Here is a 57671-nt window from a genome sequence, read left to right as displayed (position 1 = left end):
GAACACCGTATTTTTCAAGAAGCCGACCAGGTCGATGTAATTCCAGCCCTGCTTGAAATTGTCCCAATTCCACTGCTCCGGGAAAAAGTGCGGCGGAAACGAGTTGACCTCCTGATTGGATTTAAGCCCGTTAAACATCGTCATCAGGATCGGGTACAGCATCGTTACGACCATAATGACTATGAATAGAATCATAATTCCATAAACGATCCGGTTCAGCGGTTTCTTCAAATCGTGATTCGACAGTATGCCGCGTTCGTGTGTATGCTTAGCCATCTCAGTAGTCCTCCTTGCTCAGTCTGAACTGCAGAATGCCAAGCACGCCAAGTACGATAAACATCAGCACACCCAGTGCGGTTGCAGTTCCGTAATCCAAACTGGTGAAGGCATACTTGACGATCAGAAGCGCATAAGTCAAGGTCGCTTTGTTCGGACCCCCGTCCAGCATGGCCAGTTGGGCCTGATAAGCCTGGGAGGTGCCAATCAGCTGTAGAATCAGCATCAGCACGATAAGCCCCTTCATCGATGGGAGCGTAATATGACGGATACGGGCCCATACGCCTGCGCCATCGATTTCGGCCGCTTCATACCAGTCCTTCGGGATGGCGAGCACGCCGGCCAGGTAGATCAACATCGCCGATCCGAACTGCTGCCAGGTCTCCATCACCACCAGCGAGACCATGGACCACCTGCTGTCGGAGATAAACGATACGGGATCAAAGCCAAGCGTTGTCAACACTCCATTGATCGGTCCAATCGGATCATACAGCCATCTCCATAAGCCGTAGAGGACCACTCCCGGTACCACATAGGGCAGATAGGCCGCAATCCGTACAAATCCCTGGAACTTTCTAAGCTCCGAAATGGCGATCGATACGGCAATGGGAACCCAAAAGCCAATTGCAAGGCAAAGCAGCATGTAATAAAACGTATTCTTAATGGAAATCAGCACATCGCCGTCATGGAACACTTTGGCGTAGTTGTCAAAGCCGACAAACTCGTTGCCCTTGACGAAATCGACATGATAAAAACTGTACACGAACCCCTTAATAATCGGGACCCACAGAAACAGCACAAAAATAATCAAGGCCGGAACTAAAAATAAATAACCCCAAAGATGCTTCTTCCAGCGGCCGTTTCTTCTCCGGTGAACAGCGGATTCAGGTTTAATCTCCTGTTCTGCGGCAATTGCGGATTGGCCCATCTTGTCTCCCTCATTCCTCTGATGATTCTAACCGGGATTCCGGTCTCTCTAATTATTGTAGGAAATCCTGGAGGGGCCGCACATGTGCAGTTCTATGGTAATGGTAGCCTATCTTACTTCTTCATTTCGCTTGGGCTGATGCCGTAATATTTTTTGAAAATTTTGCTAAAATGCTCGGGCGACTCGTACCCGACCTTCTCGGCAATCTCGTACCGCCGCATATCGGTATGCAGGATCAGCTGCCTGCTTTCTTCCATCCGCAGCTTGATCACGTATTCCCACAGGTTGTAGCCGGTATTTTTCTTAAAGAGATAACTCAGATAGTTGGGACTGACATGGTTTTTCTTCGCCACTTCATGAATCGTCAGCCCTTTCTGGGCGTAATTCTGTTCAATATAGGCCTTCGTCTTCTCTACGATCTGGTTGCTCTGCGAATTCATCTCTTCGTCGGAAGGCTCCTGATTGTAGCCGCCCCAGTTGAAATCGCCGTAATAAAACACATAATGATCCCGGTGTTCACGGTTCCATAAGGTCGCTCTGCTAGCCTGCTTATTCAGCACATCCAGAAAAAGAAGGCCTTTGAGGATCTGGCTGATGCCGATCACGGCATGGATATGAAGAAATGTATGCAGGTTGTGGTGCAGGCTGCGTCCGATCATCTCCAGCTGATTCAGCTTGTGAACGGCCGAATCCTCGTCATCGCCTTCCTGCCACTGCAGGATGATGCTGATTTGGTCATCCTGCGAATAACAAGCTTCGAAGTTCCATTCCTGCCCCAGCAGCTCCTGAACGATATTCAGCGCGGCATACCGGAACAGCTGCAAATCCCGGTCGGTAAGCGTCTTTTGCGGATTGGCCTCCCGGCTTAATTTGACTTTAATGACGGCAAAATAAGGCCCCTCCAGCTTAAGCTGCTCCAATCCGGTCCATTGGGCTTGATGATCCTTAACGCCGGATTCTGTCTCTTGCAGCACGGCCGCCGGATTGTCCAGCAGCCGGTTGAGCAGTTTGGCCTGCTCCGGCTGCGGATCATGCATGCTGAAGTGCTCATCCAAATTCATAACGAACTGCTCCAGCTTCGGCTGCATTTTCTCCAGCTTCAGCAGGGTGCTGCGGACGGTATCGAGAAACTGTTCGCTGTTCAGCGGTTTGATTAAATAATCTTTGGCGCCGAGCCGGATGGCCATCTGGGCGTACTGAAAAGTTTCATGCGCTGAAATAATAATGGCCTGAAGCTGCGGTTTTACCAGTTTGGCCTGCTGCATCAGTTCGATGCCGCTCATCGAGCCCATCTGAATGTCGGTAATCAACAGGTCGACTTCTTCCATGCGGATATAATCCAGAGCCTCGTGTCCGCTGCTGGCGGTGAAAATCTGTTCAATGTCGAGCCCCGAGGTAGCCAGCAGGTTCTGCAGCCCCCGGCAAATTAAGGGTTCATCATCCACAATTAACAGGTTATACATCTTGATCCTCTCCTTCTGCTTGGCTCGAATGCTTCGGCAGCAGCATTTCCACGACCGTTCCCCCACCTTCCCGCGGCCGGTAGGACAGCCCGAACGGTTCGCCGAAATGCAGACGAATGCGCTGCTGTACATTGCGAATGCCATAGCCTAACGAATGGTCCGGGTTCTCGTCATAAAGCAGCTTCTCCAGCGCTTCGAAATCAACTTTCTTATAGCCGTTATCTTCGATGCGAATCACAACCCGATCCTCCCGCTCATATGTCGAAACCACGATTTCGCCGTCTTCACCCATATGCTTCACACCATGAATCATCGCATTCTCGATCAGCGGCTGCAGCGTAACCTTCGGAATCAGCGTGCCGCGTACGTCAGGCTGGTTATCAAGCTGCCAGCTCACCCTGCACCCATATTCATAACGATGCTCCTGCAGCTTGACATAAGCGCGCGCGTGCTCAAGCTCCTCTTCCAGCGTGATCAGCTCGCGTCCCCGGCTCAAGCTGATCTTCATCAGCTTGGAGAGCTCTTTGATCATTTCAGCCGATTCATGGCTGCCTTCCAGTTCGCTTTTCCAATAAATACTCTCCAGCGTGTTGTACAGCAAATGCGGATTGATCTGCTGGTATAGAATCTGCAGCTGAGCTTCCCTCTGCCGGATCTCCATTTCGTACTGATTGCGGACCATGCCGTTCAGGCGGCTGGCCATCTCATACGTAGAGCGGATCAGGATGCCCACCTCATTGTCTTTGCTGTTGTCCGGCAGTTTGGGAACGGGACCGCCAGGCTCATACCTCCGCACGAAAAAAGCCAGCTTCTGCAGCGGTGTCATCAGCGCCCGCCAGAAATAAGTGATCAGCACAAACACGGCAAATGCGTACACCAGCGAAATCAGCTGCATGACGTGTTTGATTTCTTTTTGCTGCTGCAGCAGGGACTTGGTCGGAATTTGATAAACCAGCTTCTGGCCCAAATAATGATTATAATTCATGACATAAATGAAATCGGACGTTATGACATCGACAACGCCTTCCCCTTTGCTCGGCGGAGAGACCTCCTGCGGCAGATCCAGCATGGTGTTCGTCTCGTCGGTCGTACTGGCCAGCACCCGATTGTCCCAGTCCGTCAAATAGATATTGCCCTCGAGCAGCGATACGTTGCGGAAAGCTTCGTTGAACTTATCGTTCATGCGGGTGACGACAAGCACGCCGATGGTTCCTCCCTGTGAAATATTATTGATCGCCCGGACGTAACCCAGCGTCTGCTCTTTCGGACTGTAGGGGGAAAGCTGGTCGAGAATGCGCAGATAACCGTTGCCTTTCTTCGCCACGGCTTCATCGTACCAGTCCGGCTTCTCGTCTTCTGTGAAGAAATAAACCCCGGCCTTGCGGACCTCCGGGTAATTGGGTGCAAACGAATAATAATTGTTCGGGTCATAAATATAGAGCGAATAATAATTGGGCTCCCGCCCGTTGGCGGCCTGGGAGTAACCGGCCAGCGTGTTTTCCAGCTTGATGTAGGTGCTCAGCCTGGAGAGAATGCTGTCCTTCCCGTTCATGTCAATCTGCTGCAGCAGCGGGTTTTGGATCACGGTCGACGTAATTTTGTTGATCGATTCCGTGTCCCTGTTGATGAGGATAAAGTTCTGTTTGTTCAGTTCGATGTAGGCGTTGGTCACATGCCTTTTGAGCACGTTTTCCGTCTTCCAGCTCCCGTAGCTGAACAGTACGAACAGGGGCACGCCCAGCACCAGAAACAGAAGAAACAGTTGCTGCTTAACCGTCAGGCTCCCCAGTGGATTCCGGTGTTTCTTCTTGGGCGGATCCCCGGAATTCCGAAGCCGATCCTCCAGTTGATTCCGGGGACTCCGGCCGGGATTTATAGGTAAATGCACGGGATGGCCTCCTTTCGGGCAGGGGGATGTAAACGCATTCAGTAATCCTCTAGCATCATATTCTCCCTGCAGAGGAAGTTATCCTTCCCCCTGCCGATTTCTCCACCGGAAAAGGAAAAGCCGCAAGCGGGTGTCCCCTCCTGCACGGAGCGAAGGATTGCTTGCGGTTTTCCTGCGGGACAATTCCCTAGAGCCTTGAAGAATCCAATAGGCAAACCTTCCGAAAAAGAGTCCAACCTCCCCGCTTTATTGGCTGTCCGCCAAAAGCTCAAAGATGCCGGCCACCACCTGATCCGCCTCCCCCAGCACCTCCGGACGTCCGATGCCCACGATGCCGGTGCCTGCCGCTTTGGCAGCCGCAACGCCGGCGGCGGCGTCTTCAAAGACGATACACTCCTGCGGCGCCAAACCCAGCTCCCGGCAGGCGGTGAGGAAAACCTCTGGATCCGGTTTGGCTTTAGAGACTTTGGTGCCGTCCACCACGGCATCAAACAAACCGGCGATCCCGAGCCGCTCAAGAATAAACGCGGCGTTTTTGCTTGCCGAGCCGAGGGCGATTTTAACCCCCTGCTCCCGGAGGCCGGTCAGATATTCCCTTACGCCGGGCAAAAGCTCGGACTGCTCGAGTTTGGAGATATACTCCACATATTTGGCGTTTTTGGATTCGGCCAGCTTCTGCTGCTCCTCCTCCGGCAGCTCCAGCCCACCAACCTCCAGCAGGATCCGAAGCGATTCCATCCGGCTGACCCCTTTCAGCCTTTCGTTATCCTGCTCCGTAAATTCAAACCCGAGCTGGGCGGCCAGCTCCCGCCAGGCCAAAAAATGATATTTAGCCGTATCGACGATCACCCCGTCCAGATCGAAGATGGCTCCTTTCATATGTTCCAGCATGTTTATTCTCTCCCCCTATAAAGTTAGAAAAATAGTTAAGCAAGGAACGGCGGGGCTCCGGCCGCCGCCTTAACGGCCACTATCAGCTCGGAGCCGCCCGCGAGAAGCTCATGCCGCTGGCCAAAGACACTGACAGTTAGGGCGGAAGCAGCTCCCGGAATGGCTGGCAGCAGTCCGCCTGCAGCCTCATATTCCACGGACGCCGCAGTCGCCTCCGGCTCTTGTCCCGCCTGCCCCTTCTGTGCCGGTTCTGGAGCTGAAGCTGAAAGGGAGCGGAGCTTCACCTCTCCGGCCGATACGTGCACGCGCAAAGACTGCCCTTGTACGTTCAGTGTAAATTCGATCGCCTTCCACCCGGAGGGCAGGGACGGGCGAATCTGCAGCAGTCCCGGCTCCACATGGATGCCGGCAAATCCTTGTACCGCCGCCATCCATGCCCCGCCGTTTGCCGCCGGATGGGTGCCGCCGATGTACAGGTCCCCGACGTACTGCTTCGAGTCACCGGTCAAATCGATTGTGGCAGTCCGCATGAAATACGGATAAGCCCAATCCGGCGAGCCGGTATCGGCGGCGACCAGCGCATAAACGCAGGGACTGAGGCTGGAGCCGTGTTCGGTCCGGGGCTCATAATAGTCCCAGTTGGCTTTTTTGACCGTTTGGCTGAACTCTTCCTTGAACAGATGCAGCATCAGGACGACATCGGCCTGTTTGATGATCTGCGTTGTGGTCGCCAGCCCGTTGCCGCCGCCCCAATATTCGCTCGGGTGCAATACCCGTTTCTTCAGATCGGCAAGGGATACGTCCTCCAGCTTGAAATAACCGTCAAACTGCTCAATGACTGAAGTCTCCGCATCAGGCTCCGGAACGTATAAACCGTCATGCAGCCCGCGGATTTTCTCCACCGTAATCGCCGCGTCAGCGCCGCCCGTAACGGCCGCATGAAGCTCAGGATTCCGTTTGCTGAGCAGTTCCTCCGTTTGTAGCGCAATGCTTAAAGCCTTTTTCACCAACCGGTTCGTAAAGGCGTTATTGTTCACCCGCTCATGATATTCATCCGGACCTGTCACGTCCAGAATTTCATATCGCTCCCGGTAAACGTTGTAGTAGGCATAAGAATAATAGAAACGGGCCACCTCCCAGATGACCTCCGCGCCGCCTTCCATCAGCAGACGGTCGTCCCCCGTATGAAGGTAATACTGCCAAATGCCGTGCACCACGTCGGCGCTGATATGGACCTGCTTGTCGCGGAAATAAGTCCGCATGGGCCGTCCGGTGAAAACATCGTTCACATTAAAAAGCGTGCAGGCATCGTCGCCGCTGTCCTGGCTCTCCCAGGCGTAAAAAGCCCCCTGGAAGCCGTATTCCGCCGCCTTCCGTTTCGCGCCCGGGAGCGTATGCACCCGGTACATCATCAAATTGCGCGCCACCTCCGGCCGGGTCAGGAGAAAAAAGGGCAGCATAAACATCTCCGTGTCCCAAAACACGGCCCCCTTGTAAACCTGGCCCGACAATCCGCGGGCCGGGATGGACACCCGCTCCGAATCGCCCGGCGCGATGATCAGCAGCTGATACAGGCTGTAGCGCAGGCCAAACTGGGCTTCTTCATCGCCTTCGATCAACACGTCGGCCCGTTCCCACTCACGGTTCCAGCATGCGGCATGCTCCTCCAGAAGACGGTTATAACCGTCCCGGGCAGCTTGGAGGCTGGACTGCATGGCAGCTTCTCCGGGCGTCAAAACCTCCGGCTGATCCTGCGCCTCCTGGCGGATGGGCCGGATTTGCCCGTTTTGCCAGGTTTCCCCGTTTGCCCAAACTCCCCCTGCGGGTTCCATTCCGCCTGCGGGTTCCAGCTCGTGATGCAGGGATACGTATTTCGTCCAGCTGTAAGTTTCCCCCGCCCTGCAGGTGAAGGAAATTCGACGGAAAATACTGCTGCTGGCACCGCTGAAGGTATCTGCGTTGCCAACCGGACTGGCACCGCCAACCTGGCTTGCGCCTTCGACCGGGCCTATACCTCCAAACGGGCCTGCCTCCCCGACCGCCAGTTCGATTTCCTGGCGGTGCTCAAAATCAAACACCGCCGTCTCGGCCACGGCGACCCCGACGCCGAGCTCCTGGGTCCGGGCTGTCACTACGAGACAGCCCGCCGTCTCCTTCACGGCCCAATCCTCCAGATGCGGGCCGTTGATGTCCCACACGTCACCGTCAATGCCGGTGACGATGACGATCTCGCAGTCTTCCTCGGCCGTCAGACTGCACTTCGCAGCCAGCAGGTCCAGCCGCTTGGCGCTTGCGAAACGCTGCGCCTCAAACGTCACGCGGCTTCCCCCGGCTGCGGCGAACACCGTGCGGCGGTCATGCACCGCCGCCTTCAGATCCAGCTGCTGGCTGTGCTCCAGCACGCTATTCCCTTCCTGCACACTCAGCAGTACGTCATCCGCATAAATCCTCGTGTGCAGCCCGTTCGGCAGGTTCACCGGCTCCCGCCACCTGCCTGCCGCCTGATCGTACAGGCCCGCCGGAATAACGGCGGCCAGTTCCTTTTTCCCGAACTCCTCCAGCGTGCCTCTGTAACCGTACCGCCCGTTGCCGATCATAAACTTGCTGCCGTTCGTGGCGGTCCGCTCCGGATCAAACCCGGTTTCCTTCACTATCCAGCTCATGTTCTAACTCCCTCCCTGACGTCTCCCCGGGTTTACCCCGGCTGCCCGCTTTTTAAAGCTACAGTTACGCCTGCGGCATCAACCCTGCAGCTTTGCCCGTAGACCTGAACGGCGACGGCTTCGCCTTCCAAAGCCTGCATGCGCACCTCGTCTTTCGTAACCTGAACAGCGATGACGGTGTCCCGGTACGTAATGCGGAAGCTGTAGCTGCTCCACGGCTCCGGAATCGTCGGCTGGAACAACAGCTCCGGTCCGTCGGAACGCATGCCCCCAAAGCCGTAGACGATGTTCATCCAGGCCGCGGCAATGGACGTGGTGTGCAGTCCCTCCCGGGTATTCCGGTTGTAGTTGTCAAGATCAAGCCGGGTAGCGAATTCGAAGAACTTGTAAGCCTCCTCATGCCGGCCTATTTCCGCAGCCAGGATGGAATGGACCGACGGCGACAGCGACGATTCATGAATGGTTTTCGGCTCATAAAATTCATAGTTGGCCCGTTTCTCCTCCAGGCTGAAGGACTGGTTGTGCAGCAGCAGGAACATCAGCACATCCGGCTGCTTGATCATGTCGTACCGGTAGATCCGGTCATACGACCAATTCGAATACAGCGGGAAATCCGTGACCGGAATGTCCTGAATCTCGATATGCGGCATATCAAAAAAGCCGTCATGCTCCTCATAAACGCCGGTAGAATCGTCTTTCGGGATTTTCATATGGTCAGCGAGCCGCCGCCATTCCGACAGCTCCTCTTCCTGCAGTCCCAAACGTTCGGCAAGCTCGGCCCACTGCTGCGGCACCTCGCGTTTCATTTCTTCCGCAACTTCGAGGGTGTATTCGAACAGCTTTTTCGCCATGTAATTCGTGTAGGCATTATTGTTGACCATAAGCTGGAATTCGTCCGGCCCCATGACACCGTAATAACCAAACTGCCCTGACTTCTGGCCCCATTGGCCTCTGGTCCGGTAGAAACGGCTGATCTGCAGCAGCATTTCCGCCCCTTTTTCATATAAAAACGGTTTGTCGCCCACGATCTTCTCATAACGCCAAAGGCCGTAAGCAATCGCCGTTCCGACATGAAGCTGGAGATTGGAATGCTGCCATAAATCGCAGCTTTCGGTGCCGTCAATTGTAGCAATCGGGTAAAAAGCCCCTTCGCAATCTACCTCTTTAGCCCGTTCCAGCGCTTGCGGCAGGGATTGGTAGCGGAATTCAAGCAAGCTTTTGGCCGCCTTCGGGTTGTTGAATATATAAAACGGCAGGCAGTAGGACTCCGTATCCCAGAAGGCCAAGCCGCGGTACGCCTCGCCCGTCAGCCCTTTGGCCCCGATGTTGAAGCCCGGATGATCCCCGTGATAGGTCTGCACAAGCTGGAAAATGCAAAAACGGATGCCCTGCTGGTTGTCCGGATCCCCTTCAATCTGAATGTCCGATGTCTCCCAGACGTGAGCCCAATAAGTGCGCTGCTCTTCCATCAGTTCGTCCAGGGTCAAGCTGTTCAGCGCATCCGCCGCTTCGCTGCCGCTTGTCCAGACCTCCTCGTCGGACCTGCCGGTCTGTTTGTCGGTTACATTGCTGACCAGCTTGTCAAACACAGCCTCTTTGCCCTGCTCCAGCTGGAGCTCCAGCGCCAGTCCGATATATTTTTCTTCTTCTTCAGGCACGGCGTTCGCGATTTGATCGGAGTGGACGGCAAAGGCCGAATACAACCGGTTGCCCGTGGTGAGCGTTGCCCCCAAAAGACTGCCGGCAAGGTCTTTCTCCGACCCCGGCGCTTTGCGGATTACCCGCCACAGATTTTTGCCCTGATCCTCGTGGAGGATCGAGAAATCAAGCCCCGTACGCAGCTGAACCGTTCCCGAAAAATTCACCGGCACAAGCGTAATCCGCTGGCCGCCTACCTGGGCGCGGGTCATGCTGACGAGCCGTTCAAAGCGCAGCTTCAGTATTTTCCCGCTGTTTGTATGCCAGGTTAATTCCCGGGTGTACAGCCCTGTGCGAAAATCCAGCTTTCGCCGGTAATCCGTAAATTTTGATTCGGAGAGATCCAGGGTTTCCCCGTCCACCGTTAAACGCGTGTACAGCCAATCCACCGAATTGACCATATAACGCAGCGATCTGATAATACCTTTATAATGGGCCGCGATCTCCATTTGCTCGAACAGCCCGTTGAAATAGCTGCCCAGCAGCGTATCCCCTCCATAACCTTCCTCCGCGTATCCACGCACGCCCATATATTCATTGCTGAGCGAAAAAATCGATTCAGACACCCGGCTGCGCGCCGGATCAAACCCTTCCTCGATCACTGCCCACGGGTCGACCTGCAAATATCTGTCCGCCGCTTTCGGCATACCTCCAACATCTCCTTATCCGGTATTCGCGGCAAGCCGGCTGCGGCTTGCTCCTTCCCTGAGCATAGCCGATCGGACACTCCTTCCAAAGGTGCGGGGCTAATGAACTTATGTGCATTCCTACTTGATTGCATGGGCAAACCGCAAAAAGACCGCCCCTGCCAGGGACGGTCCATAATTATCTTGCACGATCGACATGATCGACAATTAAAAATTAATAAATGCCGTTTTCATCTTCGGGCTGTACTGCACGTCAAAGCCAAGTCCGTTTGCCAGCAAAGCGAGCGGTACGTACGTTTTCGAATTGACGCCAACTTTATTCAGGAAAGCCGGAGCAGATGTCGCTACTTTGGTTCCGTTCACCTGGATGGTGGAAGAGCCGATCGGAATAACGACTGTGCGTCCGGACAAAGTGACAGTAACCGTACTTGTTTTGCTGTTCCATTTCGAGACTGCATGGGTAGCCTGCACGATATCGCCGATGGCCACAAAAGTTTGCCCGTTCTTCAAAATCGGTTTGTTCGCCGAATTCCATTCCTGGCCGCCGATCACGATTGAAATCGGCTCCTTGCCGGCAGCTGCCGCAGTCTGGCGGTATTCGCCCCAAATGACCCCGGCAAATACTTTGGCAATCGCCTCATAGCCGGCTTGCTGCGGATGGATATCCCCTTCGAGAATATGCGTGTAGCTCATTTCGCTGCCGACAAAAGCTGCTGCAACATGGGCGGCTTTTACCGGTCCCGTCGCCGTGTTGGTTTGGGCTACAACTTGATCCACGGTAGACGTGTACAAAGCCGCTGCCTGCTCCAGCTTGTCGTAGTCGGCCTTCCCGGCAATCGCCGGTACCGGCTGGTATTGGTCGGCAAGGACGATCAGCGCCTGCGGATTAACCGTACGCAAATGCCCGATCGTTTCTATGATGTTAGCCGAATAATCCGCCAGCAGCGTTTTGACCTTGGTTTCCAAATCGTTTGCTGCCAGCGTCTTAACTTCTGACAGCAGCGGTTTGATATCATTGCCGCCGATTGTAATCACAATGAGATCGGCATCCGCCACATCTGATTTCGCCTGAGCGATGCCCGAAGCAAACTTGGCAATCCGCGGATCGGAGACGCCTGGTTGAATAGCGTCGGCCGCAACGGCCGTGCCCGCTTCAATAGCTCCCGTATAGTTGGCCAAACCTTCGCTCGTCAGGCCCAGAATTCCGTCATTCACCAGCTCCGCCCGTCCATGGAACAAAGCCTGCTCCTTCAGCCGCTCGGCGTATCCGTATACAGCAGGATTCGTTTGAGCAGCCATCGCCGGTTCATATCCCGCGGTCACCGAATCCCCGAGAGCAACGATCTTATAAACGCTGCCTGCCTGGGCTGCCGCCCCCGCCTGAATCGGCAAAGCCAGCACCGCTGCCAGCAGCAGCCCGCCTAATACCTTGCCCGTTTTTCTTCTACCCGCTATTCCCTTCATCCTCTTACCCACACTCCCTTTTATTTTGAAATTGATTCCTATGCAGCGTTTATCATCCAGTGAGGAAAATTGTACTTGCCGACCGGCTTCAGCGTCAATAGCCTGCCTCGGATCCTTGCACGAAATGAATTCCCCGTTGCCAAGCCAAACAGCCGAATTCCAGCCCATACCAAAAAAACCCCCGGTTTGCTCGGAGGTTTGAGGTTGATCTGAAGCCGGCTTTCCCTGATGCCCTTAGGCTTCATCCAATTCTTCTATATTTGGTTGAATAGGCTGTTATTCTTCAGCATCAACATTCTTGTTCCTTGTCTTGGCTTGAGAAGACGGTTCTACATATTTATCGTACCGTCCGTCGATCTCTTTAGCCATGCTGCGAAATTTGATCGTTTCCTCCACGATCGGGTCAAACGTCGTCTGAATCCGCACTTCATAACGGGGAGACAGCCGTTTGCGGCCTTCTTCCTGACGGTCAGTCTCCTCTAGTTCCCCTTCGGTTAACAGCTCGGACAACTTCTCTTCCAGGTTCTTGTCCTTCTCATTGTCCATAGGATGACCTCCTTATCTCAGCAAAAAAATGAAAGGTTAGATCCCTATACCTCTTACCCGCTGAACCAGTCTCCGCTAACAGAAATGAAACCGGACCGTTCCTTCGCTCCCCACTGTAATCCGGAAGCTACAGCCCGGTCGCTCCGGATGCTTCCAGCGATTGCAGCAGTTCCTGATGAATCAAACCATTGGTCGCTGCCAGATGACGGGTTTGCAGGCTGAATGCGCCGCCTTGGGTATCCGTCACCTTGCCGCCCGATTCCGTTACCAACAGTACGCCGGCTGCAATATCCCAAGCATTCAGACCTACCTCGTAATAACCGGTCAACCGCCCGGCTGCCACGTATGCCAACTGCAGCGCTGCTGAACCCATCGTTCTCAAACTTCTTGTCTGCGTGGCCAAAGCCGTGATGCCTTTCATGTTAAGCGGCAGCGCAAAATTCCGGTCCGGGTTATACCCGACTGCCATCAGACTGTCTGACAAAGCCGCTTCTTTGGAGACGGCCATCGGGTTGCCGTGAACATAGGCGCCTTTGCCTTTCTCCGCCACAAACATCTCGTCATGCATCGGATCATAAATGACGCCCAGCATCAGTTCGCCCTTCACCGCAAGAGCGATGGACACACAGAAATAAGGATTGCCATGCACAAAGTTGGTTGTACCGTCAATCGGATCCACAATCCAGAGATATTCGGAATCCGCATAGCCGGCCACCGCTTTGGCCGATGCTTCCGCGCCGGGCTCGACGCTTTCTTCACCCAGAAAATCATGGTCCGGAAAATGGGTCTGAATCAGCTTGCGGATCATGACTTCTGCGCCTTTATCCACTTCTGTTACCAGATCCTGCGGGGAGGTTTTGGTATCCAATTGTTTATAAATGCCCACTCGGCTCTTAATCCATTCTCCCGCTTTGGCTGCCGCATTAATGGCAACCGCGGTGTAAGACTTGCTGCCCACAACAAAGGCGGGTTTCTTATTGTCTTCCAACCTAGATCCCTCTACTTTCTATAGCAATCTACTTGTCTGTTCCTGTTAGAATACGTATGGGACGAAATAAAGTTGCGCCATTTTACCAAAAAAAGGCTATTATAACTAACTTAACCCATACCGTACCTTTTAAATACATCCGATTGGCAAGGCCTCTTTGAACGAACTTATGTTGTCCATTTATATTGTATAAGAAAATAGTTGAGGTTAAAAGAACAAAGCCGCCTTTCGGAGCTTTAAGCCATATTGGAATAAACCAAAATAGAGCTGTCCTGATTTCAGGACAACTCATTTGGCAACGATAAACTAACATAATTAACTAACATTAAAGGAAGACCGCCGCTTCAGCCTTAATTGCTCGTTCTCCTTACCCGGAAATCCTGACAGAGGCTCTGTCGAGAATTTCAACGCCGTCCCCCTGATAATGGGACAGCTCGTCCATCAAAGCGAATAATGCCCCATCCTTCAGCTTCGCTTCCAGCATAACGTCAACCTCTTCCGTAACGGAAGCGATACTCCGCAGGAAATCCAGCAGCGGCCCCGCCTCCACCCCGTCGGCATGGCTGCGGCGGTCGGTTTCGCTTTTCGGGCTTGAGGCGTGAATCTTGGGCGGCAGCGGACGGTCCGCTGGTGAATCGGCCTGCGCATAGTCCGATTCCCAGGTGCGCAGAATCCGCGGCCATAACTCGCTAGGAGTCTCCCCCTGATTGTTGACCCACTGATGATGAATATCGAGCACCATCGGCAAGGACAGCCGTTCACACATTTCAAGCGTTTCAATTGCATCGAAGGTTTTATCGTCATTCTCCAGCGTCAGGCGGCGCTTGAACGATTCGGGCAGCTTCACCGCCGCTTCGGCAAAACGTTCTCCGGCAGAGGGTTTGTCCCCATAGGCACCGCCGATGTGGATGTTGTTTTTAGCCCGGCAGTCCAGCCCCATGGCTTCAAACATGTCCACATGGTACCGCAAATCCCGGATGGAGCTTTCCAGCACCTCGGGACGCGGCGTGCTCAGCACGGTAAAGTGATCCGGATGGAACGAAAGCCGCATCTGATGTTCCCGCGCGTAATCCCCAACCTCGCGGAAGGAGTCCGCAAGGGCAGCAAACGGATTCCAGTCCACCAGATCCGGATGGGTAGCGAGCGGAATCAGCTTGGAGGTTAGCCGATAAACGTGAACATCATTGTAGGTGCAGTGCTTCAGGAGCCTCAGCGTATTATGCAGATTTTCGGCCGCGATATGCTCCAGCTTGCGCAGAGCCGCTTCACGGTCAGCCAGCTTGGCGAAGCTTTTTAAAGTCATCGTTCTCGAAGGCGACACGCCTTTCATGACCTCCGCTGTCGACATCGCCACAAATCCTAAACGTACAATCATATTCGCATCAGCCGTGCGCCTCGCCAAAAAACATTTCATAAGCAAGGGTGGTCTGAATCCGTGATTCCTCTTCTGTAAGTTCACGAATGAGCTGAAGCTCGACCTCGGTAACCTCCTGGCCCTGGAAATTAATTTCCGCAATGCAGCCGGTAATTTTGACAATGGCCGCGGCCCGGTTATCCGGCGTGTAGGCAATGACTTTTTGGCCCGTCGGGAAAACCCGAAGGCCAGACTTCGTCATTTTACAGCGTCCGTATTCCAGCAGTTCATAAAACTCTTGTTCATTCTTGAATTTACATACAGAATTAAATTCGGTTTGGAAACCCATTCGCCACTTCCTTTCTCTTGAAAAGCCGGTGTGCGCTTATTGTACGCCGTTCTCGAACTCCAGATTCTGACGAGCCTCAAACCGTTCAATAGCGAGCCCCAGCAGACGGTCCAGCAGCGCAGCATACGAAACGCCGGTTTCCCGCCAGAGCAGCGGATACATGCTGAAAGGTGTAAAACCCGGCATCGTATTGACTTCATTAATAAGGATAACCCCGTTATCTCTGCGGACAAAGAAATCCGCCCGGCACAGACCACTTCCTTCAATCGACTTAAACGCTTTGATTCCAAGCTCACGCACCCGCTCGGCAAGCTCCGTATCCAGTTCGGCCGGAATAATCATCTGCGATTTGCCGTCCAGATATTTAGCGGTGTAATCGTAATATTCGCTGCTAGAGACAATTTCGCCCGGTACAGATGCCAGCGGCTCTTCATTGCCCAGGATGCCTACTTCAATTTCCCGCGCGTCCACGAATTCTTCCACAATTACCTTAAGATCATAACGGAAAGCATACTGAATCGCCTGAATCAGCTCTTCACGGTTGGACGCTTTGGAAATACCTACGCTTGAACCCAGGTTGGCCGGTTTCACGAAGCATGGATAACCCAGCTCATCTTCTACTGCCTGCAGATGTTCATGGCTGTTACGCTCCCAGGAAGACGATGTAAAGTAGCAATATTTGCACTGATCAAGTCCGGCGTCGGCAAACAATTTCTTCATGACGACTTTATCCATACCGGCCGCTGAAGCCAGCACTCCCGCACCTACATAAGGAAGGTTCGCCATTTCGAACAACCCCTGGATCGTTCCGTCTTCTCCGTTTGTCCCGTGCAGCAGCGGGAAGACTACATCCAATCCTTTGCCGCTTCCGGATAGTCCGCTAAACAGCAGCTGTACGGCTGCCGAGGTATCCCCGGCTCCATGCTCCAGCTTCAGCTTGTCAAGGGAGGCAAGCGGAGCCGACAGGCGTCCGCCTACTCTCCATTCACCCTTTTTCGTAATAAAAAAAGGAATGATCTCATATTTGTTGTAATCAAATGCGCCCATGACAGCGAAAGCCGTTTGCAGCGATACTTCGTGTTCTCCGGATTTGCCGCCGTACACCAGGCCGACGGTCATTTTGTCCTGTCCCATGATTTACCTCTCTTCATCTATTGTCAGTCTCTTGTGTAAGTTAGAACCGGTCTGCAATGTGAAAGAAACGATATTTCGTCTTCTCCGTCCAGGCATACGAATCCTTGTAATCCCAATATCTGTGCCGGCTGCTTACCGTATGCGCGTTAACGAGCGGCATGCCCCCGGCGTCAAAGGCGGTTACAATCGTGCTGTGCTGGTAAGCCCCGTCGCCGTCCCAGTCGTAAATAATCACGTCTCCGAGCTCCAGCTGCTCCGGGCGGTCTACAGGTTCGGCGCGCAGTGCGGAGCGGCTTGTGCTCAAATAACGCTCCAAGCTGCCCGCGACTGCCCAACTGTAGCTCCAGGATTCCTGCGAGCCCACATATCCTTTGTACCACCAGCCCGATTCTCTTTTCCCAGTATAGTTTATTGGCGCTCCCCCTGCAAAGAGACATTGCGAAATGTAGTTGGTGCAGTCCACCTCGAAACCGGCGAATTCCGGATTGAAGCCGTCCCACCAATCATCCGCATATTTTACCGCATCTTCCCTGCGGTAAATCGGCCCTTTCGGCACGCCGCCCGTTCCAAGCACATCCCTGTTCAGATAAGGGCCGCGTTTCTCCATTTTTCCGGAAGGATCACCGGGCAGCCCGCTGCCTGGAAAAGCTCCCGCCAATACCGGACTGCGCTCCGGCACCTTCTGCGTCACCGTTTCGACCACCCAATCTGCCCCGCTCCGGACCAGAATCAGCCGCTGCTCATCAAGGCGTTCCTCCCGGTGTTTAACCCCGGCTTTGTTGTAATAAATTTTGCGGTGCAGCTGCAGATCCACCTCCACTTCATCCGCCGTTTCCACCGGTTCGCTGACCAGCTTCGCTTTCGTTTCGCTTCTGAGCGGGGAAGCCTCCCGTTCTTCATACCATCTGGCCATCCGGGCTTTACGTTCGCCCCGGCGCATCAAATAATCCAGATCGGTAATAACCGTCGGGCCGCCCCGCGGCCGATAATCCACTTCGTCCTGATTTTGCTGCAAAATATAGGTAGACAGCACATTCTTCCATTCTTCCGCCATCTTTATTCCCCTCCCGCTCTCTTGCATCAATAACTTGCACCATTTCAATAGATATGCAGGAAAAATAGGCAATATGAGCGGCAAAAAGTCCTTTACGAGCCTGTGCCCAGGCAGTATACTTAAATTAGAATTATTTTTGAAATGTCGTTTCACAGAATGAAACTCAGGAGGAAAGCATATGCCATTGAACGATCAGTTCTCCGCCCTCCGCCAGCTGGAAGTTGGGGGCAAAACCTACCGTTACTATGATTTGAAATCCTTGGAGGCGCAAGGTTTAGGCAGCGTTTCCAAACTCCCTTTTTCCATTAAAGTGCTGCTTGAAGCAGCTATCCGTCAATTCGACGGACGTGCCATTACCGATGAACACGTGAAGCAAATCGCCAGCTGGGCGGAAGGCCGCGATGATAACAAAGAGATTCCGTTTATTCCAGCTCGTATCGTCCTGCAGGACTTTACCGGCGTACCTGTTGTCGTGGATCTTGCGGCAATGCGGGATACGGTTAAGAAAGCCGGAGGAGATCCGAAGCAGATCAATCCGCTCGTTCCCGTCGATCTCGTTATCGACCACTCCGTTATGGTAGACGCTTTCGGCACACCGGAAGCGCTCGAATACAACATGAATGTTGAATTTGAACGGAACGAAGAACGTTACCGCTTCCTGCGCTGGGCGCAAACGGCGTTTAATAACTTCCGCGCCGTTCCTCCAGCTACGGGCATCGTGCACCAGGTCAACCTGGAATACCTGGCTTCCGTTGCAGCCACCAAAACGATCGACGGCGAAACCGTTGTATTCCCGGACTCCCTGGTCGGAACGGACTCCCATACGACCATGATCAACGGTCTTGGTGTTGTCGGCTGGGGCGTTGGCGGTATCGAAGCCGAAGCCGGCATGCTTGGTCAGCCGCTTTATTTCGTAACACCTGAAGTCATCGGCTTTAAATTAACCGGCAGTCTTGCTGAAGGTGCAACGGCAACCGACCTTGCGCTGACTGTAACGCAAATGCTGCGTAAGAAAGGCGTCGTCGGCAAATTCGTAGAATTCTACGGACCAGGCCTTGCCAACATCAGTCTGGCTGACCGGGCAACAGTTGCCAACATGGCACCGGAATATGGCGCTACAGTCGGCTTCTTCCCGGTTGACGGCGAAACGCTGAATTACCTTCGCAGCACTGGACGCACCGATGAGCAGGTTGCGCTTGTCGAAGCTTATTACAAAGCACAAGGCATGTTCCGCACCAGCGAAACCGCAGATCCTGAGTTTACTGATCTGATCGAACTCGATCTGGCTTCGGTAGTGCCAAGCTTGGCCGGCCCAAAACGTCCACAGGACCGGATCGAGCTGACTGAAATGAAGAAGAATTTTAACGATATTATCCGTACTCCGGTTGACAAAGGCGGCTATGGCCTGAGCGACGAGAAGATCGTCGAGAAGGTTCAGGTCAAACATCCGGACGGACGTGAAAGCCTGCTAGGCACCGGCGCCGTTGTCATCGCGGCGATCACCAGTTGTACGAACACCTCCAACCCGAGCGTTATGCTGGGCGCAGGTCTGCTTGCGAAGAAAGCCGTAGAACGCGGCTTAACCAAACCGGCTTATGTCAAAAGCAGCTTGACGCCTGGTTCCCTCGTCGTAACGCAGTATCTGGAGAAAGCCGGGCTGATCGGCCCGCTGGAGCAGCTTGGCTTCCACGTAGCGGGTTATGGCTGCGCAACTTGTATCGGCAACTCCGGCCCGCTGCCTGACGAAGTCAGCGCCGCTATCGCCGACAACGATCTGACTGTAGCTGCCGTTCTGTCCGGTAACCGGAACTTTGAAGGCCGCGTGCACGCTCAGGTGAAAGCCAACTATCTGGCGTCCCCTCCATTGGTTGTTGCTTATGCGCTGGCCGGAACCGTCAACATCGATCTGCAGACGGAACCGCTTGGTTATGACCAGGCCGGCGAACCAGTTTATCTGAAAGACATCTGGCCTTCTTCGCAGGAAATCAAAGAAGCGATCGGCCTGTCCGTCAGCCCGGAAATGTTCCGCAGCAAATACGAGAATGTATTTACGCAGAACGAACGCTGGAATTCCATTCCTGTTCCGGAAGGCGAACTGTACGAATGGGATGAGAAGTCCACTTATATCGCTAATCCGCCGTTCTTTGACCATATCGCGGACGGACTGAAGGATATCGGAGAAATCCGCAAAGCCCGCGTGCTGGCTCTGCTCGGCGATTCCGTAACAACGGATCATATCTCTCCAGCAGGCAACATCTCGCCGTCCAGCCCGGCCGGCACTTATCTGAACGACCATGGTGTTGCCCGCAAGGATTTCAACTCCTACGGCTCCCGCCGCGGTAATCATGAAGTGATGATGCGCGGTACGTTCGCCAACATCCGGATCCGCAACCAGGTGGCTCCAGGTACTGAAGGCGGCGTAACGAAGTATCTGCCGACGGACGAAGTGATGTCCATTTATGATGCGTCCATGAAGTATCAAAACGAAGGCGACAATCTGGTGGTTATCGCCGGCAAGGAATACGGCACAGGCAGCTCCCGTGACTGGGCAGCAAAAGGTACTTACCTGCTGGGCGTTAAAGCTGTCATCGCTGAAAGCTTTGAACGGATTCACCGCAGCAACCTGGTCGGTATGGGCGTTCTTCCGCTTCAGTTCCAGGAAGGAAACAGCTGGAAGAGCCTCGGCATTGACGGAACCGAATCGTTTGATATTCTCGGTCTGAGCAATGACGTGAAACCAGGTCAAGTCCTGACTGTCGTTGCAACCCGCACCGACGGTACCCAGTTCGAGTTCCCGGTTACCGCTCGTCTGGACAGCATGGTGGATGTGGATTATTACCACAACGGCGGCATCCTGCAAACGGTGCTGCGCCAAATGATTCAAGTAGGCGTTTAATCATCGTTAATCAACAAGGCCTTCGGCCGTTTGGGATGTTTCCCTGCGGCGGAAGGCCTTGTTTTGTTTAACCCCGCATAATTCACTGGGTTCTCTTTTTTCTTATCTTTTTCTTAGCGTGCCTTATCCTCAAATTGATAACTCCCCCCCTTTACTCCCTTTGTTTTAACTGTTATATTTGTAGTATAACAGTTAAAACAAAAAGGACGGTGATTCCCGCCATGATCATTCAGCTCGACATGCAGTCTGATGTCCCCATTTATACACAGCTCATGAACCAAATTATCGAAGGTATTGCAGGCGGCAGGCTGAAGCCCGGCGAGGCCCTTCCTTCCGTGCGCCATCTCGCGTCGGATATTGGGGTCAATCTGCACACCGTCAATAAAGCCTACACCCTGCTCAAGCAGGAGGGGTATATCCAGATCCACCGGCAAAAAGGCGTTGTCGTTCAACCGGACGGTCTGCCGGGCTTAACGCCTGAATTTATGACCAAACAGCAGGAGCAGCTGCGGCCGATTATCGCCGAGTCTATTCTGCGGGGGATGAATCTGGACGATCTGCTCCACCAGGCCCGGCAGCTGTATGAACAAATTTCATCTGCCCCACCAGGAAAGGAGCCTACGCCATGAACACCATTAACGTCGCTTTGTTCTGCCTGATCTTCATCCCGATCTCCCTGCTCCAGATCGCGCTTCCTTATTTAACCCGGAGGACGATCAGCTTCGGCATTACCATCAGCGAGGAGGTATGGAACAGTACGCCTGTCGCGGACATGCGTAAACGTTATGCTCTGCTGAGTACGGCATTTTGCCTGATTTTAGGTATCGCCTTCGGGGTTGCTGCCATTCAGATGAACGGGAACACATTAGGAATCGCCATTGCGGGTTTTGCAATCGTCCTACTGATCGGCACTTTTGCGCTGCATCTGTATTTTTACGGCAAAATGAAAGCTTTAAAGGCCTCACTGCCCGCAGCCCCCGCACCGGGTAAAACAGCGCTGTCTCTGGACACCTCTTTCCGCAAGCAGCGGCTGGTCATGTCCGGCAAATGGTACCTGATCCACCTGGCGGTCATTATCGCATGCGCGGTGTTCGCTCTCGCTCAATACGACCGGATACCGGAGCAAATCCCGATGCATTATGACCTAAACGGTAACGTGGATCGCATGGAAGACAAATCCATCCGCCTCCTGCTGCTGCCCAACCTGCTTCAGCTCTTTATGACCGGCCTGCTTCTGTTCATTAACTTTATTATTTACAAATCCAAGCAGCAGCTGAACCCGGCCGATCCGCAGGAATCGTCCCGGACGAACGCAGCCTTCCGCCGCCGCTGGTCTGTCTTTAATTTTGCAATGAGCCTCCTGCTGGTGATGCTGTTCTTCTTCATGCAGCTGACGATGATCTACTCCATTGACCCGAAATGGATCTTCCCCGTCGCCCTTGCCGTCCCTATCCTGATCATAGCCGGCTCGATCTGGCTGTCCTTCTCCACCGGACAAAGCGGAACCCGGCTCGCCCGGAAATCCGGAGCTGGGGGCAACCCTACAGCGGTTCCCGTCGACGACGACCGGCATTGGAAGCTTGGAGGCAGCACATATTACAACCCGAATGACCCTTCCCTGTTTATCGAAAAAAGAGTCGGCATCGGCTGGACCGTCAACTTCGCGCGGCCGCTGGCCTGGGTGTTTGTGCTTGCCCCGTTCGTCATCATTGCCCTGCTGCTTGTTTTTACTTCCTAGTGAGCGCTGAAATTCTCTAAATCCTTATCCGTGAATTGGAGGAATCTTGTCATGATGAATGAGTTGTTATCGAAAAAAGCATCCGCTGCCGCCCTAGCTTTAGGTCTTATCCTGCCTGCCGCAGGATTGACCGAGGCGCAGGCAGCCGAAGCCGGTCAGAACACCCCCGCTTCCGAGAGCACCTATCCTAAACCCGAATTGAAGCCGGTACGGGATATTGCGGGATCCCTCAGCATTCAAGTTGACTGGAATCCCGCGAACAAAAGTGTAACCTTAACCCTTGGCGGCCAAAGCCTGGTGCTGTTCCCCGCATCGGGTGAAGCTAGCTTCAACGGGAAGCAGATCACCTACAGCCAGTCAGGTCCTGCCGGATTCCGAAATGGCCAAACGAGGGTGTCCGAAAGCTGGGTGCGTGATATATTTGGATTAAAAGGAAACATGGGGACAGGAAATGCAGCAGGTTCTGCAGACGGAACGGAGGCTTCTTCAGCAACGAAAGCTGCGGACCAGTTTATGCACCTGCTCTCCGCAGGCTCGGGTCAAGAGGCTTATCAGCTCGCCAGTCCGGCTCTGCAGCAAGCCGTATCCCCCGAACAGTTCCAGTCCTTATGGAGCAATTATGAGCAGATATACGGCAAAGCTGGTGCCGTCATGCTTAAATCGCAGACGGCAAATGCCGTGCATCAAAACGTGGTTTACAGGGTTCAGGCGGCCGTGGCACCTTTTACCGTGACCATCCGGCTGAACCCTGCAGGTCAAGTGGACGATCTGTATCTGGCGACCGAAACGCCGGATACCTATCAGAAGGCGCCATATGACGACGCCGCCAGCTATACGGAGCAAGAGGTGACGATCGGCAGCGGAGAATATGCCCTCCCCGGCGTCCTGACTCTGCCGACTGGCAGCAGCAGCGAAGGCCCCTATCCGGCAGTCGTGCTCGTGCACGGCTCGGGACCACAGGATCTCGATTCCAGTGCTTATGGAGCCAAACCCTTCCGTGATCTGGCTGTGGGGCTTGCAGCCCAAGGCATCGCCACACTCAGATATGACAAGGTTACGTATGAGCATACTTTCAAGGTTGCCGCTAAACCGAACTTCACCTTAAAAGACGAGTCCGTGGACGATGCCCTCAAAGCCGTGCAGCTGCTTGCCTCTGTACCGGAGATCGACAGCAGCCGGATTTATGTGGCCGGACACAGCCAGGGCGGCTTCGCCATGCCGCTGATCAAAGCAGCCGATTCTGGCAGCCATCAGATTGCGGGGACCATTCTGCTCTCCGCGCCAAGCTCCAGCTTTATCGATGTGGCCGTTCTCCAGCAGGAGGAGCTGAAGCAACGTATCGAGTCGCTGGGCCTGGATACTGCCCCTTACGAACAGCAGGCAGCCGTCTGGAAACAAATCGCCGGTCTTGTGAACGACCCGCAATATTCCGTCGATCACCTGCCGGAAAGCTTCCCCATTCCTCCGGCTTACTGGTGGTATGAGCAAAGGGATTATGTACCGACCGAGTTAGCCAAAGAGCAGACCGGGCCGATGCTCATTCTGCAGGGCGAGAACGACTGGCAGGTGCCAATGAGCGAGTTCAAAGGCTGGCAGACCGCCCTTGCCGATCATCGGGACGTCGTATTTAAATCTTATCCAAAGGTTAATCATCTGCTGGCCGAAACCAATACCCTCTCGACAGGTGATGAATATATGCTCCCTTCCCACGTATCCGAGGCCATCCTTCAGGACATCGCTAATTGGATTAAAGAAGCTAAGCCTGATGGGCAATAAACCCATATCTAAATAAAAGCACAAAGACGGCACGGTCCAATCGACCTGATGCCGTCTTTGCGCTTTTGTCGTTTAAGGCAGCATGTACCCCATCTCCCGTGCAGCTTCTGCCAATACCGGACCAAGCTCCTCCAAATTGTCCCGGTTCAGCCTGCTGACCGGACCCGAAACAGAAAGGGCTGCGGCCAGCTGACCGGAACGCCCGAAGATCGGCGCAGCGACCGCGGAAGCCCCCGGCTCCCTTTCTTCATAGCTGGTAGCATATCCCTGCTTCCGGATCTGCTCCAGCTGGGCACGGTACTGGTCCCGATCCACGGACACCGGCCAATCCGGACTGCTTAACAGAGCATCAATAAAAGCATCTTCTTCAAAAGCTACAAGCACCTTGCTGGACGCCCCGACATAAAGCGGCAGCCTTGCGCCCACCGGAGCCACGCGCCGAATCGCCTGATTGCTTTGTACGGCCTGAATCCGCAAACGGTCGCTGCCATCCCGCAAATATAAGCTGACGGTCTCACCAAGCGTGTCTCTCAGCTTCTCCATACCCGGGAGCAGCAGTACAGCAGGATCGTCATTATGGGTCAAATGGGCCGACAGTTCCCAAATCTTCATACCCAGCCGGTATTTCTCCGTCGCCTTGTCACGGATCACAAACCCCCGTTCTTCGAGGGTAGTCAGCAGACGATGCACCGTACTTTTATGCAGGGAAATCGCTGCAGCAATTTCAGTCAGCCCCATCTCGTCCGATTGGGTAAAACACATTAATATATCAAGCGCCCGTTCAACAGCGCGCACCGTTAGTTTCCGGTCTTCCATCTTCCAACACCTCTTCGTTTCACACTATGAAACATGGTTACATAAATTATAAACGCTGCCGGCAAATCCGTCTATAACTCATATATCCTGGCAAATGCCGGTTTGGCATTGACTTTAAGACGCCCCACGCTTACGATTACTAATATTAAAAAGCATAAAGCGCTTTTATTCGACAAATTCCGCTTCGACGGTACGCCTATATATCTATACATCTATGCACCTGAACACCTGCATCACAAGGAGGGACTCCATGAACAAAACTGCAGACCGAAGAGATTCCACCCGCCGCGGGCCGGAGATCGATTCTCGTCCCGGTACGGAAATGGGCCCCTGGATTCCAGCCAAATTCATAAAACTTAAACATGTCCTGATCGCTTTGGGATTGTCCATACTCTTTTTCTTTATCTTCTGCTTTATCGTCCTGCACGGATTTATTGCCTGGGTGCTGTCCAATCCGACGGTTGCGCCGCTGTATTCCAATCCGAAGCTGGCCAAAAGCATGGCCTACGAAGACGTAGACTTTCAGGCGCTCGACAACAGCCGTACGATACACGGATGGTACATTCCAGCTGCCGGCTCCAACAAAACGATTGTATTCAGCCACGGGTATGGCGCCAACCGTGAGGAATCCTGGATTCCGATGTACGATCTGGCCCACTTTGCTCACCAGCTTAACTTCAATGTGCTGATGTTTGATTACGGTTTTGCCGCGCAGAACAGCAAGGAAGTGGCTACAGGAGGCAAGAAAGAAGCGCAGCAGCTGCTTGGCGCCATTCAGTACGTGAAGCAGAAAGGCGCTAAAGAAATCATTGTCTGGGGATTTTCGATGGGAGCAGGTACGGCTCTCCAGGCCGGGCTCCAAACGCATGACGTGAACGCCATGATTCTGGACAGCACATTCCTGCTTGAACCGGATACGCTGTATCACAATCTGAAGCAGCACCTGCCGCTGCCGGAGCATCCTTCACTGGAAATTTTGGAGATGCTGCTCCCGGTTCTGAACGGCACAAGCCTGAGGCAAATTCCTTACCCAGAAGTGAAGAAAGAGGATTATCCTTTCCCGATCTACTTCATTCACGGTACTGAGGATGAGAAAGCCCCTTATCCCATTGCGGAAAAGCTTGCCGCCAACCAAACCAACCCGATTTCCGGCGTCTGGATTGTGCAGGGGGCGCACCATGAGCTGATCTTCCGCGAGCATTCCCGGGAATATTTGCGCCGGGTGTCCACCTTCCTGGGGCAGGTAAACGCCTCACTTGATCAACCCGCTAACAATTAACCTTTAAAAAGGCATGGGTCAACCCCTTCTTCGCATAATTCTGGAATAAGAATATATGCCGGAAGGGGTTTTTATATCCATGTTATTCGTTTATGGCCCTTATCTGCCGATCCGTGTGCTGGAGGAGATCCGGTTCTGGAAGCAGCAGGAGAAAGAGCATGTTGATGTTATAAAAGCGATCGTCCCGTCTCTGGAGCCCGTCTATGTCAAGCTGCTGGACGACTGGGCCAAGGTGTTCGGTGACACGGAATCCGCCGCTGATTCGCTCCTGCAGTACGCGCTGTCCGCTCCCCAGAAGAGTCAGCCTAACGAGGAGCTGGTCAAGCAGACGGAACGCCTGCTCGCCGCAGCTTTCCGCCAGTCTCAGGAATGGATTCGTCAGCTGGATGCGATTCTGGAGCAATCCCAGGCGGTACAGAGCGTGCCGCTGGCCAAAGTGGTTCTGCTGCATATCATCCGGGAATCCGAGTATTTCCTGGCCGTTCTGGAGACGCTCAACCAGCCGGGGTTGATCTCCCAGGCGGCCTCCCAGGTTCCACCTGCCTCGGACCCTTACCATCTGCAGCCTAACCCAAGAAATGAGTTCTACTCGCGCAAGCTGGATCAGCAGCTCACACGCGAGGCTCAAGAGCAGGCATCGGCAGAAGCAGCCTTGTCCCCAGGTCAACGCGTTAAGGACGGCGCCGTGCCGATTGGCGGTCACCGGCTTCCGCCGCTGCCTTATCCGTATAACGCGCTTGAGCCTCATATCGATGAGGCAACAGTTCGCATTCATCATGACAAACACCATTTAACTTATGTAGAAGATCTGAATAAAGCTGAGAAAAAGCTGCAGGAAGCCCGCGCAACCGGCAACTTCGATCTCGTCAAACATTGGGAGCGCGAGCTGGCCTTTAACGGGGCCGGGCATTATCTGCATACCATCTACTGGGATACGATGAATCCGAAGGGCGGAGGAAGACCAAGCGGAGCGCTGGCCGAGCAGATCAACCGCGACTTCGGCAGCTTTGAAGCCTTCCACGCGCAGTTCTCCAAAGCCGCGGAGAAGGTTGAGGGCGGCGGCTGGGCGATTCTGGTCTGGAGCCCTCGCGCCCGCCGGCTGGAAATTCTGCAGGCCGAGAAACACCAGAACCTGTCCCAGTGGGATGTTGTTCCGCTGCTGCCGATCGACGTATGGGAGCATTCCTACTATCTCAAGCATCAAAACAAACGCGCCGATTACATCAAGGACTGGTGGAACGTCGTTTATTGGCCTGCGGTGCTTGAACGCTTCAAGCACGCCCGCCAGCTTCAGTGGCAGCCTTTTTAAGGGAGTCGTCCAGATCTGCCATTTTGGCGTAACGACAAACCGACAAACCGGCGGAAACAGGCGGCTTACGTTTGAAAAGCCCGGAAACGGATTTAAGCCCATGCTCTCTGGGAACAGAGGTCATGGGCTTTCTGATTTCTGGGGCTGTGCTCTTGCCAGCCTTGATCAGCCGTCGTACCGGCTGCGCATGGTGGCTTTTAGCTGCTCCAGCGTATCGGCCGGCACCTCGAAGCCGGCCGGTACGCCGGTGCCGACAGCCGCCGATCCTGCAGCGGCTTCCGACGCTGACGCCGCTGGCGCCACTGATGCCGCCGATGCTGCTGATGCCGCTGATGCAGCAGCATCGGCGGCATCAACCGCGCCGAACTCCCGCAGCGCCGTTTGCTTCAGCGAAGCGATAAACGCTTCGGCGGAAGGCACGCCGGCCAATTCCTGCAGGCTGGCCATTGTGCCGCCTGTCACTACCGGGAAGCCTTCCTGCCGGCCGGCGGAGGCTTCTTCATAGAAATGGCGGACAAACCCCGCCATTTCATCCCCGTTGCCGCTTACGATCACGAAAGCGGTCAGGATGTACGCCTTCAGCTGCCGGCGCTGGGCGATCCCGCAAAACTTCCGGCCGCCGATGCTGATGTCGTAGTCGCCGGGACAGAAGGCGCCGGCGATCTCGCCGGCGACCGCGTCCCCCGACCACGGCTGCACGGCGCCGCTGATAAACCCGGCCATCCGGGCAAAATCACGGTGAATGTTCAGTTCTCCCGGCTGATGCGGGAGAATCAGCGACACATTCACCACCCCCGGATGCAGCACTACGGCTGCGCCGCCGGACGGTCTGACACAGACCGACCAGCCTTCGCTCCGCAGCCGCTCCATCGCTGCCGGTGCCCCCGGCAGCCGGCGGTCCCGCAGGCCCAGCACCATCGCCTGCGGGTGACGCCAGATGTGCAGCAGAGGCGGTGAGCCTTCGCCAACTTTTTTACAATAATATTCCTCCCGCGCAAACGGATCCAGAATATCCTCACCTGCCTGAAGCGGGGCTTCCACAATCGTCAGAGCCTGCTTGGCGAACTTTTCGCCCGAAGTGCCGGAAGAATTGCCGCCGCCGGTCAATTCCATTTTGCTCACTCTCCTTCTCTCCTTTGCTCTCACTCTGCTTCTCTCCGTTACTCTCGATCTCCACACAAAAAGGCCCTGCCTGATTAGGCAAGACCTTCTTGATCCGCTTCGTAACGGATTAGCCCTTGATCAGGGACAAAAACTCCGAACGGGATGCGGAATCCGTGCGGAAAGTACCGCGCACCGCGGAGGTAACCGTTTTGCTGCCCGGCTTCTTGACGCCCCGGGAACACATGCACAAATGTTCACCTTCGACGACAACCATAACGCCTTGAGGCTTCAGCACCTCATCCATCAGGTCGGCAATCTGCGAAGTAATACGCTCTTGAACCTGCAGACGGCGCGTAACCGCTTCAACCAGGCGAGCCAGCTTGCTGAGTCCGGCGATACGGCCGCTCGGGATGTATCCGATATGCACTTTTCCGAAGAAAGGCGCCATGTGGTGCTCGCATTGGCTGTAATATACGATGTCTTTGACAATAACGAGTTCTTCGTGGTTCTCCTCGAACGTAACACCTAGTACATCGCGGGGATCCACCTCGTATCCTGCAAAAATCTCTTCATACATCCGGGTTACACGAGCCGGGGTATCCAGAAGGCCCTCGCGCTCCACATCTTCGCCTACCAGTTTCAGAATTTCGCGGATATGATGCTCGATCTGCTCCCGATTCTTCCCGACTTGTGTATTCAAATAGTCTTTAACGCCTGCCATCGTTCTTGCCCCCTTATGCCCAGCTTTCCAGTTAACAGCCGAGCTTGTCTATTTATCTTTTCTTCCGGCCTGCTCCAGGCTTCGGCATAGGCTGGTTCTTCATCATTTGCTGTGCGCGCTGCATCTGCTTGCCGTTCAAATTGTAGCCCATTTGCTTGGCCATCTGCTGCAGCATTTGCGGATCACTTTGCATCTTCGTCAATTGTCTACGCAGGTAAAATACGCCAATGGCGAATCCGCCGACAAGGCCGACAATCAGTGTAATAATCGGAATAATATAATCCCACATTGGTTAAGCCACCCCTGTAATATCAATTCTTAATTGTGCTGAGCACTAGATTTTATAATAGCATTCTTTGTCCGGCAGTAGCAAATGCAATTTACGACAGAACCGCTTCAATAAATACCGTCGTTTCGCTGGACAGATCTACTTCCTTGATCTCCAAATCTTCGTCGGTTTTGCGCACGATACGGATGACGGGACGGCCTGGCAGACCGCGGTGCTGCCTGACGACGACACCTGTCTCTTTCGTGGATAGCCGAACCGAAGTACCGTTGGGATAAATCGATACGATCCGCATAAACTCCACCAGAATATCCCGGTCCAGCTCCCGCTCGGAAGCGGCCATGAGCTGTTCGCAGGCCTCGTGTGGAAGCATTGGCGGGATGCCCGTTAGCGGATTCCCGCTGATCCGGTTATCGTAGGTATTGGCTACCGCGACGATTTTGGCATACTGGTGAATAGCATCCCCGGTTATGCCACGGGGCTCGCCGCTTCCGTTCAGCTGTTCATGATGCTGCAGGGCAATGTGGGCCACAAGCAGGCTCCATTCCCTCTTCTGTCGGAGCATCTCATAACCCCGCCAGGTATGATGCTCCTTCCCTTTTTCCAAAGGCACTCTGGACTCCGGCACCGCCTTGCCTATATCGTGCAGCAGGGCACCGATGGCCAGTTCCTTTAACTGGGACGGATTCAGCTTCATATTGATGCCAATCATGGAGGAAATCAGGCAGACGTTAAGCGCATGAATGTACTCCGCGTTGTCCGCAGTGCGGATTTCAGCGAGATGCAGCGCAACATCCTTATTTTCCAGAACGCTGTTCAGCAGCATATCCACGTTTGTAGCAATCGACGCTGTGTTAAAATCCTTGCCGGATTTCAAAGATTGAGAGAGCTCATACATCTCCCTGAAAATAGCCTGCTTAAGCTTGGGGCTGACCACTTCCTCTTCAAGCTCCACATCCTCAAACAGCTGATCCTCGATATATAACACGGTCACGCCAATCCGTTTCAATGTGCTGATCATGTAGACCGTAAGCTGCATCCCGGCAGATAGCAGCACTGTTCCGTTGGCGGTATAAACCGTTTTGCCCAAAATTTGGCCTGGCTCTATATCTTCGATCGTGACGTACTTCATGCCTTGTTCCTCTGCCGCTCCAAAGCGAGCAGGCTTTCCTTGATCTCAAGCCCCCCGGCATATCCGGTCATGGCCCCTTTAGCACCAATAACGCGGTGGCAGGGCACGACAACAGGCAGCGGGTTCCGATTGTTGGCTCCACCCACGGCGCGAACCGCCTTAGGTTGTCCGATTTGCTCGGCAATTTCCTTGTAAGAGGCCGTCTGCCCGTACGGAACAGCCAGCAGCGCTTGCCATACTTTCAGTTGAAACGGCGTTCCCCTCATATCGAGCTTCAGAGCAAAGTCTGTCCGTTCCCCGGAAAAATAACCCTTCAGCTGCTCTACAGTCTCCTGAAGCTCATCGAAAGAGCGAACCAGCTTTGCTTCCGGGTGCTGTTTCGATGCCCATTTCAGCGTCATCTCCAGGGTAGCCTCAACTTCGCCAAACTCGATCAGACATAAGCCTTTCGAGCTTTTGACCAAAGTTAAAGGGCCGATGGGTGAGGACATTTCCTCGTAAAAAAACACTTCATCCAAGACCCCCTCATCGCTCGGTTGACCTTGTGTTTGATCCTGGGTTTGATTTTGCGTTGGATCTTGCGGTTGTCCTTGCGTTTGATCTTGCAGTTGTCCTTGCGTTTGCATCTGCGCTTCTTTTATATAGGTTAAAACCATTTCATCCCGTTCGCTTTCCAGCGCCTCATTGATTGCTTGAATGGCTTCTTCTCCTCCAATCCGGCTGATCGCCCATGCTGCCGTTCCCCGCAGCTCCGGTCTCGGATCACGAAGCAGCACTTCTATTAATTTCGGCAGGGAAGCGCGGTCTTTGAAGTTGCCGAGCGCAATTACCGCATTTCGCTGGATCGGTTTCTTGCCTCGCCAAGCAGCGGCGCTTGATCCAAACCGCTCTTTGAAGTCCCGGTTGCTGATATCCAGCAGCGGCAGCAGAAGCGGTTTGGCAATTTCGGGATCCGGCTGAAGCTCAGGCCGGTGATCCCAATGTTTTCCCCGGTTCTTCGGGCAGACCATCTGGCACGTATCGCAGCCGTACAAGCGATTGCCGATCTTGCGCATAAATTCATCACTGAGGAACCCTTTGGTCTGGGTCAGGAAAGAAACGCAGCGCTGAGCGTTAAGCATCCCGTCGCCAAGCAGCGCGCCTGTTGGACAGGCGTCCAGACATTTGGTGCACTCCCCGCAGTCCTCCAGTAAAGGAGGATCAGGCTCAAAGGGCAGATTCGTAATCATCTCGCCCAGATAAATCCAGGAGCCCCAGGTCGGGGAGATGATGAGGCCGTTTTTCCCGCTAAAACCAATTCCGGCCCGCTGGGCGACCGCCCTGTCATTCAGCACACCCGTATCGACCATGCTTTCGATCCGAACATCCGGAACGCGTTCTCTAATAAAATCAGCCAGCTTATCCATCGCTTCACGCAGCACCGTGTGGTAATCTCTGCCCCATGCCGATCTGGCCAAAATGCCCCTCGTTTTGCCGGGCTCGGATTTCGGCGGATTGATCATTTTGGATGGGTAAGCCACTGCAATTGCTATAATAGACTCGGCTTCAGCCATAGTCAGCTTGGGATCTATCCGCTTATCGATGTCTTTCTCCTCAAATCCGGACTCGTATCCTTTCTCGCGAATCTCCTCCAGAATCGGCTTCAAAGACAAAAACGGATCGGCCGTCGTAAATCCGATCCCGTCAATCCCCAGCTCAAAGGCTGCCGATTTGATCTCCTCTTTCAGCCATCCCCAGTCCGCAGAATCGCTTTTCTTATTCAATTGAATTTGGGGATTTTGCCGGTTCAAAGCAATCACCTCTTGATTTGTTCATAAAGTCCATAATAATAGAAAAGCATATCTCCACACCGATTGCAACGGATGGAAGATATGCTATAACGGAAGAAAAAACAGGTTAAGTTCTATAGCTTTATGCTTCTGTATCTAAGACAAAGAATGTACGGCGGCAATGCTCAGCTTCTGAAAAGCTTCAAGCATACGGCCCGCATAGCCCATCGCTTCATACAGCGGCATGGCAGCTTTGTTATGCTCGTCACCGGCAACCACAATGTTATTTACGTTGCGCTGCTGGAAACGCTGCTCCATGGCTTGTACAAGCGCTTTGCCGACACCGCGGCGGCGATGCTCAGGATGAACGGCAACCCGGTAAATACAGCCCAGGTTCTGATCAATCGTGCCGATCAAGACACCGATAATCCCAGCTTCCTCTTCCATAACCATTATCAGTTCGGAATCAAAAGAAAGCTGTCTTGCAAAAGCTCGTCTGGTATCTTCGTAACACTCTTCAGACAACGACACCTGCAAAAGTTCTGTTACATGAGTAGCATCACTCAATTGAAAGGAACGAACCCGCATGCTTGTAATCTCCCTCTTCTTCTGCATGATGATAGACTTATGTAAAAATACAGGACGGGTTTTACATAAATCAATGTCCGGAAATCCTGACAAAAACCGATAAATATCGGTTTCACTAGTAATTAAACCACAATTATCTCGCGATTACACGCATTTTCTTCTGAAAGCGCTTTATATTAAACGCTTACATTTTGTGTGATAATTAACCTTGTGTTAAATAGGGAAACTATAGAAAATTAATATTTTTACATTCTATTAATTTGCAGATGACGAACCCCTGAATTAGCCCCGTTTTTAATAGCCGCTTGTATATGGAGGTTTCGTTTAACAGCTCCCTTCTCTTATGCGGCCGACTCTCCCTATCCCGTAAATTTCCACTTCATTTTTTGGCTCCTACATTTAATTTTTTCTCATTATTTTGGAAGAATTATGGTAAATACGTCTTACTGCTGTTTGGAAATTGCCATATTCGGGTAATATAATGAAGGCCTTTTCCCTATTCTAAGGGGTTTGGCCATACAATCTAATTCAATGCCCGGGAGGTATTCGAAATGGCTCATGAATTACCGGCTCTGCCGTATCCTGCAAACGCACTGGAACCTCATATCGATGAGCAAACCATGAACATTCACCACGACCGCCATCACAATACGTACGTAACCAACTTGAACAACGCGCTGGAAAGCGCTCCGGATTTGCAAAACAAAAGTGTTGAGGATCTGATCTCTAACCTTGGCGCAGTTCCCGAAAATATCCGCACAGCTGTCCGTAACAACGGCGGCGGTCATGCCAACCACAGCTTGTTCTGGGAGGTAATCGGTCCAAACGGAGGAGGCGCACCTTCCGGTGAGGTTGCTTCAGCCATCGACAGCGATTTGGGCGGCTTCGATAAATTCAAGGAAGAATTCACTAAAGCAGCAACCACCCGTTTCGGCAGCGGCTGGGCTTGGCTCGTAGTCGGTAAAGACGGCAAACTGGCCGTAACCAGCACACCCAACCAGGATAATCCGCTGATGGAAGGCCTGACACCGATCCTTGGTCTCGACGTTTGGGAGCACGCTTATTATTTGAAATATCAAAATAAACGTCCAGATTATATCGCCGCGTTCTGGAATGTGATTAACTGGGACGAAGTCAACAAACGTTATCTGGCAGCACGTTAAGATTGGCAAGCAGCATGGCAGCTGATGCAGCCATACTGCTTACGAATAAACGGCTAACCCCTCAGCTGGGAATTTCGGCTATGCCTTCAGAAGAAACAGCCCTCATTCCTGAAAAGGAATGAGGGCTGTTTCTTGTTTATTTGCTATTGTTGTGCTGTGTCTATCTGGTGCGGCTGTCGTGCTGCTGTTGTTTCTGTTGTGTTTCTGTTGTCGTGCTGTGGGGGTGCTGTTGCAGCTGTTGCTATACTATTGTGGTGCCATCTGGTTCAAGGCTTGAATCACAAATCCGTTAATGAGTTACGGTGGACTGGAAATCATCCCGGCTGGACAGACGGGCATCGTAGAAGATCACGTCCCCATCCTTCAGCTTAAAGATATGCCCCTCCGCATCCAAAGCTTGCTCTTCAAAGCCTTCAAGCCGCCATTGGTTCATGAGCGGGGTCTGCAGATATTTTAATCGGGGCTGCCCTGCCGCGAGGCTCTGAATATCGAAATGGACGATGATGTAGCCGTTGTTCAGAAAAATATCCGCATGCTCCGAAATCCCGGCGTGAGTTCTTCCGTACTCCGCCAGATTGGTCCCTTGCTTGGCGACATAAACCCCGGCCGGAAGGCTGTACTCGCCGTACCACTTCTGTACAGCCGCTAGCGCCCGCTGCGGAGCAACCGAAGAAGGAACAGCGCTCTTAGGACCTGCCAACGTACGCAGTCCTTCCGTTAACTCAAGCCCATGATATGTTCCTTCGCTAACAGGACGTTTGGCGAACACGCCGATAAACCGCGTGACAAAAGCCTCCCTGCTCAGTCCGGAGATTTGGCCGAACGTATAATCGTGGTCATAATGGTATAAAGCCGTATCGACGAGTTCTGTATCCGGCACATTCCTCATCGGCTCGTTTAAAACAACGCCCCGGCTGACCTCGTCTTCCTTTGAACCAATCCGGATGAAATGCTGATCCCCGCTGTGGTAATAAAGATCCACCGGAAACCGTACGCTGCCGTCAGTGCTCACGTAATCAAAGGACGGCGTAATCCGGATGCTGTCCTGAGCAGAGAACATATTGCCTTTCGTTTTCAAATCAAACCGGAAGGTATATCCCGTTTTAACCGCTACATTGCGGTAGGCTGAATCCGGGTGACTGCCCGGATGAACCGGCAGCTTGAACGGGGAAATATTGCCGCGCGGTTCACCGTCAATCCCTCTTAGACCCACCCAATAGGCCGCGCCGGAGGACATCAGCTTGTCGATTTCGGTGCGGAAGACTTTTTCCCAGTTGTAATCGGTAATATCTGTGACCCGGAAATCGTATAGCCGGCCAATAACCTCAACGTCCAGGCTGTTCATGGCCGCATGGTGGGTCAAATCTAAATTGGCGGCTGTCTGTCCGCTGAAGCCGGAGGGTGCATTTTCGGCTATAGACCGGAACCAAACCGTATAGTTGCCTTCATCGACCCAGATTGGCATTTGAAAGGTGACCTGCTCTTGCCCGACCGGAATATCGATCCATGTATGGGCCTGGATATACTGGCTCCTGCCTGAGTTCCAAACGTCGAACGGAAACAGTACCTGCTTGTTCGCCGTATATTTGCCGTAATCCCGGTTGCCATAGCCGGGAGCTTGCTGATGCTGGCCGCTCGTCGGCAACTTCACCGTAAACGGCCGGTCTAGAATCAGCGCCGCACGGGAGGCATTTGGCGTAATCCGCTGGTTGTGCGCCTGGTCATCCGAAATCCCTGGATACATCACTACGGGTGTGTGAACCGTAACGCTGTTCATCCCGGTGATGGGGAAGGTTTTGTCCGATCCTCCATTGATGTTTCCGGGGAGAAGGCTGTAGCGCAGGGTGCCGGTGGTGGGGTTACCGGATCGGTTGGTCACGCTCTTACTGACCGTCAAGCCCGATCGATACAGCACATTCTGGCTGATTTGCCCCGGCTGGGGAATAGCGCCGGGGGTGGGAGCTGATGGGCTCGGCCGGGCATTGTTCATAATCGTTGCGCCGTTAAAAACAACCTGGTCATTCTTAACTTCAATCTGCTGGATGCTCGATTCGGCTTGAGATTGGAACAACGCGCCTTCTTGCGGAGTAGGCGGCTCGCTCTCCCCACCGGATACCTCCTCGGTTCCCAGATCAATCGCACTGCAGGAAGCTGGATGGCCATGAGCGTCCACGCTGGAATCATGTTGTGTGGTTACCGCCGGGGCGGTATAACCAGACGGACTTAACGTGACCGATCCTCCGTAACCGCCAAGCGCATAATTGGCTACTGACGCATCGGCCAATTTGTAAATCTCCAGATGATCGATGATCCAATAGCTGTAATCCCGTTTGATGGTGACCGTCTGCTCGACCTGTTCTGTCGATTCCTGAGGCTCCGGCGGTTTGCCGGGATCATCCGGTTCCTTCCCCGGTTCGCCGGGGATGGTCCATGTTTTATGGTACGTTTTGCTTACGGGAACGGTATAGGTGACGGTTCCCGTCATGTTAACCCATTTGTTTTGGAAAAGATAACTTTTGCCGAGCACGTTGGCGTAGAGGCTTTCGGAGGTTGGAATCCCTCTCAGGACGTCGAATTGCTCGGTCCCTCGGCTGTCGGCCTTCAGCACTCCGCTTGCGTTAGGCTCCAGTGCAGACCCCGAGGAAACCGTCCCCCTTGCAGGACTGCTTACGGTATACGTACAGCTGCCGATAGGCTCGCCCCCGCCGGGGGGATTCCCCCCGTTTCCGGGATCCTCTCCAACCGTGACGGTAGTGCTGGTGGTCAACTGAAATCCGTCTTTCACCCATAAGACCGTGATCGTCGTTGTTCCTTTGCCTGCTGCGCTCACCATCCCGGAGGGACTCACCGCAGCAACCGCCGGGTTGGACGACGTCCAGGTCGTCTGGCCGCCGCTTCCCGTGTTGACGTTGGTTTCAGGGCCAAAGTTGCCGTCCCCTGTTTGGGTCCGGACAGCAGCGTTCAGCTGTTTGGTTGCGCCGGTGGCTAGTTGGCCGCCGTTACTTAAACTGATTTCTTTAGTAGTTTCGGCAAGGGCTCTCCAGTAGATGTCGGTGCTGAATCTGTAGTCTGCTTTAAATTTAGGAGAGTTGTAGACTTCATAGTTTGTCGGCTCAATAGTCCCTCCAATTTGGACTGTGAATCTGACTCGTTTACCCGTAAATGAATCTACACTTATTAGGAGCGGCCTTCCAGCTTGATTATGCTTGTCATTATCCATATAGTAAGGAAGTTCTGACGTTGTTGTAATATCAGCTTTTGAAACTATCTGATCCGAGCTATTTCTGTATTCACCTGGTAAATAACTCGGTGCGCTTAAATCTAAGTCCACACAGACTGTAGACGAAACAGGCTTATTTGTTTGACTATTATTAGCCAATCTCTGTCCATTACACTCACCATCAACACTCCAAGATAAGTTATCCAGTTGATAGATATAAACACCCAAATTTGTTGTTCCGTAACCTTCAACCGGAATGACTCGTTTCTGTAACTTTGTGGGGGCAGCAGGTTCAAAATAAGTTCCTTGTAATGGCGGTTTTTTCCCCGGCCCTCCTACTCCTAGAGCTATAGAAACTGGCATTATTATTGAGAAACAGAGAGAGAAAAAAAGTAACAAGCACTTTCTACATCTATTTGTTCTTGTCAATCAATTACACCCTTATTATTTATTTTCTGACCTCACCCAATAATTAACCCCGTCTTTGGAAGTGAGCTTTACTTCGGGAACAAGAGCTTTGTCAAAGTGAAGAAGACCCTCTCCCCAGTATGCTGGGTTCTTGTCCTTAAATACTGCTCCAAATCCAACATTATAATCATCTATTTTAGAAATAGAGTAAGCTGAGGAAGCTTTTGATCTTGGGGAAAATAAAGCGTCAATTGTCGGTGATTGGATAAGACTCCCCGCTTGGAGAGCAGTCATAGTTCCTTTAATCGTCATATCGAACTCGGGAAAAGAGTAGTAGTCTCCTCTAAGCAAATTGTTTTGCCCCTCATCAAGAAACACTGGGTAATAAATACTTCTTTGTTCCCCAGTAGCATAAGGACTAATAACAATCCAATTCTTCACCTTAACATCAGCATAGTTAGTTACGGTAACTAACTCTTTATTCCTTACCTTTGAAAAATCATCAGTGATCTTAGCATTGTCATAATAACTATCATCGTAATAAGTAAACATCTCCCGAGGAATTACCTTATACTTCGGAGCAATCACCTTCAAATTCGTCCCCGTCAGCCCCACTTCCCGGAGTTCCTGCAAACCCTGGAAATCAGCAGGCTGCTTATGAGCGGCTGCTTCATAACGTGCTAGCAGCACGGCCACCTCTGCACGAGTCGTGGTCCGGTCAATTCCAAACTGCTTGTCCTCCCCGACACTCATCAGCCTCGTCCCCATAGCCACAGCCACGGCATTTTTCTGGGCAGCAGGCAGATTACCTGTAAAATACTCTTTGGCCGGCACAACGGTGTTGGTCACGTCCTTCAGCGCAGTCCCGTAATCGGCATTGACCTTCGCCAGTCCGTTCGTTAACCAAACCGCCAGCTCCCCCCGGGATAACGGGGCATTGGCGTTCAGCTTCCCGCTGCTGTAGGCAGCCGGGTCAATAAACCCTTTTTGCACAGCTGCTTTCACGCCTTCTTCAGCCCATGCTGGAACATCGGTAAACCGGCTGCTGACAGAGGAGTCCACCGGCTGATCACTTAACCGGCCCAAAATTGCTGCCATTTCCGCTTTGCTGACCGCTGCTCCCGGCTTGAAGGTTCCGTCGGCATAACCTTTAAAATAACCTGCCGTCACAGCAGACTGTATGGCAGAAGCCGCCCAATGACTCGAAGGTACATCTCTAAAATCTGTGCTGCCCGCTGCTGAGGTTTTGCCATAACTCCCTAAACTCCCGGCGGCTAATGCTCCAATTACTAATACCGTTAAAACCGTCTTTTTCATCAAGCTAATCTCCTTTTTGTCTATTAATGCTTAATCATTCCTTCTTCTTTAGAACTCAAGACATGAAACCGATACAAGCTCCCTTTCCCTCTACTTGATTCTTCTGCTCTTCTGTTCTTTTAATCTTCTATTCTCCTAATCTTCTACTTTTCGGATCGTCAGCCCCTTCCTTCGCTTTTCATCCCAACTTACTGTTTCCTATGTAATTTCAAGAAAAAATCTGCCCAAACGCAAAAAGAACACCCCGGGCAGTTCGATGCCTGTGCCGGAGGTGTTCTTCACCATGGATAATATTGGGTAATTAGTTTGTTCTTGTATTATAGCTTGCTTACTAGGTTTTGACTATAGGAAAATAGCCGTATCTTTGTCTCGCATCGCAGACGAGGATTCGCCCTCCTATCCCCGTTATCCTCGGGCGTGACTCAAAACTCAAGACTTAAAACTCTTCCTCTTCCTTCTCGTCAAAGTACTGGTTCAAGATCCGCAGGAAGACGTTTGGAAAAGCCAGCTCCGCCATGTCCTCGCGCGTAATCCAGCGCGTAACCGGCTGCGGGACCGCTCCCGCTTCGCCAGCGTCAGCCCCCGCATCACTGCCGCCGGCGCCGCTCCCGTCTGCGGCTTCATAGGCCGCGCTGGCCTCCGCGGCCATAAGCCCCATGGAAGCGTCACACCCTTCAGCCTGCTGGAACCTGAACACCCTCAGGTTCCAGTGGATATGGCTGAAGGTATGCTCCGCTTCCATATAAGGGCCGAGCGGCCGGGCCGGTGTCCCTTCGGCCGCAAGGACGGCGGCCAGACGGTCCATAGCCGGACCTTCCGGCAGGCCGCCGCCTTCACCCGGCTGTCCCTCTACAGCCGGGACATGGGGCAGCTCCCACATCCGTGCGAGCAGCCCCGTCGCCGCGCGCTGACGAACCAGCACGCGGCCTTCTTCAGCGCCGGAGCCCTCAACCAAAGCCGTTAGACGAAACTCGGGACGAGGTTTCTTGGCTTTGGTTTTGACCGGCAGCTGGGTTTCCACGCCCGCAAGCCGGCCCTGGCAGTGCTCCATGACCGGACAGGTCATGCAGCTTGGCGATTTCGGCGTGCAGACCAAAGCGCCAAGCTCCATCAGCGCCTGGTTAAAATCCGTTGCTCCGCCCTCCGGGATCAGCCGGGCGGCCAGCGTCTCCATACGGACCCGCGTTGCCGGCTTCATAATATCGTCTTCCAGCAGGAAATAACGGGACAGAACCCGCATAACATTGCCATCCACCGCAGGCTCCGGCTGACCAAAAGCAATACTCAGAATCGCCCCTGCCGTATACGGGCCGACTCCTTTTAATGCAGATACAGACGCCTTATCGCTCGGCACCCGTCCTCCATGACGTTCCACGACCTGCTGCGCGGCGGCCTGCAAATTGCGGGCCCGGGAATAATAACCCAGCCCCTCCCAGCACTTCAGCACGTCTTCCTCCGGCGCCAAAGCCAGATCAGTGATCGTAGGGAAACGTTCAATAAAACGGTGAAAATACGGGATCACCGTATCGACCCTCGTCTGCTGCAGCATAATCTCCGAAACCCAAATATAATAAGGGTCGCGATGCCTGCGCCAAGGCAAATCACGTTTGGCCGTTTCATACCATTCCAACAATTTCTCACTAAAGTATTGCTCCATATCAGTTGCAGACACGCTGTTCGTTCTCTCCTTAGCTAAATTCCTTTATTTTAAACGATTCAACCTTTCTTAAAAGGACCTCATCCTTGCTCCAGCACGCAAAAAGCCGAAGCCAAACTGCGCTCATGCGTTATGCTGATATGAATCACCGGAAGGTCCTTCCCTGTCCAGCCCAGCCTGTCCCAGGCTTCCGGGTTTAGTGTCACGAAGGGTTTTCCGGCCGGGTCCGGCAGGATTTCAATATCGTCAAAAGCCAGCTTGGCGCCGATTCCGCATCCGAAAGCTTTGGATACCGCCTCTTTGGCAGCAAAACGGCCGGCCGCAAACTCAGCTTTTCTGGATGTTGCTCCCGGCAGCTCACGTTCAGCAGGCGTCAAAATCCGCTGGAGGAACCTGCTTCCCGAGCTTCCTTTCAATATCCGGTCCATCCGTTCTATTTCAACCAAATCGTGTCCGATTCCGTAAATCAACCTAACCCTTCCTTCCGGTTATACCATTAAAAAAACGACTGCCATAAAAAAACGAACTGCCATTCGTACAATCTACGCTTCATTGTAGCAGGACAGGCCCCAGGATGCGAGTCCCGGCCAAGTGTATGCTATAATTAACCAAATTAAGGACACCCTACAAGCAGGCACTAAAATCAAAGTCCATCCCTATAGCAAAAAACGTCAAGAAGCCGCCGCCCCTGTCTTCTATACTGGGAGTATGAACGGTCTGGAGGATGTCCATGAACAACAAAGTGATCATTCAGCGCGTAATCGATTATATTGAAGATCATCTGGCGGATGAGCTGACGCTGGCCGAACTCGCGGAGAAGGCCCACTATTCGGAATATCATTTTCACCGGATGTTTCAGTTCTTTACGGGAACCACCGTAATGAGCTATATCCGCCTTAGACGGTTAAACCGGGCCGCCGCTCTAATCGCCGAGACGCAGCGCAAAGTGCTGGATATCGCTTTGGAATGCGGCTTCCGCAGCCATGAGACTTTCTCGCGCAATTTCCGGAAAAATTTCGGCATTCAGCCTTCCGAGCAGCGCCGAAAAGGAATAACGCTTCCGGTAACAGCCGGCCTGCAATTACTTACTTGCGCCGGGACCGGCCAACAATTTGACGAATGGGGAGATTGGAAGATGGATTTTAAACACGTTACCCTGCCTGCCACACGGATTATCGGCTACCGCATTGAAACCACCGTAGATCATGGACAGAACAGCAAGGATATTCCTGCCTTCTGGCAGCATTATCTGGCGAACAAACTTTGGGAGAACATTCCTGGCAAGCTGAATAACGTAGAGCTCGGCGTTTGCACAGAAAGCACGCCTGGAGGGAAATTCGGTTATGTCATCGGTTATCAGGTCGGACCGGATACAGCCGTTCCTGATAGCCTCGTTGAATACTTCATTCCCGAACAGGAGTACGCTGTGTTCACAACTCCTAAGGCTGGTCCGGATGAGTTTGTTGCCGCTATCCAGAATACCTGGAATTATGTCTTTACCGAATGGTTCCCAAGCTCCGGCTTCGAGCATGCCATGGCTCCGGAGATCGAATGGTACGACGAACGCTGCATGACTGACGGAGACAAGGAAATGGACATTTATGTTCCGATCAAACCAGCTTCCAAACCGCAACAGGAACAATAATAACAACGATAGCGACAGCAACAGCTACAGCCACAACACCAGCTACAGCACTAGCGACAGCGGCACCATCCCCTCAGCCATCATTCATAAAACTAAAGGTTTGAGCCTTATAATCAAGCCGTATAAAACACAAAAGCTTCTCCGGCAGACTGCCGGAGAAGCTTTTGTTATCTAAGAAGAACGATCTGTCCAGAATATTTTCCCAGAATTTTATCCAGATCATTGATCTAGAACATTTACCCAAACCATCTTTCCAGAACATTCGTTCAAACATTCAAGTATTCTTTCAATCGTTCTTCCAATCGTTCTTTCAATCATTCTTCCAAACACTCATTTGAATCCTGATCTGAACCTAACCTTAACTTTAACCCGGCAAGATCTTATCAGGTAAGCCATTTATTTCGTGAAATAAAGATTAGATACCTGGAATGACATTCCGTTTATGTTCGGTTCTTGTGTAGAATCTCTCCAAAATCTCTTGCGCTTTCGGATCGATCGCTTTGCCCTCGAGATAATCGCTGTTGGCTTCATAAGTCACGCCCAGTTCGCCTTCATCGGTTTGACCTTCCCAAAGTCCAGCCGTAGGCGCCTTATCAAGAATTTCCTGCGGCACGCCAACATAAGCGGCAACCTGTCTGATTTGACGTTTGTTAAGGGTGCTGAGCGGTGTAATGTCGACGGCGCCGTCGCCCCATTTGGTATAGAAGCCTGTCAGTGCTTCAGAGGCATGATCAGTACCTACAACAAGCAATTGCAGCTCAAAAGCCAAAGCATACTGCGCTACCATCCGCATGCGTGCTTTAACATTACCTTTGCCTTGATGCGTCATATGACGGGGCTGACCAAGTTTCTTGAGCCCATGCTCCACTTCCAGGGCCACTTCATCTACGGCCTCCTGAATGTTCGTCTCCACGACATGCTTCAGGTCAAACTTCTTGGCCACGGAGTAGCTGTGCTCAATATCCGCCTGCTCTCCGTAAGGCTGGAAAACGCCCAAAGTGATGAACTCTTCGCCGTTCTCGGCTGTAAGCTCGTCCGTTGCCTGCTTGCAAAGTGCTGCAGCCACCGCGCTGTCGATACCGCCGCTGATGGCGATCAGCAAACCTTTTGTATGGGAACGGGTTACATAATCTTTCAGAAAGTCAACACGTTTGCGCACTTCGGCTGCCGGATCAATACTTGGTTTCACACCCAGCTTGTTGATAATATCCTGCTGCAAACTCATTACATTCACTCCTTAATTTAAGATATATGTATAACTTAACGCCCTGCAGCAGCATGAATCATGCCGGACCGCAGGGCGCTGAACAGAAGCTTGACTATTAAAGGCAGAAACGTTCAAATGCCTCGACCAGATCGGTCGCAATTTCAAGCGCGGAATGATCTTCGATCTGATGACGTTCGATAAAGTGCACCAGTTCTCCATCCTTCATCAACGCAATGGATGGGGAAGACGGTGGGTACGGCGCGAAATATTCGCGGGCTGTCGCCGTTGCTTCCTTATCCTGGCCTGCAAATACGGTGTACAAATGATCCGGTTTAACACCGTGCTCAAGCGCCTGAACGACACCCGGGCGGGCCTGGCCTGCCGCACATCCGCACACAGAGTTAACAACAACCAAAGCGGTTCCTTCCATCGAAGACAGCTTCTCCTCAACCTCTTCCGGAGTCCGCAGCTCTTCAATACCTGCACGGGTCAGCTCGTCTCGCATCGGTTGAACCATATCTCTCATATATTGGTCAAAAGACATCGCCATTTAACATTCACTCCTTCTGCTTGGCATACACTGATTACGGCAAAACTGAAGTTCTGCCGATTCTATTTTATTATACCTTCATCAAGGAGGAAATCAACACATCTCTAATATGGCTGATCCTTGATTCAGCTATCCGTTCTCCCTGCAATTAGTCCAAAAAAAGTTAACTCGCTTGAGGCGGATAGGGGAATAATATCGAAAATGTAGTTCCGACTCCAACCTCGGAATCCACGCTGACCTTTCCGTTATGCCGTTCGACGATGCTTTTGCACAAGGCCAGTCCAAGCCCCGTCCCTTTGGCTTTGGTGGTGAAGAAGGGCTGGAACAGATTCTCCCTCTTATTAAGCGGAATCCCCGGTCCCGTATCGCTGACCAGCAGCTCCACGCCTGCCGCCACCTTTCTCGTCTCCAGAGTAAGCTGCCCCTTGTCTTCCATGGCCTCCATGCCATTGCGGCACAGATTCAGGATCAATTGCTTGATTTCTTTCGCATTCAGCTCAAGCTTGGGGATATGCTCATCCAGCTTGACTTCAATGCTTTGACCGCGCAGGTTCGCATCGGCCCAAAGAAGCGGAGTCAGTTCATGGATAATATCGCCTAGCGAAGTGGCTTCCTTTCGAACCGGACGGTTCTGGGCCAGGGAAAGGAAGTCGTTAATAATGCTGTTGGCCCGGTCCAATTCTTCAAGGACAATCCGATAATAGTGATCCAGCGAATCCGGGCTTTTCTCCCGCATCAGCTGTAGAAAACCCCGGACTACAGCAATCGGATTACGGATCTCATGCGTAATGCCCGCCGCCATTTGACCCACTAGGCTCAGCCGGTCGACATTATTCAGTTCCAATCGCAGCGTCTCCAGCTCGGTGATATCCTGCACGACTACCACAGCCCCGATGACTTCATCGGAATGACCTTTAATAATGGGGGAAATACTGGTAAACAACATCGTGTCCTGAATCTGAACAAGCTCGCTCACGATGGATCTCTGCTCAAAGACGCGCAATAGTTCCGGGTCAAGCTGCTCCATATGGATCTGCAAGGAGGTCAGCACAGGCAGCAGATGGTGCCCAAGCAAATCTTCCCTGACAGCATCCGGCTGAATCTCCCGGAACAGTTTCAGAAAGGTTTTGTTCAGCATCGTGATGCTGCCTTGACGGTCCAGCAGTGCTACGGACAGCGGAGTGGCATCCATCATTTGCTGCATTTTCTCTTCTTCGCGGTAATATTTCCGGGACACAGCTTCAAGCTGATATTGGAATTTGCGCTTATCCAGCGTTTCTTCAATAATATGAATCAGAATGAGACCGGCCAAAATCATAAGAAACGTATTCGAGTAAGCTAAGAAGATAAGAGAAAAATTGTTATTCAGGCTCTCGTTATGTAGAAAAAACGGGGATGCTGTTGAAAGCATTGAACCTACCAGCAGAAATAGAGCCAGTATGCCTGATTTGCCCCTGCGGGACATGACCAGGAATTTCTTTTTAGACAGCAGTACCAAAGGAAAGATCAACAATCCCGTTACTAATAGAAAGTCCGACAAGTTCCGGAAATCCTCGTTTATGATATATAGAACCAGCTGCAAAGCAGCGAGCAGCAGCGAATAAACCGTCTTCTCGTACAGCATAGCCGCAAACAACGGGACCATCCCATAAGTTAATGGAATTATGCCATACAGTTTGGTTGTGAATATGGAGGAGAAAATCATACTAATAGCACAGGTTACCGCCAGCACAACATGATAGCTCAATCGTTTTCTTACATTCTGTTCCTGCTGGATTAGGAGATCCGCCCTCTCATACAGCAGTGGAAATAAAATCGCCGGCGTAAGAGCAAGCAGAAACAGAAACAGCATTTCGTGAACTGCGCTCAATAATTATCCCTCCTTAGCGGGATGTATAGACATATATATTCAATTGAATTAAATCACAAGCGACAATATTTTACAATAATCCTTGCCTGCCCGGGTCAAGCAAATCAGGCGATTTATTCGGCAAAGTTTAAGAATCAGGTTAAAGAATAGAATGGGGTTGACTTTGTGACGTTTATTTGAAAACATCATCTATACGAAAGAATTGCGTGAGAAAGGACAACTATGAATAAATTCGATGTAATTGTTATTGGAGGAGGTCCTTCTGGACTTATGGCTTCTATCGGCGCCGCTCTGCAGGGCGTATCCGTCGTCCTGCTCGACAAGGGAGACAAGCTGGGCAGGAAGCTGGGGATTTCGGGCGGCGGACGCTGTAATGTAACGAATGCCAAGGATACGGATGAACTCATTCGTTTTATTCCCGGTAACGGCCGATTTTTATATAGTTCACTTAACCGTTTTGGCAGCCCTGAAATCATAAACTTTTTTCAAGGGTTAGGTATCCAGCTGAAGGAAGAAGATAACGGAAGAATGTTTCCGGTGTCGGACAAGGCCAAGACGGTCGTCGATGCTTTGATTGGCAAAGCAGCAGGGCTTGGCGTCCAGATGCGGGTCCATTCCCCGGTCAACAAGCTCCTCTTCGGCCCGGACGGCGTTCAGGGCGTCCAGCTGGAAAGCGGAGGAGAGATCCATGCCAGAGCGGTGATCGTGGCTACCGGCGGACGTTCCGTGCCGCAAACCGGTTCCACAGGAGACGGCTATCCTTGGGCCGAAGCCGCCGGTCATACGATTACCGAGCTGTATCCGACCGAGGTTCCGATTACTTCGGCTGAACCTTTTATCCAAAGCAAGGAGCTGCAGGGTCTTTCTCTGCGGGACGTTGAGCTCGCCGTTCTGGACCCGAAGGGCAAGAAGGTGATTGCGCACCGCGGAGACATGATTTTTACCCACTTCGGCTTATCCGGCCCGATCGCCCTGCGCTGCAGCCAGTTTATCCGCCAGGTGCGGAAGAAATATAAAATTCCCGAAGCAACGCTGGCGATCGACCTGTGCCCGGACCGATCAGCTGATGATACAGGGGTCTGGCTGCGCCGTATGGCTCAAGAGGAACCGAAAAAGGCATTAAAAAATGTATTCAAAGGCACTGTGCCCGAACGGCTCCTGCCTCTCCTCTTCCAGCGCGCCGGCCTTTCGCCGGACACAACCTTCGAGCATCTGCCTAAGGAGCCTTGGCAGGCCTTTGTTAAGGTAATAAAATCGTTCCGGATTCAGGCGAACGGCACCCGGCCATTCGCAGAGGCCTTCGTAACGGGCGGCGGGGTTCATCTCAAGGAGATCGATCCGTCCACCATGCAGTCGAAAGTGATGCCGGGGCTTTATTTCTGCGGTGAAATTCTCGACGTTCACGGCTACACCGGCGGCTACAATATAACAGCAGCCTTCTCGACCGGTTATTCGGCAGGCTCGCATGCCGGTGAAACCGTAATGCTCAATAAATAAGCAGGGACTTGCTCCCCTCTCCCAGGCCGCTTTGCGGCTTACCGGGAGAGGGATTTTTTTCGCCAGCCGCCAAACAGCTTCCAGATCCAGCCTCCCAACCACCAGTTGAACAGAATCCCCGCCGGGAGTCCCGCGGCTAACGCCCACCAGGTATGCCAAATCGACCAGCTTAGACTTAAGACAAAGAAGATTACCGGAATCAGGAGCAGCAGTCTCATAGCCGGGCCGGCTGCTTGGAAAGCCAGAGATTCGGGAACAGGCAGAAGCTCCAGCAGACGGCTCTCCATAAAGGCGCGGCGCATGCCGTTAAGCCAATAAGCGAGCAGCATGATCAACCCGGCAAACACAAACAAATTCACCGGGGAAGGAGGAAACTGGAGGCTGACCGTCCCTGCCGCCGTATATATAAGAAGCATCCTTAAAGTGTTCATATTTCGGACAGTAGATTTTACGATCAGTTCGGCAAGCCGCACCGATTCCTTCCCGGAGAAGGGCAGCAGACGGCTCGAACGGCGAAGCAGCCACGACTTGCTGCGGTGACGTTTCGGTTTGTCTACAGCACTCGACAACAGAAAGGCGGATAAACGGAGCTTCTGCTTCATCTCCTCCTCAATATCCGCATAGAAGGTCCCTTTCAGCTTCATTCGCAGGAAGACAAGAAACAAACTGATCACTGCCAGCACAGCTATAGCAGCAGCTGCAAGCCGTATATCACGCAGACTCCCCTGCACCGCTGCCTGCAGAAGAGCAAAAATCAGCGCATGGCTGAGCAGCTGCAGGACGGTTGAACGCCAGCCGCTCCACTTGATACGGCAAAAGTGCAGAAGCAGCATATGGTTAACTCGAAATAGGAAAATTACTACCGCTAAGGTCCCTAGACTGCCGGAATTCAGCTGAAGCCCCCGCACCAGCATCGGAGCGAGCAGCAGGCCGCCAAATGCGCTCAGAATCGCAGCGTAAGCGATGGAGCCGAGGATCGCCCGCCCCTTGATCCCTCTCATCCAGCTACGGCGGGCATGCAGAAACAGAAGATCGGCAGCCTCCAGCCGAAGCGTCAGGCCCCGCAGGGTGGTTAGAAGCAGCCATAAGGACATCAAGGAACCTAGAGGCAGCCGGGTCATCCAGGCCGCTACCGGATCGGTCCAAAGGCCGTAATAAAGCCTGGCCGCAAGCAGCAGACCAGGTATAACTATGTATAATAAAATGGTTAAATCCACTACAGAGGTGAGCGCTTTATATTGAAAGCGATAGCTGTCCCGAACCCTCTGCCAATAGAGCGCCCCCGGGTGGTCCAACCGGTGTCTCCGGGCTGCGGCTTGTTGATCGATATCCATTTCCCTACCCTACTCCTTCCACTTCCGCTTACCGGTCTTCTTCCCTTCCCCCTTCACGTAACGGGCTTCAGGTCAGCAGATCGAAGCAGTCAAACAAGGAGGCTTCCGGCCGGCCGCATTGTTTGCGAATGTCCTCCAGCGTTCCTTCCGCCGCCATTTGTCCCTGATTGACCAAGACGAAGTCGTCACAGATTCTCTCCGCCGTATCCAGCACATGAGTGGACATCAGGATGCCGGCCCCCCGGCTCCGTTCTTCGTCCAGCAGACTCAAGAAATCCCGTGTTGCCCGGGGATCAAGACCGATAAAGGGCTCGTCCACGATATAGACGTCCGGCTTGGACAGAAAGCCGATCATCAGCATCATTTTCTGTAGCATTCCCTTGGAGAAGCCCCCGGGCAGCAAGTGCCGGGCATCCTCCATCCTGAAGCGGGTCAGCAGCTGCTCGCTTCTCGGCACCCAAACCTCGTCCGGCAGTTCGTATACCGCGGCGGCCAAAGCCAGATGCTCCCACAACGTAAGGGTTTCATAGTAGACGGGCTGCTCTGGTACATAAGCATAGGAGCCCTTTCCGCCACGAAAAGCGATATCGGCATCCGCAAAAGGAAGAATGCCGATAATCGCTTTGATGGTGGTGCTTTTTCCCGCACCGTTAGGACCAATCAGCCCGGTCAGGCCCCCGGGTTTCACCTGGAGCCGGATGCCGCTGATTCGGTTTTGAGCCTGCTCATACCCGGCCTTGCGGATTTGAACGTCCAGCACGCTGCTGCCATTCTTCTTCCGCACACCGCTTTCGTTCTCCCGCATACTGCTGTCTTTATCCATAAAGTCCGCTGCATTACCCCGCACTTCCCGGCGCGATGACCGCAGCTTTCTCCCCCTCCTTCTGCACATGAACCGAGTGGTCCCTTTTCATAATAACAGTTTTACTGACAAGCAGCACCAGACCCAATGCGGCGACCAGTCCGCCCGAGATCTTGAAAGCCACAAACGCACCAAAGCTTGTCACCAAATATCCGCCGACGAGCGGGCCTATCAGGGAGGCGGAGGACAGAATGCTGTTGACCGTGCCAAAAACCCGCCCCGTCAGCCGTTCCGGCGTCCGTTTCTGAAGCTCCGTCTGGAAAGGGATAAACGTCATGCCCGCCCCCAGGCCTACAATCATGAAGGACAAAATCATGGCTGTTATCCCCGACCATTTGCCGAAATCCAGATACTCAGCGAACCAGCTCGCCAGGAAAAACATGATCCCCATCACGGCAGATCCAGCGCCCATCTTGGCCAGTGGAGACCAGGATTTCAGCAGGCGGACGAGCACCGCAGCCAGCAGCGTGCCTACACCGCTTAAAGCGATGCACCAGCCCAGCATATCGTCAGGCAGATTCCGGATCTCCCGGAACAGGACGACCGTCTGCGAATCGGCAATTTGCAGCACGGCGAGCACCAGGGCCAAGGCCAGCAGGCCATAAGCCAAAACCGGGATCCTCGCGATGGTCTGGATACCGGCAGCCAGTTCCTTCAAGAAACCCTGCTGCACATTTGAAGACGAATCCTTTACCTCCTCGCCTCTGCCGGCTTCCGGCTGCTCCCCTGCTATCCTTTGGAGCTTGCTCCGGCTCGGCACGCGAAACAGGAATAAAGCGGAAATAAGAAAGGTTAGGGCGTTCAGCACAAAACATGCCTGCAGGCCGAACATCGCGGTCAGCAGCCCGCCAAGCGCCGGACCGGCAATTTTGCAGCTTTGCTCGATAATGGCACTGTAGGAAACGGCCTGCTCCAGCTGACTGCGAGGGACGATTTCCTTGATTTTCCCGCTTTTAGCAGGGCCAAACATGACATCGAAGATGCTTTTTGCAATCAACAGCAGATACATCTGCCAAATTTCCTGAACGAAGATCATACTCAAAACAACGAATATCCGGATTATATCCGCCCAGACCATGATCTGCTTCCGTTCCACCCGATCAGCCAGCATGCCCGCGAGCGGACCGCCAAGCAGCATGGGGAGAAGCATGCACAGGGTCAGCCCGGTGATTTGCCAGGGAGTGGCTTCCCACTTTAAACCCACCAGCGTCAAAATCGCCAGAATCGTCAGCCATTCGCCCAAATTGGATACGATTTGCGACCCGAGCAGGGATAAATACGTTTTGTTGTTCAGCAGCGGACGTTCCGCCATTTCCTGAGCAGCCAAGTTCATCGGATAAACAACTCCTGTCAATGATTTCTACTCTCATTGTAGGAGGATCCTCCCTGGGTTCCATCCGTCCCGGGGCTGATTTGCCGAAGCTTCCGCAGCCGTATTTTGAGCAGACCCCGGGAAGGAAGAAAATAAAAATAATAACCCAAATTGTGATAAATTATATTTTTTCCACTCTGGCCTACGGCTTAAGATACAGGTACAAAGAAGTTCTAACCCACGTTCAAATAACAATTCAAATAAGGCGGGATGAAGATGATCAAGGCAAAGGAGCACCAAGCGGAATTATCGCTGCATTTGTACCGCGTTCTGGCAAAATCCTTTAAGAGCGTTAATGAACATGCGGTCACAGCTAGCAAGCTGCAGGGTTTCAATCCGACGGCATTCGCTGTATTGGAAGTGCTGTATTATAAAGGGCCCCAGCCTATTCAGCAAATCGGAGCCAAGCTGCTGCTGCAAAGCGGGAACGTGACTTACGTAATCGACAAGCTGGAAGCCGGAGGGCTGCTGCACCGCACGCCTTGTGCCCGTGACCGGCGGGTGATTTTTGCGGAGTTGACCCCTAAAGGCAAAGAATTGATGGACCGGCTGTATCCCGAGTTCGAGGACCGGATTGACCATGCGCTGAGCGGCCTGAATGACCAGGAGAAGCAAGTTATGATCGAGCTCTTGAAAAAGATGGGGACCGAAGCGGAGAAACTTCCGCCCCTGCCGCGTAAGTAACGAAGAAAGGGTACAAGCACTGCCCGGCAAAAAAATCCTCCGGATTATTCCGAAGGATTTTTTGCGTTGATCCATTCGCGGATCATCGTTTTATGATTATGTCCCTATTTGTGGGAAGGGTCCATATCTGTATTTTTATCGCGGTTCTCGCTGGTGATATGTCTCCGGTCATTGCGGTCCTGATTAAGCTGCTGCGCCTGATGGCTGTTCACCGGTGTTGTCTCCAGGTCATGGACTTCATTAATCAGAGTTTGGTCGACACGACCGTTTGTTTTGCTCATTTTATCTCTCCTTAGCTGCTGTTATTAAGAAGGATCGGTTATGTGATGAAGCACTTGGGCGCATTCATGAATATGGCGCATATAGTCATCGACAAGCTCCTGCACCGTGGCACTGTGCTCGTCAATAGAACGTCCGGCCATGTCCACATCAACCAGCGCAACGTCCAGCTCCCTCGTATCCTTATACGTGCATCGGAAGTCAAATCCATACTTTTGATGACCTGCCGCATTGATGTGCACGTTTATCGCTTGAGGGTTTGCATTGTCGGCCTGAACCATGGTCGAATCGCCGGGGCCAATCATCTCCGGAAGCTGCTGCTGCCAGGCCTGAACCAAGGACTGCTGATCTAAATGAAGCGGTTTATCCAACTCATCCACCTCCCCTTTTTCTATAAAGTGCGGAGAGTCAGGTTATTTTATGCGCCCATTCTCTGCGGAGCAGGGAATACATATCCAAATCGACAAAACGGTCCCCTGCCTGCTGGTATTCCCGGAGCATTCCTTCCCTTTGAAAACCCAGCTTTTGCAGCAGCCGGATGGAAGCGTAATTTACGGGATAAAGCAGGGCCTCAATCCGGTTAAGCCCCATCGTGCAGAAGCCGAACTCGAACATCGTAAGGAGCGCTTCACGCATATAGCCTTGCCCCCAATAAGGTCTGCCGAGCTCATAGCCGATTTCCGCACGGTGCGCACCGGCAAGCTGCCAGGTGTTGTAGCCGCAGCTCCCGATCAGCCTTCCGCTGTCCTTTAATTCAATGCCCCAGCGGATCGTGTCCTCCGTCTCAGCCAGAAGATTAAGCCATTTAATCATCTCTGCTGTCTCTTCGGCATTGGCAAAAGGCGGAACATTCATATATTTAACGACCTCGGGATCGCTCCAATATTCAAACATCTGGTCCGCATCTGTCTTCTCCAGCCTGCGGAGCGTCAGCCGGGGGCTTTCCAGAACGGGAATTTCCCCTTCACAACGGTATTCCAATCCGCCGCCTCCTTTCATCAGGTTCGCTAATGCAAATTCAATCATACGTGAAGCCCGCCGTCAAAGCGGGGCAAAGCAGCTTGCCTGTATTAAATTAACCCGCTGCGGTAAACTCGCCATCCCTGCAGCACTTTGCTACAATAAAAGGTAAGGGTAAAGAGACGTGAAAGGAGTGGGAGCTGCCGGCTGACCTCTGATAAATTCGGTTGAATTTGGGTATTAATACATGTTGAAGATTCAAAAAAGGGGGATCCTTTCATGATTGCCGCCATCGTCGTTCTGGGGTTGCTTGCCCTCTGGCTGTTGATCACTGGTATAACCCGATACGGATTCCGGCAGGTAACCCAGATGCGCTTGTACCGTTACCCGGACGAAAATCTGGCGGAATACCTGCTCCGAACCGGCGTGTTTACCAAGGAGAAATATGAGTCAATGGCTTCGAGGGAGATTCAAACCACCTCGATTGACGGACTTCGTCTCAACGCCCAGCTGTTCCTGCCTTATCCGGGCTCTAAGAAATGGGCCATTATTGCCCACGGCTATACGATGTCTTTACGGTCCTCCCTGCAGTTTGGTGCTTTATTTGAGGAAAAAGGATTCAATCTGCTGCTAATCGACCACCGCAGACACGGCAAAAGCCAGGGGCGATATACGACCTACGGCTTTCGGGAAAAACACGACCTCGAGGCCTGGGTGAACTGGCTGCTTGAGCAATATGGACGAGATATTCAGATTGGCCTTCACGGCCAGTCTCTCGGGGGCGCCACCGTACTGGAGTATTTAAGTATGGCTGACCCTGCTGTGAAATTCGCGGTTGTCGATTGTCCCTATTCCGATCTAAATAAACTGATTCATTATCAGCTTACAAGAATAATCCGGCTTCCGTCGTTCCCGTTCATCCGGCTGCTGAACCGGGAACTGCAAAGCAAAGCAGGCTTCCGGCTTGAACAGGTCAGTCCGATCCGATCCGTGATGCAGTCCAGGCTGCCCGTGTTGTTTATCCACGGCTCTGCTGACCGTTATGTACCGCCATCGATGAGCCAGGAAATGTTCGAAGCCAAACCGGGACCGAAACGTCTGGTTCTCATTCCCGGCGCTACTCATGCCACCTCCTATCAGAAGGATCCCAGACGTTATAAGGAAGAACTGCAGTCGTTCATCGACGAATGTTTTGCCGAGGAGGAACAACCTGCTGAACCCAAAGCTGCGCTCTGGAAGATGCGGGCTCCCCAGCTGGGAGGCATCAATAGTCCGAGTTAACGGTCCGGCCAAACTTGGATAAGCCTAACTGAATAAGTACAACTGAATAAACACATGGCAAAGAAACCTGCGGATCAAGGCCCGCAGGTTTCTTTATATGAAGGACTCGGAGCCGGTGGTGAACTCTTGCCTATGTAAGCTAACCTCATTAAGATCCGCCGTAATTATGTACACAAATCAATGCTCCAGACCATTACCGGCTGTTCCATTCTTCATCTGTTTCTGGGCAAGGACGATATACTTGTCCAGACGTTGGCTTATTTCTAATACAATCTCGCTGGTGAAGCCGCTAGTTGCCGAAACCTCGACAAGCTCTTGCCTTAAACTCTCAATGATACTGTTGAGTTCTTCATTGATACGTTTGTTAGGTCGTGCCGGCCGAAATCCGGAACAAGATATCTGGGCAGTCATTATCTATCCCTCCCCTCACAGTAATTTTCCTAATTATAAACGCTGATGCCAAAAAATCACTTTTTCGGAATTGGAAATTATAAAGCACTCCAAAAATGGAGTGCTTGTCCTGCATCCCTATTATTCCGGTTATTTGGCTCCTTTGACAACCGGTTTCTGCATTTCTTGATCGTCCAGAACGGCACGACACAGCTCGGCCAGAACCGTCTGAATTTCTTTCAGCTCCTCGAGACCTGCGCCCGTGATCGAATAAATCTCATCATGCGGAGTTAAAAAGTTATCTTCTACCAGCTTCTCAAGCTCGAGTTTCACTTCCCGTTCACCGATTCTGTAACCCCGGCGTTCAAGTTCCAAAAGGGTGTCGCCAACCTTCAAATCCTCTTGTTTGGCATCGTGCAGCATGTGAATGCGAATGAACAAATTCTGGATATCGGCCCGCATGATTATTTCTCCCTTCGTCTTGTCGTCGTTTAATTGTCATTACCCGCTGGAGCGAGACAGGAAACAAACGCCTGAAACGAAGCTGCTCCCTGCAGGCCCCGGTTGACAGGTGAAAAAATCCTGTATACTGTTAACTATGAATAAGTTAGCCATTCCATTTATACCTTTAATAGAGCTATATCTTAAAGAAGTGAGGGATTTTGAACATGTTTCAGGCAGCTACTCCAACTGGCGACCGCCAGCAAGCATATGAATCTGCATTAGTGCAGCTTAAAGGTCTTATTGACGGCGAGCCCAATGCCGTTGCCAATATGGCAAACGCTTCGGCCCTGCTGAATTTTACTTTGCAGGACATTAACTGGGCGGGCTTTTATTTATATGACGGTAAAGAGCTTGTCCTTGGACCGTTCCAGGGTCTGCCGGCCTGCATCCGCATTCCGCTCGGCCGCGGAGTTTGCGGGACCGCCGCACAGCAGCGTGAAACGATTGTTGTAGAGGATGTCCACGCTTTTCCCGGACACATCGCCTGCGATGCCGCATCCAACAGCGAAGTCGTGGTGCCGATCGTGCAGGATGGTCGTTTGATTGGCGTATTGGATATCGACAGCCCGCTGAAAGGCCGTTTTGATGAAACGGATAAGGCCTTTCTGGAAAGCTTTGTCCAGATTTTAGTCGACAGCGTTAAGTTCAACTGACCTGTCTGGTTCTCCGGAAAGTGCCGGACAGTCACGGGAAATACCGGGAAGATCAAACAGCCCGCATGGCCTTAGAGGCGATGCGGGCTGTTTTTTTTGCAGCTCAGTCCTGCTCCTTAATAATTGCTTTCCCTTCCACATGGTGTTTGCTGAATTGTTTGCTTAGTTTCCGGTTCTCCTTCGACTCAAATACGATATCCAGATCATAGTCTTCCCCCGGATACAACTCGCTCCGGCTAATATACGGCTTGAGGCGTTTATGGTTGATCTTCAGCTTCTGTTTCTGAACCTGTACGCCGAACATGCCCCTGCTGTCCTCCAGCGCGCAGATGATTCCCATCCGGTTTAATGAGGTTACCCAAACCGCATCCCCCATTTCGAACTTCGGCCTCCGGTCCGATGTGTCTGTTTCTGCGGCTTCTGCAGTTTCTGGCTGCCCCTTTGCAATAGGAACATTTTGCGTCGTTTGCCTTTTATTCGTCGTTTGATTCATTTTCGGCGCACCCTGCTCCACTAATTTCTCAGCGGGAGCAGCTCGACCCGCAGAACGGCTCATCAATTCCCGCGAGCGCTCGATAACGCTGCCCTCCATCCCCAGCCGCTGGGCAATTTCAAGCGCATAGCTCTCTCCCGCTTCGCCCATGGTCAGCCGGTACAGCGGCTGAAGGGACACGGGATCGAACTCCATACGGGCGTTCCGGAAGCCGGGCGTTTGGGCTGCAAATTCCTTCAAACCGTTAAAATGCGTTGTGACCGCAATCGTTGCCCCTTTGCGGCCCAGTTCCTCGAGAATGGCGATCGATAATGCCATGCCTTCGGCCGGATCCGTGCCTGCTGCCAGCTCGTCGATCAGCATCAGGCTGGCACTGTCCGCCGACTCCAGCATCCTGGACAAGCTTGAGATCTGGGCCGAGAAGGTGCTTAGGGACTGCTCCAGGCTTTGCCCGTCGCCGATGACGGCCCGGATATTCCGGAATACGGCGAGACAGGAGCCTTCCTCGGCGGGAATCAGCAGTCCGGACTGAGCCATCAGAGTCAGCAGCCCGATCGTCCGCAGCACAACCGTTTTGCCGCCGGTATTCGGGCCGGTAATAATCAGCCCTTTGGCCTGACCACCCAAGGAAATGTCCAGCGGGACCATAGTTTGCAGCAGCTTGGGGTGTTTGGCACCCACAAGGCGGATTTCTCCTTCGGCATTCAGCGGAACGGCCCGCCCGCCGATAGAAGCCCCATATTTTCCTTTGGCAAAGATAAAGTCATACATTCCCGTGATCTCGATATTCTGCTTGAGCTCCCGGGCGGACGATTCCAGCAGGGCTGAAAGCATCGCGAGAATCTTCGCCTCTTCCCTGGCTTCATCTCCGATCAGCAGGTTCAGCTCGAACTGGAGAGAAGCAATTTCGTCAGGCTCCACGAACACCGTCTGGCCGCTGGTCGACTGATCAAGCACCGCGCCTTTAACCTGACGGTAGTATTCCTTCTTGACCGGGATGACATATCTGCCGTCCCGGGTGCTGACCAGATGCTCCTGCAGCAGGGAGCTGTATTTGGACAGCACGGTCTGCATTCGTTTCTGAATACGCTCCTTCAGCGTCTCCATCTTGCGCCTTATCTTCTCCAGTTCCTTGCTTGCGCCGTCTTCGATCCGGCCGTGCCGGATACAGCGGTTAATCTCCTCCTGCAGACGCTGCTCCTCATAGAGTGAACCCGCATACGAGGCTATGACCGGCGCAAGGTCTAATTTACCGGACATGTACTTTTTCAACTGGCTGCAGCTTCTAAGGAACTGGCTTACCGCAGAAAAATCCTGCTCACCGAACAAATAACCGCTGCCGAGCAGCGAGACAACAAATTCGATCCCGTCCAGGGAAGGCAGCGGAACGCTGGCTCCTTTGGCGATAATCGCTTTGGCTTCGGCCGTTTCGGCCAATTTACGCTCGGCTGCGGCAAGCTTCTCCTCAGGAACCAATTCAGCTATTCTCCGGCGTCCTTCATAGGAAACCGCATAACGCATCAACTCCTGAATCGTTTCTTCATAACCTAAAGTTTGCAATGCTGCTT

49 protein-coding genes (2 of these 49 only partly in view) are annotated in these 57671 nt (G+C 52.8%); 12 read left to right on the top strand and 37 right to left on the bottom strand.

The genetic code is table 11. From position 1 onward, the window contains the following. The 14 genes from CBE73_RS17245 to CBE73_RS17175 all read right to left on the bottom strand — a co-directional run. Positions 1 to 276 carry the beginning of a carbohydrate ABC transporter permease gene (locus CBE73_RS17245; protein ID WP_094095279.1) on the bottom strand. It extends 603 nt beyond the left edge of the window, so the window shows 276 of its 879 coding nt (coding positions 1–276); it begins with the start codon at positions 274 to 276; the stop codon falls past the left edge of the window. Position 277: 1 nt separating this feature from the next. Next, on the bottom strand, positions 278 to 1204 hold the full coding sequence (locus CBE73_RS17240; protein ID WP_094095278.1) for a carbohydrate ABC transporter permease: 927 nt from the start codon (positions 1202 to 1204) through the stop codon (positions 278 to 280). Between the two features lie 113 nt (positions 1205 to 1317). Next, on the bottom strand, positions 1318 to 2667 hold the full coding sequence (locus CBE73_RS17235; protein ID WP_094095277.1) for a response regulator: 1350 nt from the start codon (positions 2665 to 2667) through the stop codon (positions 1318 to 1320). Next, on the bottom strand, positions 2660 to 4555 hold the full coding sequence (locus CBE73_RS17230; protein ID WP_373286401.1) for a cache domain-containing sensor histidine kinase: 1896 nt from the start codon (positions 4553 to 4555) through the stop codon (positions 2660 to 2662). Before CBE73_RS17230 ends, CBE73_RS17235 begins: the two co-directional genes overlap by 8 nt. Positions 4556 to 4801: 246 nt before the next feature. After that, positions 4802 to 5446: a beta-phosphoglucomutase gene (gene pgmB, locus CBE73_RS17220; protein WP_094095275.1), complete on the bottom strand. Its 645-nt coding sequence runs from the start codon at positions 5444 to 5446 to the stop codon at positions 4802 to 4804. 35 nt (positions 5447 to 5481) lie between these two features. Continuing rightward, complete coding sequence (locus CBE73_RS17215) at positions 5482 to 8109, bottom strand: glycosyl hydrolase family 65 domain-containing protein (RefSeq protein WP_094095274.1); 2628 nt, start codon at positions 8107 to 8109, stop codon at positions 5482 to 5484. 32 nt (positions 8110 to 8141) lie between these two features. Continuing rightward, complete coding sequence (locus CBE73_RS17210; protein WP_094095273.1) at positions 8142 to 10454, bottom strand: glycoside hydrolase family 65 protein; 2313 nt, start codon at positions 10452 to 10454, stop codon at positions 8142 to 8144. A gap of 207 nt (positions 10455 to 10661) precedes the next feature. Next, positions 10662 to 11918 carry a stalk domain-containing protein gene (locus CBE73_RS17205; protein WP_174704762.1) on the bottom strand — a complete coding sequence of 419 codons (1257 nt, stop codon included), beginning with the start codon at positions 11916 to 11918 and terminating at the stop codon, positions 10662 to 10664. 276 nt (positions 11919 to 12194) lie between these two features. Further along, the gene (locus CBE73_RS17200; RefSeq protein ID WP_094095271.1) at positions 12195 to 12464 is read right to left on the bottom strand and encodes a hypothetical protein; all 270 of its coding nucleotides are present in this window, start codon (positions 12462 to 12464) and stop codon (positions 12195 to 12197) included. 127 nt (positions 12465 to 12591) lie between these two features. Continuing rightward, the gene (locus CBE73_RS17195) at positions 12592 to 13452 is read right to left on the bottom strand and encodes an inositol monophosphatase family protein (RefSeq protein WP_094095270.1); all 861 of its coding nucleotides are present in this window, start codon (positions 13450 to 13452) and stop codon (positions 12592 to 12594) included. Between the two features lie 367 nt (positions 13453 to 13819). Next, a complete protein-coding gene (uvsE, locus tag CBE73_RS17190) occupies positions 13820 to 14827 on the bottom strand; it encodes a UV DNA damage repair endonuclease UvsE (RefSeq protein WP_094096381.1) in 1008 nt (335 codons plus the stop codon). A 7-nt stretch (positions 14828 to 14834) separates the two neighbouring features. Further along, positions 14835 to 15155, bottom strand: coding sequence for a hypothetical protein (locus CBE73_RS17185; RefSeq protein ID WP_094095269.1), 321 nt, complete (start codon positions 15153 to 15155; stop codon positions 14835 to 14837). Positions 15156 to 15191: 36 nt separating this feature from the next. Next, positions 15192 to 16289: a D-alanine--D-alanine ligase gene (locus CBE73_RS17180; RefSeq protein WP_094095268.1), complete on the bottom strand. Its 1098-nt coding sequence runs from the start codon at positions 16287 to 16289 to the stop codon at positions 15192 to 15194. A gap of 40 nt (positions 16290 to 16329) precedes the next feature. After that, complete coding sequence (locus CBE73_RS17175; protein ID WP_094095267.1) at positions 16330 to 17343, bottom strand: amidase domain-containing protein; 1014 nt, start codon at positions 17341 to 17343, stop codon at positions 16330 to 16332. Between the two features lie 178 nt (positions 17344 to 17521). Here CBE73_RS17175 and acnA point away from each other — a divergent pair, with 178 nt between their 5' ends. The 4 genes from acnA (at position 17522) to CBE73_RS17155 (ending at position 23753) form a co-directional block, all read left to right on the top strand. Beyond that, complete coding sequence (gene acnA / locus CBE73_RS17170) at positions 17522 to 20239, top strand: aconitate hydratase AcnA (protein WP_094095266.1); 2718 nt, start codon at positions 17522 to 17524, stop codon at positions 20237 to 20239. Between the two features lie 221 nt (positions 20240 to 20460). Beyond that, on the top strand, positions 20461 to 20868 hold the full coding sequence (locus CBE73_RS17165; RefSeq protein WP_094095265.1) for a GntR family transcriptional regulator: 408 nt from the start codon (positions 20461 to 20463) through the stop codon (positions 20866 to 20868). Next, a complete protein-coding gene (locus CBE73_RS17160) occupies positions 20865 to 21977 on the top strand; it encodes a DUF1648 domain-containing protein (RefSeq protein ID WP_094095264.1) in 1113 nt (370 codons plus the stop codon). The genes CBE73_RS17165 and CBE73_RS17160 overlap by 4 nt, the downstream gene beginning before the upstream one ends. Before the next feature lie 51 nt (positions 21978 to 22028). Continuing rightward, positions 22029 to 23753: an alpha/beta fold hydrolase gene (locus CBE73_RS17155; RefSeq protein WP_094095263.1), complete on the top strand. Its 1725-nt coding sequence runs from the start codon at positions 22029 to 22031 to the stop codon at positions 23751 to 23753. 72 nt (positions 23754 to 23825) lie between these two features. Here the strand turns inward: CBE73_RS17155 and CBE73_RS17150 are convergent, their stop codons facing one another. Beyond that, the gene (locus CBE73_RS17150; protein ID WP_094095262.1) at positions 23826 to 24569 is read right to left on the bottom strand and encodes an IclR family transcriptional regulator; all 744 of its coding nucleotides are present in this window, start codon (positions 24567 to 24569) and stop codon (positions 23826 to 23828) included. Between the two features lie 322 nt (positions 24570 to 24891). Here CBE73_RS17150 and CBE73_RS17145 point away from each other — a divergent pair, with 322 nt between their 5' ends. Together CBE73_RS17145 and CBE73_RS17140 are read left to right on the top strand one after the other, a co-directional pair. Continuing rightward, positions 24892 to 25848 carry an alpha/beta hydrolase gene (locus tag CBE73_RS17145; protein ID WP_229752850.1) on the top strand — a complete coding sequence of 319 codons (957 nt, stop codon included), beginning with the start codon at positions 24892 to 24894 and terminating at the stop codon, positions 25846 to 25848. Between the two features lie 79 nt (positions 25849 to 25927). Next, a complete protein-coding gene (locus tag CBE73_RS17140) occupies positions 25928 to 27157 on the top strand; it encodes a Fe-Mn family superoxide dismutase (RefSeq protein ID WP_094096380.1) in 1230 nt (409 codons plus the stop codon). A gap of 165 nt (positions 27158 to 27322) precedes the next feature. Here CBE73_RS17140 and CBE73_RS17135 read toward each other — a convergent pair whose 3' ends face one another. The 6 genes from CBE73_RS17135 to CBE73_RS17110 all read right to left on the bottom strand — a co-directional run bounded on the left by CBE73_RS17135 (position 27323) and on the right by CBE73_RS17110 (position 32757). Continuing rightward, entirely contained in the window at positions 27323 to 28270 is a 948-nt protein-coding gene (locus CBE73_RS17135; RefSeq protein ID WP_094095260.1) for a lipoate--protein ligase family protein, read from the bottom strand. Positions 28271 to 28388: 118 nt separating this feature from the next. Beyond that, on the bottom strand, positions 28389 to 28982 hold the full coding sequence (gene folE / locus CBE73_RS17130; protein ID WP_068700044.1) for a GTP cyclohydrolase I FolE: 594 nt from the start codon (positions 28980 to 28982) through the stop codon (positions 28389 to 28391). Positions 28983 to 29034: 52 nt separating this feature from the next. Then, the gene (locus CBE73_RS17125; RefSeq protein ID WP_068700042.1) at positions 29035 to 29271 is read right to left on the bottom strand and encodes a YneF family protein; all 237 of its coding nucleotides are present in this window, start codon (positions 29269 to 29271) and stop codon (positions 29035 to 29037) included. 91 nt (positions 29272 to 29362) lie between these two features. Continuing rightward, complete coding sequence (locus CBE73_RS17120) at positions 29363 to 30400, bottom strand: HD-GYP domain-containing protein (RefSeq protein WP_094095259.1); 1038 nt, start codon at positions 30398 to 30400, stop codon at positions 29363 to 29365. Continuing rightward, positions 30397 to 32163, bottom strand: coding sequence for a tRNA epoxyqueuosine(34) reductase QueG (gene queG / locus CBE73_RS17115; RefSeq protein ID WP_244905501.1), 1767 nt, complete (start codon positions 32161 to 32163; stop codon positions 30397 to 30399). The genes CBE73_RS17120 and queG overlap by 4 nt, the downstream gene beginning before the upstream one ends. Before the next feature lie 162 nt (positions 32164 to 32325). After that, positions 32326 to 32757 (bottom strand): GNAT family N-acetyltransferase, encoded by a 432-nt coding sequence (locus CBE73_RS17110; RefSeq protein ID WP_094095258.1) that lies wholly within the window; start codon positions 32755 to 32757, stop codon positions 32326 to 32328. A gap of 551 nt (positions 32758 to 33308) precedes the next feature. Here CBE73_RS17110 and CBE73_RS17105 point away from each other — a divergent pair. Then, on the top strand, positions 33309 to 33920 hold the full coding sequence (locus CBE73_RS17105; RefSeq protein WP_094095257.1) for a superoxide dismutase: 612 nt from the start codon (positions 33309 to 33311) through the stop codon (positions 33918 to 33920). Positions 33921 to 34209: 289 nt separating this feature from the next. On the opposite strand, the gene CBE73_RS17100 is transcribed toward CBE73_RS17105, so the two are convergent. The 4 genes from CBE73_RS17100 to acpS form a co-directional block, all read right to left on the bottom strand. Continuing rightward, positions 34210 to 37140 carry a DUF5704 domain-containing protein gene (locus CBE73_RS17100; RefSeq protein WP_157739607.1) on the bottom strand — a complete coding sequence of 977 codons (2931 nt, stop codon included), beginning with the start codon at positions 37138 to 37140 and terminating at the stop codon, positions 34210 to 34212. 444 nt (positions 37141 to 37584) lie between these two features. Next, positions 37585 to 38865 carry an S-layer homology domain-containing protein gene (locus CBE73_RS17095; protein ID WP_094095256.1) on the bottom strand — a complete coding sequence of 427 codons (1281 nt, stop codon included), beginning with the start codon at positions 38863 to 38865 and terminating at the stop codon, positions 37585 to 37587. Positions 38866 to 39301: 436 nt separating this feature from the next. Beyond that, a complete protein-coding gene (gene mutY / locus CBE73_RS17090) occupies positions 39302 to 40522 on the bottom strand; it encodes an A/G-specific adenine glycosylase (RefSeq protein ID WP_094095255.1) in 1221 nt (406 codons plus the stop codon). 80 nt (positions 40523 to 40602) lie between these two features. Continuing rightward, positions 40603 to 40992, bottom strand: coding sequence for a holo-ACP synthase (acpS, locus tag CBE73_RS17085; RefSeq protein WP_094095254.1), 390 nt, complete (start codon positions 40990 to 40992; stop codon positions 40603 to 40605). A gap of 260 nt (positions 40993 to 41252) precedes the next feature. On the opposite strand from acpS, the gene CBE73_RS17080 reads away from it, so the two are divergent. Then, positions 41253 to 42167, top strand: a complete 915-nt coding sequence (locus CBE73_RS17080; RefSeq protein ID WP_094095253.1) for an AraC family transcriptional regulator — start codon at positions 41253 to 41255, stop codon at positions 42165 to 42167. Positions 42168 to 42582: 415 nt separating this feature from the next. Here CBE73_RS17080 and nadE read toward each other — a convergent pair whose 3' ends face one another. From nadE to CBE73_RS17065, 3 genes are all read right to left on the bottom strand, one after another. Beyond that, entirely contained in the window at positions 42583 to 43392 is an 810-nt protein-coding gene (nadE, locus tag CBE73_RS17075; RefSeq protein ID WP_094095252.1) for an ammonia-dependent NAD(+) synthetase, read from the bottom strand. 97 nt (positions 43393 to 43489) lie between these two features. Next, entirely contained in the window at positions 43490 to 43924 is a 435-nt protein-coding gene (locus CBE73_RS17070; RefSeq protein WP_094095251.1) for a BrxA/BrxB family bacilliredoxin, read from the bottom strand. A 163-nt stretch (positions 43925 to 44087) separates the two neighbouring features. Then, positions 44088 to 45794, bottom strand: a complete 1707-nt coding sequence (locus tag CBE73_RS17065) for a two-component system sensor histidine kinase NtrB (protein WP_094095250.1) — start codon at positions 45792 to 45794, stop codon at positions 44088 to 44090. 222 nt (positions 45795 to 46016) lie between these two features. Between CBE73_RS17065 and CBE73_RS17060 the strand changes: the two genes are divergently transcribed. Further along, positions 46017 to 47291: a BaiN/RdsA family NAD(P)/FAD-dependent oxidoreductase gene (locus CBE73_RS17060; protein WP_094095249.1), complete on the top strand. Its 1275-nt coding sequence runs from the start codon at positions 46017 to 46019 to the stop codon at positions 47289 to 47291. Between the two features lie 38 nt (positions 47292 to 47329). Here CBE73_RS17060 and CBE73_RS17055 read toward each other — a convergent pair whose 3' ends face one another. From CBE73_RS17055 to CBE73_RS17045, 3 genes are all read right to left on the bottom strand, one after another. Then, a complete protein-coding gene (locus CBE73_RS17055; protein ID WP_094095248.1) occupies positions 47330 to 48625 on the bottom strand; it encodes an ABC transporter permease in 1296 nt (431 codons plus the stop codon). A 67-nt stretch (positions 48626 to 48692) separates the two neighbouring features. Beyond that, complete coding sequence (locus CBE73_RS17050; RefSeq protein WP_094096377.1) at positions 48693 to 49430, bottom strand: ABC transporter ATP-binding protein; 738 nt, start codon at positions 49428 to 49430, stop codon at positions 48693 to 48695. Positions 49431 to 49461: 31 nt separating this feature from the next. Then, a complete protein-coding gene (locus CBE73_RS17045) occupies positions 49462 to 50820 on the bottom strand; it encodes an MFS transporter (protein WP_094095247.1) in 1359 nt (452 codons plus the stop codon). Positions 50821 to 51075: 255 nt separating this feature from the next. On the opposite strand from CBE73_RS17045, the gene CBE73_RS17040 reads away from it, so the two are divergent. Continuing rightward, positions 51076 to 51543, top strand: a complete 468-nt coding sequence (locus tag CBE73_RS17040) for a MarR family winged helix-turn-helix transcriptional regulator (RefSeq protein ID WP_094095246.1) — start codon at positions 51076 to 51078, stop codon at positions 51541 to 51543. A 104-nt stretch (positions 51544 to 51647) separates the two neighbouring features. On the opposite strand, the gene CBE73_RS22230 is transcribed toward CBE73_RS17040, so the two are convergent. From CBE73_RS22230 to CBE73_RS17030, 3 genes are read right to left on the bottom strand one after another with little or no spacing between them, the layout of a single operon-like run. Beyond that, a complete protein-coding gene (locus CBE73_RS22230; RefSeq protein ID WP_174704761.1) occupies positions 51648 to 51824 on the bottom strand; it encodes a hypothetical protein in 177 nt (58 codons plus the stop codon). Positions 51825 to 51848: 24 nt separating this feature from the next. Continuing rightward, a complete protein-coding gene (locus CBE73_RS17035) occupies positions 51849 to 52193 on the bottom strand; it encodes a hypothetical protein (protein ID WP_094095245.1) in 345 nt (114 codons plus the stop codon). Positions 52194 to 52230: 37 nt separating this feature from the next. Further along, the gene (locus CBE73_RS17030) at positions 52231 to 52821 is read right to left on the bottom strand and encodes a GNAT family N-acetyltransferase (RefSeq protein ID WP_094096376.1); all 591 of its coding nucleotides are present in this window, start codon (positions 52819 to 52821) and stop codon (positions 52231 to 52233) included. 240 nt (positions 52822 to 53061) lie between these two features. Here CBE73_RS17030 and CBE73_RS17025 point away from each other — a divergent pair, with 240 nt between their 5' ends. Continuing rightward, on the top strand, positions 53062 to 54063 hold the full coding sequence (locus tag CBE73_RS17025; RefSeq protein WP_094095244.1) for an alpha/beta hydrolase: 1002 nt from the start codon (positions 53062 to 53064) through the stop codon (positions 54061 to 54063). 177 nt (positions 54064 to 54240) lie between these two features. On the opposite strand, the gene CBE73_RS17020 is transcribed toward CBE73_RS17025, so the two are convergent. Continuing rightward, positions 54241 to 54474 carry an aspartyl-phosphate phosphatase Spo0E family protein gene (locus tag CBE73_RS17020; RefSeq protein WP_094095243.1) on the bottom strand — a complete coding sequence of 78 codons (234 nt, stop codon included), beginning with the start codon at positions 54472 to 54474 and terminating at the stop codon, positions 54241 to 54243. 129 nt (positions 54475 to 54603) lie between these two features. Then, positions 54604 to 54915, bottom strand: coding sequence for a hypothetical protein (locus tag CBE73_RS17015; RefSeq protein ID WP_094095242.1), 312 nt, complete (start codon positions 54913 to 54915; stop codon positions 54604 to 54606). Positions 54916 to 55121: 206 nt separating this feature from the next. On the opposite strand from CBE73_RS17015, the gene CBE73_RS17010 reads away from it, so the two are divergent. Continuing rightward, entirely contained in the window at positions 55122 to 55610 is a 489-nt protein-coding gene (locus CBE73_RS17010) for a GAF domain-containing protein (protein WP_094095241.1), read from the top strand. A 103-nt stretch (positions 55611 to 55713) separates the two neighbouring features. On the opposite strand, the gene CBE73_RS17005 is transcribed toward CBE73_RS17010, so the two are convergent. Next, positions 55714 to 57671, bottom strand: partial view of an endonuclease MutS2 gene (locus CBE73_RS17005; RefSeq protein WP_094095240.1) — the 3' portion only. 7 nt of this gene lie beyond the right edge of the window; only the last 1958 of its 1965 coding nucleotides appear in the window; its start codon lies off the right edge, out of view — the gene reads right to left on this strand; the stop codon is at positions 55714 to 55716.

Origin of the sequence: Paenibacillus physcomitrellae (assembly GCF_002240225.1) — a bacterium.
Lineage (GTDB): Bacteria > Bacillota > Bacilli > Paenibacillales > Paenibacillaceae > Fontibacillus > Fontibacillus physcomitrellae.
This window is presented reverse-complemented; position numbering and strand designations above follow the sequence as displayed.

Bases quoted from the DNA above. Each gene is read 5' to 3' on its own strand.
- CBE73_RS17240 (WP_094095278.1), bottom strand. From the start codon at position 1,204: ATGGGCCAATCCGCAATTGCCGCAGAACAGGAGATTAAACCTGAATCC.
- CBE73_RS17235 (WP_094095277.1), bottom strand. From the start codon at position 2,667: ATGTATAACCTGTTAATTGTGGATGATGAACCCTTAATTTGCCGGGGG.
- pgmB (WP_094095275.1), bottom strand. From the start codon at position 5,446: ATGCTGGAACATATGAAAGGAGCCATCTTCGATCTGGACGGGGTGATC.
- CBE73_RS17215 (WP_094095274.1), bottom strand. From the start codon at position 8,109: ATGAGCTGGATAGTGAAGGAAACCGGGTTTGATCCGGAGCGGACCGCC.
- CBE73_RS17210 (WP_094095273.1), bottom strand. From the start codon at position 10,454: ATGCCGAAAGCGGCGGACAGATATTTGCAGGTCGACCCGTGGGCAGTG.
- CBE73_RS17205 (WP_174704762.1), bottom strand. From the start codon at position 11,918: ATGAAGGGAATAGCGGGTAGAAGAAAAACGGGCAAGGTATTAGGCGGG.
- CBE73_RS17200 (WP_094095271.1), bottom strand. From the start codon at position 12,464: ATGGACAATGAGAAGGACAAGAACCTGGAAGAGAAGTTGTCCGAGCTG.
- uvsE (WP_094096381.1), bottom strand. From the start codon at position 14,827: ATGATTGTACGTTTAGGATTTGTGGCGATGTCGACAGCGGAGGTCATG.
- CBE73_RS17185 (WP_094095269.1), bottom strand. From the start codon at position 15,155: ATGGGTTTCCAAACCGAATTTAATTCTGTATGTAAATTCAAGAATGAA.
- CBE73_RS17180 (WP_094095268.1), bottom strand. From the start codon at position 16,289: ATGGGACAGGACAAAATGACCGTCGGCCTGGTGTACGGCGGCAAATCC.
- CBE73_RS17175 (WP_094095267.1), bottom strand. From the start codon at position 17,343: ATGGCGGAAGAATGGAAGAATGTGCTGTCTACCTATATTTTGCAGCAA.
- acnA (WP_094095266.1), top strand. From the start codon at position 17,522: ATGCCATTGAACGATCAGTTCTCCGCCCTCCGCCAGCTGGAAGTTGGG.
- CBE73_RS17165 (WP_094095265.1), top strand. From the start codon at position 20,461: ATGATCATTCAGCTCGACATGCAGTCTGATGTCCCCATTTATACACAG.
- CBE73_RS17160 (WP_094095264.1), top strand. From the start codon at position 20,865: ATGAACACCATTAACGTCGCTTTGTTCTGCCTGATCTTCATCCCGATC.
- CBE73_RS17155 (WP_094095263.1), top strand. From the start codon at position 22,029: ATGATGAATGAGTTGTTATCGAAAAAAGCATCCGCTGCCGCCCTAGCT.
- CBE73_RS17150 (WP_094095262.1), bottom strand. From the start codon at position 24,569: ATGGAAGACCGGAAACTAACGGTGCGCGCTGTTGAACGGGCGCTTGAT.
- CBE73_RS17145 (WP_229752850.1), top strand. From the start codon at position 24,892: ATGGGCCCCTGGATTCCAGCCAAATTCATAAAACTTAAACATGTCCTG.
- CBE73_RS17140 (WP_094096380.1), top strand. From the start codon at position 25,928: ATGTTATTCGTTTATGGCCCTTATCTGCCGATCCGTGTGCTGGAGGAG.
- CBE73_RS17135 (WP_094095260.1), bottom strand. From the start codon at position 28,270: ATGGAATTGACCGGCGGCGGCAATTCTTCCGGCACTTCGGGCGAAAAG.
- folE (WP_068700044.1), bottom strand. From the start codon at position 28,982: ATGGCAGGCGTTAAAGACTATTTGAATACACAAGTCGGGAAGAATCGG.
- CBE73_RS17125 (WP_068700042.1), bottom strand. From the start codon at position 29,271: ATGTGGGATTATATTATTCCGATTATTACACTGATTGTCGGCCTTGTC.
- CBE73_RS17120 (WP_094095259.1), bottom strand. From the start codon at position 30,400: ATGAAGTACGTCACGATCGAAGATATAGAGCCAGGCCAAATTTTGGGC.
- CBE73_RS17110 (WP_094095258.1), bottom strand. From the start codon at position 32,757: ATGCGGGTTCGTTCCTTTCAATTGAGTGATGCTACTCATGTAACAGAA.
- CBE73_RS17105 (WP_094095257.1), top strand. From the start codon at position 33,309: ATGGCTCATGAATTACCGGCTCTGCCGTATCCTGCAAACGCACTGGAA.
- CBE73_RS17100 (WP_157739607.1), bottom strand. From the start codon at position 37,140: ATGGATAATGACAAGCATAATCAAGCTGGAAGGCCGCTCCTAATAAGT.
- CBE73_RS17095 (WP_094095256.1), bottom strand. From the start codon at position 38,865: ATGAAAAAGACGGTTTTAACGGTATTAGTAATTGGAGCATTAGCCGCC.
- mutY (WP_094095255.1), bottom strand. From the start codon at position 40,522: ATGGAGCAATACTTTAGTGAGAAATTGTTGGAATGGTATGAAACGGCC.
- CBE73_RS17080 (WP_094095253.1), top strand. From the start codon at position 41,253: ATGAACAACAAAGTGATCATTCAGCGCGTAATCGATTATATTGAAGAT.
- nadE (WP_094095252.1), bottom strand. From the start codon at position 43,392: ATGAGTTTGCAGCAGGATATTATCAACAAGCTGGGTGTGAAACCAAGT.
- CBE73_RS17070 (WP_094095251.1), bottom strand. From the start codon at position 43,924: ATGGCGATGTCTTTTGACCAATATATGAGAGATATGGTTCAACCGATG.
- CBE73_RS17060 (WP_094095249.1), top strand. From the start codon at position 46,017: ATGAATAAATTCGATGTAATTGTTATTGGAGGAGGTCCTTCTGGACTT.
- CBE73_RS17055 (WP_094095248.1), bottom strand. From the start codon at position 48,625: ATGGATATCGATCAACAAGCCGCAGCCCGGAGACACCGGTTGGACCAC.
- CBE73_RS17050 (WP_094096377.1), bottom strand. From the start codon at position 49,430: ATGCGGGAGAACGAAAGCGGTGTGCGGAAGAAGAATGGCAGCAGCGTG.
- CBE73_RS17045 (WP_094095247.1), bottom strand. From the start codon at position 50,820: ATGAACTTGGCTGCTCAGGAAATGGCGGAACGTCCGCTGCTGAACAAC.
- CBE73_RS17040 (WP_094095246.1), top strand. From the start codon at position 51,076: ATGATCAAGGCAAAGGAGCACCAAGCGGAATTATCGCTGCATTTGTAC.
- CBE73_RS22230 (WP_174704761.1), bottom strand. From the start codon at position 51,824: ATGAGCAAAACAAACGGTCGTGTCGACCAAACTCTGATTAATGAAGTC.
- CBE73_RS17030 (WP_094096376.1), bottom strand. From the start codon at position 52,821: ATGAAAGGAGGCGGCGGATTGGAATACCGTTGTGAAGGGGAAATTCCC.
- CBE73_RS17025 (WP_094095244.1), top strand. From the start codon at position 53,062: ATGATTGCCGCCATCGTCGTTCTGGGGTTGCTTGCCCTCTGGCTGTTG.
- CBE73_RS17020 (WP_094095243.1), bottom strand. From the start codon at position 54,474: ATGACTGCCCAGATATCTTGTTCCGGATTTCGGCCGGCACGACCTAAC.
- CBE73_RS17015 (WP_094095242.1), bottom strand. From the start codon at position 54,915: ATGCGGGCCGATATCCAGAATTTGTTCATTCGCATTCACATGCTGCAC.
- CBE73_RS17010 (WP_094095241.1), top strand. From the start codon at position 55,122: ATGTTTCAGGCAGCTACTCCAACTGGCGACCGCCAGCAAGCATATGAA.